This window comes from Mycolicibacterium austroafricanum (assembly GCF_000612725.1).
Taxonomy (GTDB): domain Bacteria; phylum Actinomycetota; class Actinomycetes; order Mycobacteriales; family Mycobacteriaceae; genus Mycobacterium; species Mycobacterium austroafricanum.
This window is the reverse complement of sequence record NZ_HG964453.1, coordinates 197,055-252,885: the sequence shown is the minus strand read 5'-3', so window position 1 is coordinate 252,885 and position 55,831 is coordinate 197,055. Positions and strand designations below refer to the sequence as shown.

Here is a 55,831-nt window from a genome sequence, read left to right as displayed (position 1 = left end):
GCTGATGGACGCGCACAACAAGCCGAACCCCGGCAACGATCCCGGCGGCATGGCCTACATGACGTCGAAACGGCTTCTCTCGCAGTATGTTCACGATCTCGCCACCGAGCTGGCGGTGCGCGGCATCCGTGCCAACGTGGTGCATCCCACCAACTGCAACACCGACATGCTGCAGAGCCCGCCGATGTACAAGTCCTTCCGGCCCGATCTGGAGAATCCGACGCGTGCGGATGCCGAGCCGGTGTTCGGCGTGCAGCAGGCCATGAAGGTCAACTTCATCGAACCCGAGGACATCAGCAACGCAATTCTGTGGCTGGTCTCCGACGAGGCCAGATACGTCACCGGCATGCAGTTGCGCGTGGACGCCGGCGGGTATCTGAAGTGGTACGACTACCACGCGTGATGCGCAGCAACCAGGTTGAGGAGGCGAGGCTGTGAAGGTTCGGGTCGATTCCGAAAGGTGTCAGGGGCACACGCTGTGCGCGATGATCGCGCCTGACTCTTTCGAGCTCAGCGATATCGACGGCACGTCCTCACCGGTCAACGAAGTGGTACCCGCCGATCAGGAGGAAGCAGTCCGCGAGGCCGCACACTCCTGCCCCGAACAAGCCATCTCGATCGAAGAGTGAGCAGGGAGATAGAGCTTTGAGTGTCGACGACGTTGTGAACGGCACCGCTGACGACAGCCGCAAGCAGAACAGGTACTTCTTCGACAGGCACACCCCGGAATACCGGCTGCAGTTCGAGAAGATCACCGAAGAGATGCAGACCAAGTGCCCGATGGCCTGGTCGGACACCTACGGCGGGCACTGGGTGGCGGCCGACAGCAAGCACGTGTTCGAACTGGCCCGCTGCCCCGTGGTGTCGAACCACCACGACATCTCCGGCGAGACCCCGTTCCAGGGCATCACGATCCCGAAGGCCAGTCGCGCCACCGTCGTTCGCGGCGGCATCCTGGAGATGGACGAACCGGAGCACAGCGCCTACCGCGGCGCGTTGAACCCGTACCTGTCCCCCGCGGCGATCAAGCGCTGGGAACCGTTCATCCACGAGATCACCCGCGGCGCCCTCGACGAGCACATCGAAACGGGCCGCATCGACTTTGTCGACCACCTGGCGAACGTGGTCCCGGCGGTGTTCACGCTGGCGATGATGGGCATCAAGCTCGACAAGTGGAGCGTCTACAGCGAGCCGACACACGCCTCGGTGTACACCCCGGAGCACGCACCGGAACGCGAGAAGATCAACGAGCAGCACCGCGCGATGGGCCTCGATCTCATCACCAACATGATGGAGATCCGGGAGAACCCGCGGCCCGGCCTGGTGAATGCGTTGCTGCAGTTGCGAATCGACGGTGAGCCGGCCCCGGATATCGAGATCCTGGGCAATCTCGGGCTGATCATCGGCGGCGGTTTCGACACCACTACCGCGCTGACCGCGCACGCTCTGGAGTGGTTGGGCGAACATCCCGACCAGCGGCAGCGGCTCAGCAGCGAGCGTGCCACGCTGCTGGACCCGGCGACCGAGGAGTTTCTACGCTTCTTCACCCCCGCCCCCGGTGACGGCCGGACTTTCGCCGACGACGTCGAGGTGGCCGGTCAGCAGTTCAAGAAGTTCGAGCGGCTGTGGCTGTCGTGGGCGATGGCGAACCGGGATCCGTCGGTGTTCGACAGGCCCAACGAGGTGGTCCTTGACCGAAAGGGAAACCGGCACTTCAGTTTCGGTATCGGTGTGCACAGGTGCGTGGGGTCCAACGTCGCGCGGATGGTCTTCAAGTCGATGGTTACCGCGGTGCTGGACCGGATGCCCGATTACGTGTGTGATCCCGAAGGGACCGTGCACTACGACAGCATCGGTGTCATCCAGGGCATGCGCAACCTGCCCGCCACGTTCACCCCGGGCAAGCGTTTGGGACCCGGCCTCGACGAAACGATCGAGAAGCTCCAGCGGATCTGCAACGAGCAGGAGCTCGCCCGGCCCATCACCGAGCGCAAGGAAGCGGCCGTCATCGATTAACGACTGTTCTCGCCCCATTATTCGCGGCGAATGGTTCGATGGATGGCGCCGACAGTTGGGAGGACGAGCGATGAGGCTTCACAAGATCGGGACGATCGCGGCCGCGCTGATGGCGGCGGCGACGTTGCTCGCGCCGCCGTCATCGGCGAGTTTTGCCATCGGAAACTATGACCTGCTCACCAACAGGTACAACCGCGCGTCGTGGTTCTGGTTCGTGACGCTGTGCATACCCGAGAAGAATCCGAATTGTCTGAACGTCGCCGCACGGCCGCGGTTGGCGTACTACCAGTACTACGAGAGCAAGGTCTGGCTCGTCGACGGGCGCTACACGTTCACCGTCGACGTGCCCGACGGACTCCAATGTCCAGGTCATGTCATGCCGACGCGCGAGACCTACTCGTGGGACGCGAACACCCTGTTCGGCACGATCGACTCGAAGTACGACGTCGGCTGCTTCAACGGCCCGCCCGGAACCCAGTTCTGGACATTCGCCCTGCAGCGCCTCTGACCCCCCTCTTCTCCCCGCGAGTGTGCGTGTCTGCGGGCGCCGCGCCGCGGCATAGCGCAATTTCGCGCACGCTCGCTGCGTATTACAGCAGTGAATACCGCTGTTGGATGGCGTTGAATCGCACCCACATCTGAGCAGCCCGCTCCTCGTTGGTGACGGTGGCGGTGTCTGCGGGCAGCGCATCGCGCAGTGCGACGTGCTTGACCACCCGGGTCTGCAACACTGCGGGCGCGCCCTCAAGCATGTGCCGGTAGGTGAGGTTACCGCGCTCGAATCCCTGCGTGTCCATCCAGTTGTGCACGCCAGGGTCGGTATGGGCGAGGACCACCCGCACCCTGCCGTCGCCGTCGACGGCCGTGCGACTGGGCGTATAACTGACCGGGCGGTACCGGAAATCCATGCTGTTGAAGAAGACGCCCATGTTGGTCAGCATCCAGAGCCCCTCGTGGGCGTCGAACTCGATGACGAGGGCCTCGTCGCCCGCCAAGGTCCAGTGCATATTCGCCGCGGCGCGCCCGCGCTTCACATCGTCCTCGCCCGCCTCGACCACCGGGAACCTGTTCGGCTGCCTTGCGTCGACTCCCCCGTGGGCGAACGGGAATTCGGGCCAGTCACCCATCACCCCGGTGACGAATGCGCCGGCCCAGCCGATCGCGTCGAGCAGCTGTCCAGTGGAAGGTAACGGCTTGGGTGACGCCATGCCGACCCGTTCGATCCGCAGCCGCGCGGGTCGCTCGTCCCACGAGTCGAAGCCCTGGCGGATGAAGATCTTGCGTGAACCCGCAGTCGTGGGCAACCAGTTCGGACCGCGTTGCGCTCCGCCGACATACAACTCGACGATGCCGTCGCCGGCAGTCGTGAGCTGTCCGCCGAGCAGGTTGGCCTCGGGTTGATCACCAAACGGTTCGTGGAGCACCCCCGGTCCACCGGGACGGGGACCTTGGACGGTGATGTTGAGAAACCTTGCTGTGCCGAGCTCCCCGACGATCCGGTAGGTCGACACGCCGTCGATCCACGCTTGCTGGTAGGTGAAATCCGCACAGTCGCCGCCCAGCTTGCGGGTGGGTCCGCAAAAGGCGTGCAGGCTCGGATAGCGGGTGTCTCTGGTCTCCAGAGCGAGATCGAAGGCCTGGCCGAGGTTTTGCGTGAGGAACCTAAGGGCATCGACGCGGTGAACGGACGAAGCGGGATTGTCGGCCTTGAACACCTGCTCCCCCGCCGCGCTGAGCTGTTCGCAGAACGCCTGCCAGCCGCGATACAGGGCCTCGTCGTCAGGTCCGTCTCCGAACGCCATCGGATTACCCCTGCGCCCCGGAACGGGACAGCAGCGCCGATACCGCAGTGCAGGCGCGTCGGGCCGCTTCAAGCCGCCCCTCCTGCTCGATCCTGGGTCCGATCAACTCGAGGTCGAAACCGTGCGGGTAGCCGCCCGCGAGGGCCTGGCCGACCAGCGCCCGCAGCGGGATCGCGCCGTCGCCAGGCACCGCCCGCGCGGGTAGCGCCCGGTCACCGAGCACATAGTCGCTGAGTTGGATCAGCTCGGTGCGCGGCAACGCCCGGTCGAGGAGGGCGGGCAGGTGCGCCTCTGTCCAGCAGTGGAAAAGGTCGACACATACGCCGAGCCCGGCGGTTTCGGCCAGCTCGATCGTGTCCCTCAACGAGTGGGCGATGTGGATGTCGGCGTACAGACCCGACGCGTTCTCGATCGCCAGCGCCACCCCCGCCTGGTGCGCGTGTTCGACGCACGGCCGCACCGCCTCGCAGAACCGGGCGGCCGCCTCCTCCCACGGATGGTCTCCGCGCCCGCCGGTCAGCATGTAGACCACGCGGACGCCGACCTCGGCGGCTGCGTCGATCACCCTGCGCAACCCGTCTGCCGACTCGAACAGGTGGAAAACCGACTCGACCGAATAGCCCTGTGCAGTTACCACACTCGCTAACCCGGAGTCCGACAGCTGGGTGTCGATCAAGCTGAGACGGCGTAACCCGATCGACTCCCAGTGCGAGCACAACTCGTCGCGCGTCGCGCCGTAGAACGTCACGCTGTGGACAGACAGACGGTCGTCGGGCACCGGCATCTCAACCGCGCTTTTCGATCTCGACACCGAAACGGTCCCGGAACGGCCGGAACTCCTCGTGCAGTGCGTCGAGGTCTTCGCCGATATCGGTGAGCAGCCGGGTCGAGTAATGGAACTTGCCGTGTCGGTCGCCCTTGTTGTTCGCCAGGTAGTCGCGCATCCGGTCCTCGGCGTCCTCGGTCAGCGAGCGGTCGCTGAACGCGTAGAAGTCCCGCACCGTGGCGACGGGGTCGCCGACGAAATCGGGGTATCGCACATGCCGGATCCGCGGATCGTCGACCAATGGATTCGTCATGGTGTTGGCGACACCGGCCCGCGTGAGGTCCAGATGCATCTTCGCAGCAGCGCGCAGATCGACAGGTCCGACGATGCCGTCCAGGATGTCGGCCATCATCATGGTGCGGGACGCAGCCACCTGCACCGGATCCCGATGCAGCCACAGCAGGGTGGCGTCCGGGTAGGCGTCGAAGAGCTCGCTGAGCCGGAAGCCGTGAAAACCTTTGAGCACCCAGCGCTTCCGCGGCCGGTTGTACTGGAACTGCTGCAGCATCGCCCGGTGCAGCTGGTATTGGGCGGCGGGATCGGTCGGCAACCCGCCGACCACCGTCTGCATCGGCACCCGCCACCACGCCGTCGGCGTCATCACGCGGAAATCGAACGCCCACGTGCGCTCGTCCTCGGGCAGTCCGTCGCCGAGCATGTCGTTGTACGGATGGCTGTGCAGCCATTTCGGCATCTTGGCGTTGATCTCCCGCCAGTGGGCGTCGGCGCGCGCACGCCGCTTGTCGCCCGGCTCGGCGATACCCGGCGGTGGGGACGGGTACATGACCTCCCAGAACCGCAGCGCGCGAGCATCCGGGTCCACCGACATCAGCGCGTGCATCAGCGTCGTACCCGAACGCGGTTCGCCGGTGACGAACATCGGCCGGTCGATCACTTCGTCCGGGATCGGATATCTGTTTCGGTCCTCGATGAATTCGAGCCGAGTGGTGAGCAGCCAGTGGCAGACGTCGGAGGCCTGACGACAGCCGTCGGAATCCATCCCGAGGCTGTTGAGGTGGTCGACGGCAACCCCGAAACGTTCCGGCAGAGTGGGATCGCCGTAGTCCCGCAGACCGGTCTCCGTCTCGGCACTGGTCAGCATGTCGGCGGCACTCAGGCTCATGAAATTCCTCCGCACAACCGCATGAGCTCGTCCTCCGCTTCTCTGACGTTGCGCGCCGACTCCGCGGCGTACTCGAGGCCTGCCATCGCCCCGTAGTCCAGGATCTTCGGCACCCGCAGTCCTGCGTCGACGAAATCCTTGACGATGTGCGCCACCTGTTTCGGCGATCCGTGGGGCACCATCGCCAGGATCATCTCCGGCTCGACGCCGGCCAGGAACTCGACGATGCGGTCGCGGGTCAGCACGCCGGGGTCGATGTCGTGAAAGCCTCCCCAGTCCGGCCCCATCGGATGCTGGAATCCGAACGCGGACAACGTCTGCGCCGACACCTGCAGCAGGAAGGACTTCACCAGCGGTGCCTCCAGGATCTTCGCCAGCTCGGCATCGTCGCGCCCGACGATGCAGACCTGGATGAAGCACGGCGTGATCTGTTCGGGGTCGCGGCCCGCGCGGTCTGCGGACGCCTTGACCCGCGCCAGCTTTGCGGCGTAGTCGTCAGGCGTCCATGCCCCGGCAGGCCACCAACCGTCGGCGTAGCGTCCCGCGATGTCCAGCGAGCGCGGACCGCTGGCGCCGATCCAGATCGGTGGAAAACGGCCGTCGTACGGTTCGGTGTCGAGCCGCGCATGCCGCAGCCGGTAGTACCTGCCGTCGAAGTCCGCGGGACCGTCGCTGTCCCACAGCAGCCGGATCACCTGAAGCGCTTCCTCGAAACGACTTACAGGACGGCTGAATTCGAAGCCGTAGGGTTCGATGTTCTCGCTCTCGCCGCTGCCGAGACCGAGGATGAACCGCCCCTTGGACAGGTGGTCGATGGTCAGCGCGCTCTGCGCGAGCGATGCGGGATGACGCCGCACCGTGTCGACGACGCTGGTGACCAGCGGCACCCGCTCGGTCAGCACCGCCGCTGCCGCGGCCACCGCCATGCCGTCGAGGTGCCGGTGCGGGGACGGCGACGCGACGGCAAGATCGGTGAACTCGGGTGTCCAGATGGAGTCCGGCCAGAAGCTCACCATGTGGTCGGGCAACCAGATTGAGTGGTAACGCCCGCTGTCCAGTTGCGCCAACTGGCTGAGGTCCAGCGGCAGCGTGGTCCTCAGGAAGGCCGCGGGTTGGACCCTCATCGGATCGTTCCTATCGGCGGGGCAGACCCAGCACCTGCTGGGCGATGATGTTGCGCTGGATCTCCGACGTGCCGCCGGCGATGGTGCCGCCGAAGCTGCGGCAGTAGCGCTCGAACCAGCTGGCGAAGTAGTGGTCGAGGTTCATGTGCTCGTAGGGCCCTGAGGTCGCCGGGTGCACCAGGCCATCCGGCCCGGCCGCCTCCAGCGCCAGGCCTTCGATCCGCTGTTCGGCCTCCGCGCCGAGCAGCTTCGGGATGGACACCGATGCCACGTCGACCTCGCCGCGTGCCGCCTTCGCGATGCCGACCGACCCGAGCAGGCGCAGCGCCTCGTAGTCCATGATGCTGCTGGCCAGCGCGTCGCGCTCCAGGGGGTTCTTCGGCGTGAAATCGGCGATGCAGTTGGCGATCCGGTCGGCGAAGCCGAGCCACATCATCGTCCGCTCATGCCCCAGTGAGCCGTTGGCGACACCCCATCCTCCGTTGAGCGGGCCGACGAGGTTCTCGACGGGGACGCGCACGTCGGTGAAGAACACCTCGTTGAAGTCGAGGTTGTCGATTCCGGTCATGTCGGCGAACGGCCGGCACACCACACCGTCGAGGTCGGTCGGGATCAGCAGCACGCTGATTCCCTTGTGCTTGGGCGCATCCGGGTCGGTGCGCACGAACGTCAACAGGAAGTCGGCGTCATGCGCCCCCGAGGTCCACACCTTCTGACCGTTGACCACGAAATGCTCGCCATCGCGAACGGCCTTGGTGCGCAACGAGGCCAGGTCGGAGCCCGCGCTCGGCTCGCTCATGCCCAACGACGCGGTGCGCTCTCCCCGCAGCACCGGAACCGCCCACTGATGCTTCTGTTCGTCGGTGCCGAACGTCAGCAGCGAGGCCGCGATGATGTTGACGCCCTGCGGGTTGAAGCTGTGATAGATCCGGCGCCGGCACAGTTCCTCGGCGTGCACGAACGTCTGCAGCACCGACGCGTTGCGGCCGCCGAACTCGGGCGGCTGCGCCGGAAGCAGCCAGCCGTTGTCGAACAACAGCCGCTGCCAGTCCCTGGCCCACTGCGGCATGTGCGACACCGAGCGCGGACGCTCCAAAGTCTCCGCGGCAGAGGGCGTGTGCTCGTCGAGGAAGGCGGCGAACTCGGCGCGGAACTCCTCCACATCGGGATCGAAAGCCAGCTGCATCAGACCATCTCCCTGTATTCCTCCGCGATCATCGCCCGGTGCTCGGCTGCTCCGCCGAGCATCAACTCGCCCGCCTTGGCCCGCTTCAACGCGAACTGCAGGTCGTTCTCCCACGTGAAGCCCATGGCTCCGAACAACTGGACACCGTGCCGGAACACCAGCGACTGGCACTCCCCCGCCGACGCCTTGGCCATCGCGGCCGCAAGCCGTCTGCGCGGATCGTCGGCGGCGATGGTCAGGGCCGCGAAGTACGACAGCGCGCGGGCACGTTCGATCGCGACGAACATGTCGGTCGCCTTGTGCTGGACCGCCTGGAATGTGCCGATCGCGACGCCGAACTGCTGGCGGCTCTTCGCGTGTTCGAGCACCAGGTCGAGGATGCGCTGGCAGGCGCCGACCATCGTGACCGCCATCCCCATCAGCGCCACGTGGTGCGCGCGTTCGGTGTCGACGAGCAGCCGGTCCGAATCGGAGACCTGCGTGCCGGCGAACGACACCTCGGCGACGTGCAGCACCGGGTCGAACACGTCGACACGCCGGGTGGTGACATTGGCGGAGTCGGCCCGCTGGTCAACACAGAAGACGCCGGCGGGTGTCACCACGGCAAGCCGGTCGGCGCGGTCGCCGTCCAGCACGAACCGGTCGGTCCCGGACAGCACCCACCCCTGCGCGTCGCGGTTTGCGGTGACACCCGAGTACACGGCGGTGCCCGCAACCCTGGAGTCGTAGCGGTCGCCGACGAGCGGCGCGAACTGGGTCAGCGTCGCCAGGAACGGTGTCGGGTCGGTGGCCCGGCCGAGTTCCTCGAGCACGATCGCCAGCTCGACGGCGTTCTCGGGATCGGTCAACTCGGTCCAACCGGCGTCGAGGTAGCTGTTCCACAGCGGCGTCGGATCGACGTTGTTCTCCGCGATGTCACGGATCAACGACGCCGGGCACTGCTTGGACACCGCGTCACGCACGGTCTCCTGCCACAACTTCTGATCAGCATCGAACTCAAGTAACACCCGCACGCCTCCTGACGACCGACCAGATCGGAGAATAGCATTCTCGCAGTTGATCCAGCGATTCTCCGGCAGCGGGGATTCATTCTCGCTCAGCAATTGCTGAGCACCTGGCCAGCAACGTGGTCTACCTGCACGAATATTAAGCGGTGTGCTGGAGAACAGAATTCTTGCTAATGAAGAACAACGATCTACACTGAATCTGTTGACGGCCGCGCCCTCGGCCGCGGAAGTAAGGACAGGATTCTGTGAAGGTTCTCAGTGACGGATCCGCCGGCGCACTGGAAGCGCAGGTGAAAGTGCCTGTCATCGATGCCAGCGTGCACATCTTCTGCCAGTCCAACAAGGACTTGCGCATGAACTTCCTGCAGGAGCCCTTTCGCAGCCGGGGCTTCCCCGATTACGAAATGGATTGGTACGGCGCCCCCGGGGGTGAGTACGCCGACCGGACCACGGGTCCTGACGGTCAGTACCCGGGTTCGGACCCGGAGGTGGTGGCCAAGCACCTGTTCACCGACCGCGGCGTGGACATCGCCGTCCTGCACCCGATGACGCGCGGCATCATGCCCGACCGCCATCTGGGCACGGCGCTCGCCGCGGCGCACAACGAGATGATGGTGACGCGCTGGCTGGACCACCCGCAGCTCGGCGAGAAGTTCCGTGGGACGCTGCGGGTCAACCCGGACGACATCGCCGGCGCCCTGCGCGAGATCGACAAGTACAAGCGCCACCCGCGCATCGTGCAGTTGGGCATCCCGCTGCAGTCCCGCGAGCTCTACGGCAAACCGCAGTACTGGCCGCTGTGGGAAGCCGCCGTCGACGCCGGTTGGCCGGTGGCCGTGCACTTCGAGGTCGGGTCGGGAGTGCAGCTGCCACCCACCCCGTCCGGCCTGACCCGCACCTATGAACAGTTCGTCGGCTTCACCGCGTTGAACTTCCTCTACCACCTGATGAACATGATCGCCGAGGGGGTATTCGAACGGATGCCTGCGCTGAAGTTCGTCTGGGCCGATGGGGCCGCCGACCTGCTGACCCCGTTCATCTGGCGGATGGACTGTTTCGGCCGGCCGCACCTGGAGCAGACGCCGTGGGCACCGCGGATACCCAGCGACTATCTGCCCGACCACGTGTATTTCGTGCAGGGCGCGCTCGACGGCCCCGGCGACGTCGACTTCGCGGGCGAATGGGCCGGCTTCACCGGCAAGGACGACATGGTGATGTTCGGCTCAAGCTATCCGCACTGGCAGCTCAACGAACTGTCGGTGCCCACCGCGTACACCCCCGATCAGCGCGACAAGTTGTGCTGGCGCAACGCCGCAGCGCTGTACGGCATCGAATCTCCGGTAATCCCGGCGGTTTCAACCACAGCTGCGGCACAGTAGAGGGCAGGAGGCCACCATGACCGTTACAGCCAACCCACGGGTAGCTGCCGCCGAGCGTATCGCCGTCCGGTGCGTCGACTCCGACGTCCATCCGACACCCCGGCGTGGCGAGCTCGTCGACTACATCCCGGAGCCGTGGCGCAGCAAGTACTTTTTGACCCGCAAGGTCGGCGAGCAGATCTACTACGACGCCCCCGACTATGCGCACTCATACGCCATGCGGGTGGACACGTTCCCGCCTGACGGTGAGTTCGCCTGCAGCGACCCCGATCTGGCGTTCAAACAGCTGATCATGGAGGCCGGGGCGGACATCGCGGTGCTGGAGCCGGCGGCCTACCCGGCCCGGATTCCCGAGGCGCAGCACGCGATGTCCATGGCGCTCAACGACTGGCAGGCCAACCACTGGCTCGACAGCCACAACAACTGGCACGAGCGGTGGCGCGGTTCGATCTGTCTTGCCATCGAGGAGCCCGAGAAGAGCGTCGAGGAGATCGAACGCTGGGCCGGGCATCCGTACATGGCGCAGATCCTGATCAAGGCCGAACCCCGTCCGTCCTGGGGCAGCCCCAAGTACGACCCCATCTGGGCAGCGGCGACCAAGCACGACATCACGGTGAGCTGCCACCTGTCGCGCAGCCACTACGACGAGCTGCCGATGCCGCCGGTCGGTCTGCCCAGCTACAACCACGATTTCATGGTGACGTACTCGTTGCTCGCGGCGAATCAGGTGATGAGCCTGATCTTCGACGGCACCTTCGACCGCCACCCCAACCTGCGCATCGTGTTCGTCGAGCATGCCTTCACCTGGATCCTGCCGCTGATGTGGCGGATGGACGCCCTCTACGAAGCCCGCAAGTCCTGGGTGGACATCAAGCGCAAGCCCAGCGAGTACGTCAAGGACCACATCAAGTTCACCACCCAGCCACTGGACTATCCCGAGGACAAGACCGAGCTGACCCGGGCGTTCGAGTGGATGGAGTGCGAGAAGATCCTGCTGTTCTCCAGCGACTACCCGCACTGGACGTTCGACGATCCGCGATGGCTGGTCAAGCATCTTCCCGAGCACGCACGTGAAGCGGTCATGTTCCGCAACGGGATCGAAACCTACAAGCTGCCGGACACCGTACCGGCGCTCGAGGGTCAGGTTCGGGTCTTCTAACCGATGGACAAGGACAAGACGCCCCGGCTGGCGCAGGGGCGGGAGCATGTTGTCGCCACAGTCGACGAAATCCCGCCTGGCACACACAAACTCGTACCCATCGGGCGCCACGGAGTCGGTGTGTACAACGTCAACGGCACCTTCTACGCGATCGCCAACTACTGCCCCCACGAGGGCGGCCCGTTGTGTTCGGGCCGGGCCAGGGGACGCAATATCGTCGACGAGTCCGTCCCAGGAGACGCGGTGATGGTCCGGGACATGGAGTTCATCTTCTGCCCTTGGCATCAATGGGGTTTCGAGCTCGCCACCGGCACCACCGCAGTCAAACCGGAGTGGAGTATCCGAACCTATCCCGTCCGGGTGGTCGGCAACGACGTCCTGGTGCAGGCATGAGCGAGCTTGCGAGCGAATCAACGGCCATGAGCGAGCTTGCGAGCGAATCAACGGCCACCGGCGAGCTTGCGAGCGAATCAACGGCCACCGGCGAGCTTGGCCCCACGCTGACGGCCGGCGAACAGTCCATCGAGATCAACGGCGGCAACGTCGTCTACGAAATACTCGGTGAGACAGGAGAATTGATCGCACTGACGCCCGGCGGCCGGTTCAGCAAGGACATTCCCGGGCTGCGCCCGCTGGCCGAGGCATTGGTCGAGGGCGGCTATCGGGTGCTTCTGTGGGATCGGCCCAACTGCGGCAAATCCGATGTTCAGTTCTACGGGCAGAGCGAGTCGCACATGCGCGCCGAGACGCTCTACAAGTTGGTGACCGCGCTCGACGAGGCCCCGTGCATCATCCTCGGCGGGTCCGGCGGCGCCCGGGATTCGATGCTCACGACCATGCTCTACCCCGAGATCGTCCGGAAATTGGTGGTGTGGAACATCGTCGGCGGTGTCTACGGGTCGTTCGTGCTCGGTGGGCACTATGTGACCCCGAGCATCCTGGCGGTCCGCGGCCTCGGCATCAAGGGCCTGCTGAACGTGCCCGAGTGGCGTGAGCGCATCGAGCAGAACCCAGCCAACCGTCAGCGTCTTCTCGACCTCGACGCCGACGAGTTCCTCAGGATTATGCTGCGCTGGCTCAACGCTTTCGTGCCCAAGCCGGGTCAGACCATTCCCGGTGTGCCCGACGAGATGTTCGACAACATCACCGTGCCCACCCTGATCATCAGGGGCGGCGAGAACGACTGGGATCACCCCAAGCGCACCTCGCTGGAGGTCCACTGCCTGATCAAAGGCTCCACGCTGATCGACCCGCCGTGGCCCGAGGATGCCTGGGAACGGGCCGGCGAGAAATTCGCCCAGAGCGGCGGCAAGACGTTCTGCCTGTTCGATACGTGGGTGCAGGCGGCGCCCGCCATCCTCGACTTCCTGGGCCGCTGATGGAGGTCTCAATCCACCGTGACGATCCGGATCTCGCAGTTGGTCGACGCCTCCAGCGCGGTGTGGACTCGACTCTCCGGCACCCGGGTCAGGTCGGACTTGCGCAGCGTCACAGTGATGATGTCCCACCCGTCGTCACCGGGGCGGCGCTCGATGACGCCGGTGAGACCGAAGCCGGCGAGCACTCCCTGCGCGTCTTCATCGGTGCCGTGGCTGATGAACGTCAACACGCCGATCACCGGTTCGGTGCGAAACGCTTTGGCGCACAGTATCGCTGCGCGAGACTGCAGTGCTGCGGCATCGGTGCCCGCCATCAGGATCTCGACCTCGCGGCGCTTCGGCGGCAGCGCGGCGAGGTCGTTGTCGATCAGTTCGGCTCCCACCTCGGCGGCCAACCGGCTCAGCTCGGCGGTGCCCGCCGTCAACTGACCGGCCGTGAGCTCACCGGCCAGGTCTACACCGATACGCACCACCGCTGTTCGCATGCAGGGAAGGGTAGCCGCAGATGAGCACGGCGATGAACACTGAACTGACGGTCGCCGCCTGGCCGGGTCTGACCCCGCGTCTGCTCCGTGCCGGGACAGACACCGAGTCGGCCGCGCAGTATCGCGACGCGGGCGGATACCTTCCGCTGTCCGACATCGACTCGCTGCACGACGAGATCGCCCGTGCCGGTGTCCTGGGGCGCGGCGGGGCGGCGTTCCCGATGGCGGTCAAGCTCTCCACGGTGCGCAAGGCGCATCAGAGTGGACGCGACACCGTGCTGGTGGCCAACGGCGAGGAAGGTGAACCCGCCTCGGTCAAGGACCGCTGGCTGTTGCGCCACCGGCCGCACCTGGTGCTCGACGGCCTTCGGCTGGCGGCCCGGATCATCGGGGCCCGTCACGCACACGTCTACGTCTCCGACGAGCGGGCCGCCGCCGCGGTGCGCACAGCGCTCGACGAGATCGCGCCGGACACCCTCGACGGCGTCACCGTCAGCGTGCACACCGTCGCGCCCGGCTATGTCGCCGGCGAAGAAACCGCAGCCGTGCGGGCCATCAACGGGGGGCCGGCCAAACCGACCGACAAGCCGCCGCGTCCCTTCGAAGAGGGAGTCGGCGGCCTGCCGACCGTCGTCAGCAACGTCGAGACGCTGGCGAATCTGCCGTATGTCCACCGGCACGGCGCAGCCGCCTACCGCCAGCTGGGTACCGACGACTCCCCCGGCACGTTCCTCGCGACGCTCACCGGCGGCGGCAGACCCCCTGGCCTCTACGAGATCCCGTTCGGCACTCCTGCCGCGGAACTCATTGGGTTCCACGGCGTTCCCGCTGAGCGGGTCCGCGGCGCGTTGATGGGCGGCTACTTCGCGGGCCTGTTGGACCAGCGCATTCTCGGCGGCGTTCTCGACCACGAGTCACTTCGCGGTCTCGGCAGCGGACTCGGTTGTGGCGCGGTGTCGGTGATCACCGACGAGTGCCCGGTGGCGGTCGGCGCGTCCGTTCTGGCCTACTACGACCGGGAGAACGCCGGCCAGTGCGGCTCGTGCTTCAACGGCACCGCCGCGATGTCCGCAGCCGCGACGGCCCTGCGCGACGGCGTCGCCGGCGACGAGGACCTCGCCCGCCTGCGACGGTGGTCAGAGGTGCTGCGCGGCCGTGGCGCGTGCGCCACCCTCGATGCCGCCTGCAACATCGCCGCCAGCATGCTGGCGATGTTCCCCGAGGACGTGGCACGGCATCTGGGCGGAACGTGCTCAGGTTGTGACACCGGCAGTTTCACCGCCACGCGCCCTTTCGAAGTGGAGTCGCTGTGACCGACAAGATGCGGATCAAGCTCGACCGGACGTTGTGCGACGGGTTCGGCATCTGCGCCAAACACGCACCGGAGTACTTCTCGCTCGACGACTGGGGCTATGCGGTCCTCGTCGGCGACGGCGACATCCCTGAGCGCGACCGCGACGCCGTCTCCCGGGCGCTGATGGACTGCCCCGCGCACGCCATCCTGGAGATCGGTGAGCGCCGTCCGGACGACACCGGAATCCAGCCGCTGCGCGAGCCCGACCTGGAGAACCTGAAGACCGAGGACAACGAGGCCGAGTGGGGCTTTACGCGATGAGTCGACTTCCGCTGCCGCAGGTGACCTTCGACAACGAGTTCTTCTGGAAATCGGGCGCAGATGGGGTGCTCCGCATCCAGGAGTGCGGTGACTGCAAGGCACTCATCCATCCGCCTCAGCCGGTGTGCCGCTACTGCCACGGCCACAACATGGGCCCGCGTGAGGTGTCGGGTCGTGCGGTGCTGTCGGCCTTCACCGTCAACCACCGATTCTCCATCCCCGGCCTGCACGCACCCTATGTCGTCGCACAGGTGGCGATCGAGGAAGACCCGCGGGTCCGGTTGACCACCAACATCATCGACTGTGACCCCGACGAGTTGGAGCTCGGTCGGGTCGTCGAGGTGGTATTCGAAGAGAACGACGACGTCTGGCTGCCGCTGTTCCGACCGACCGCCGAAGCGGAGATGGCACCGCTGCCCGAGGATGAGATCGCGCCGCAGGACTTCGGAAAGTTCGTGCGGCCGATGCTGACGACCGAGAAGTTCGAGGACGCCGCGGCCATCACCGGGATCGGGGCATCCAAGATGGGTCGGCGCCTGATGGTGTCGCCACTGTCGTTGACGTTGGAGGCGTGTGAGGCCGCAATCGCCGACGCCGGGCTGACGCTGGCCGACATCGACGGTCTGTCCACCTATCCCGCGATGGATGCGATGGGCATGGGCGAGGGCGGTGTCACCGCGATTGAGGGCGCTCTCGGCATCAGGCCGACGTGGATCAACGGCGGTATGGACACCTTCGGCCCAGGCGGCTCGGTGATCGCCGCGGTGATGGCCGTCGCGACGGGAATGGCCCGCCACGTGCTGTGCTTCCGCACGTTGTGGGAGGCCACCTTCAATCAACTGATGAAGGAAGGCAGGGTCTCCCCACCGGGCGGCGCCAGGGTGAACAGTTGGCAGGCCCCGTTCGGGGCGACCTCGGCCGCGCACACGCTGGCGCTGAACGCGCAGCGGCACTTTCACCGCTACGGCACCACCAAGGAGACGCTCGGCTGGATCGCATTGAACCAGCGTGCCAACGCGGCGCTGAACCCGACGGCCATCTACCGCGATCCGATGACGATGGACGACTACCTCAACGCCAGACCGATCACCACCCCGTTCGGTCTCTACGACTGTGACGTGCCCTGCGACGGTGCGGTCGCCGTCGTGGTGTCGGCGGTCGACGCCGCTGTCGACCTTCCCAAACCCCCGGTGTACTTCGAGGCGGTCGGCACCCAGATCATCGAACGCACCGACTGGGACCAGACCACACTCACCCACGAACCCCAGGTCCTCGGCCAGGCGGCCCACCTGTGGACCCGAACGTCGTTGCGGCCCGCGGATGTCGACGTCGCCGAGCTGTACGACGGGTTCACCTTCAACTGCCTGTCCTGGCTGGAGGCGCTGGGGTTCTGCGGGATCGGCGAGGCCAAGGACTTCCTCGACGGCGGTAAGGCCATCGCCCGTGACGGCGTGATCCCGCTCAACACCCACGGCGGCCAGCTGTCCCACGGCCGCACCCACGGCATGGGGTTGATCCACGAAGCGGTGTCCCAGCTTCGTGGGGAGGCCGGCGAACGCCAGGTCGACGGCGCCCGCGTCGCCGTCGTCAGCAGCGGCGGCCTGACACCCAGTGGAGCCCTGCTCCTGCGGACGGCCACATGACCTCGGAGTCCCCTCACCCCCGGGTCGTACTGGTCGACGGAGTCCCGATGTCCGCACTCGTGGCGCAGGCCCGTGAGCCGCGTGCGGTGATCCTCGCGGTGCATGGCGGCGCGACGTCCTCGGCGTACTTCGACTGCCCGGGACGCCCGGACCTGTCGCTGTTACGCGGCGCTGCGACAAGGGGATTCACCACGGTCGCCTTGGACCGGCCCGGATACGGCACCTCCGCGTTCTACGCCGCCGAGTTCGCCGATCCGGCGCGGCGCGTCGCCTCGTCGTTCGCTGCGGTCGACAAGATCCTGGCCGGCGCCGACCGCGGCGCCGGGTTGTTCGTGCTCGGCCACTCGGCCGGGTGCGAGCTGGCGCTGCGGATGGCGACCTCCGGCGACGACGTGCTCGGCGTCGAACTGGCGGGCACGGGTCTGCGGTACGGCGAAAAGGCCAAGGACATCATCGCCGCGGCCACGGTCACCAACCGGCCTGCGGGTCTGCGCGATCTGTTGTGGGAGCCCACCGACCTCTACCCGGCCGAGGTGCTCACCGGTGCGCTGTCCGCACCGGGGGTGGCTTACGAGGGCGATGTGACGGCCAACTGGGCGCGCCGCGACTTCCCCGCCATCGCAGCCGATGTCCGTGTGCCGGTGCAATTCAGCATCGCTGAGCACGAGAAGGTCTGGGAGACCGACCCCGAAGCCGTGTCCGCGATCGCTGGACTGTTCACCGCGTCCCCCCGGGTACGGGTCAACGAGGTGGCCGCCAGCGGGCACAACCTGAGCGTCGGCCTGACCGCCGGCGAGTATCACCGGACAGTCATGTCGTTCATCGACGAGTGCATCGCGGCCGCAGACGGCTGCGATCGGGAACAAGTGGAGGCGAGCTGATGCGCGTCGGTTTCATCGGGCTGGGCAGTCAGGGCGGGCCCATGGCACGCCGAATCGCCGAGGGCGGCTTCGAGACGACATTGTGGGCCCGCAGGCCTGCCAGCCTCGAACCGTACGCCGACACGCCCGCCAAGACCGCGGCCACGCCGGCTGAACTCGGTGCGAACAGCGACCTGGTGTGTCTGTGCGTGGTCGGCGACGACGACGTCCGGGAGGTGCTCTACGGCGAGTCCGGCGTGCTGGCCGGCCTGGCCGAGGGCGGCATCATCGCCATCCACAGCACCGTTCACCCTGACACCTGCGCGGAGATCGCGGAAAAGGCGGCGGCCCAGGGCATTTCGGTGATCGATGCGCCGGTCAGCGGCGGCGGCCCTGCGGTGGAGCAGGGCACCCTGCTGGTCATGGTGGGCGGCGACGACGAGGTCGCGCAACGGTGCAGGCCGGTGTTCGCGACCTACGCCGACCCGATCGTGCACCTCGGCCCGCTGGGCAGCGGTCAGAACACCAAGATCCTCAACAATCTCCTGTTCAGCGCGAACCTCGGCAGCGCGGTCAGCACCCTGGAGCTCGGCGAATCGCTCGGCATCCCGCGGCAGAAGCTCGTCGAGGTGCTCAACCGAGGGTCGGCCACCAGTAAGGCGGTCGCCAGCATCTCGGCGTTCGGCGGAACACTCGAGGGCCTGGCACCGATCGCAGGGGCGCTGCTGCAGAAGGATGTCCGGCACGCGGCCAGCCTCGCCGCCTCAGCCAACGCTGCCGAGGGCGCGGTGTTCACGGCGGCCGACGCGGCGCTTGAGGCCATGGACCACAGGCGGTGACAGCCGTCGGTTTCGTCGGGACGGGGCGTATGGGGGCACCCATGGTGACCCGTCTCGTCCAGGCGGGGCACGACGTCCGCGCGCTGGGCAGGAACCCGGACAAGCGCGCCGCGGTCGGCGAATCGGGCGCCCGTGCGGTGGCAGCGCTGGACGAGGTCGCCGACGGTGCCGACGTGGTCGTGGTGTGCGTGTTCACCGACGACCAGGTCCGCGAGGTATGTCTCGACGGCGGCCTCCTCGATGCGATGGCGCCCGGTTCGGTGCTCGTCGTCCACACCACGGGCAGCCCGCGGACCGTCGAGGCGCTCGCGGCCCGGGCTCCCGCGGTGACGGTGCTCGACGCACCTGTCAGCGGTGGTCCCCACGACATCGCCGCCGGGCAGATCACCCTGTTCGTCGGCGGTGACGCGGCCGCGGTGGAGCGGGCACGCCCCGTGCTCGCCGCGTACGGCGACCCGATCCTGCATGTCGGCGAGCTCGGCGCCGGTCAGTGGGTGAAGCTGATCAACAACACGTTGTTCGCCGCCCAGCTCGGAATGCTGCGCGAGGCAGCATCGTTCGGCGCGCGGGTGGGCGTCGACGAGGCAGGACTCCTCGGCGCGATCGGACACGGCAGCGGGGCCAGCCGGGCCGCCGAGATCGTCGGCACCCGAGGGTCTGTGCAGTCGTTCATCGAGTCGGTCGGCGAGTTCCTCGGCAAGGACGTGGCAGTGGTCCGCGAAGTCGCCGCCGAGACCGGCGGCGACCTGGGACTCCTCGAAGGGCTTCTCGATGTCGTCGTCGGCGCGCCGTCGGGGTGATGCGTTCTGCCGACGGCAGACGTGAAAAGTAACCGGTACTGGATCACGCCCCCTGTTAGCGTTACGGTTAAGGCACTTCTCGTAACGCCTCCGGCTCCAGCCCGCCGCGAAGGAGAAAACCATGACCGCTCCCGAACTCCGCTTCGATCCCGTCTCGCAGGACTACTTCGACAACCCCTACGAGATCTACCGAAGGATGCGGGACGAGGCGCCGATCTACTACGACGCCGGAGAGGATTTCTACGCGCTGACCCGCCATGAGGACGTGGCTGCGGCGCTCAAGGACCACGAGGCGTTCTCGTCGGCGCGCGGTTGCGACCTCGGCATGGTGCGCTCGGAAGAGGGCCCGGTGAAGTCCATCATCTTCATGGACCCGCCGGAGCACCGGCACATGCGAAGCCTGCTCAACAAGGCCTTCACGCCGCGGGCCATCCAGTCGCAGCGCGAGACGGTCATCGAACTCGTCGAGCACTACCTGTCCAAGGTCGATCCCGACAATTTCGACGTCGTGCAGGACTTCTCCGGTCCGTTCCCCGTCGAGGTGATCACCCGGATGGCGGGCGTGCCCGAGGAATTCCGGCAGCAGGTCCGGCACTGGATCGACAAGGGCCTCGAACGCAAGCCCGGCCAGATCGAATGGTCGGACGAGAACATGCAGGCCAACATCGACTCGGGCGTCTACTACTACGGTCTGGTGCAGGAGCGGCGGCGGAACCCGCAGGACGACATGATCAGCCGACTGATCGCCGCCGAGATACCCGGCGAGAACGGCGAGATGCGCAGGCTCGACGACATCGAGATCACCGGCTTCACTTCCCTGCTGGGCGGGGCGGGCGCCGAGACCGTCACCAAGTTGCTCGGCAGCGCGGTGGTGGAGTTCGCCCGGCACCCGGAGCAGTGGCAGATGCTTCTCGACGACCGCAGCCTGGTTCCCGACGCTGTCGAAGAGCTGCTGCGGTATGTCGGCCCGGTGCAGTACAACGTCCGCTACACCGTCAAGGAGGCCCACGTGCCCAGCGGGACCATCCCCGCGCACAAGCCGGTGTTCCTGATGAAGGCCGCCGCAAACCGTGACCCCCGCGCCTTCGACAACGCCGAGACGTTCGACATCACCCGGGACCGCACCCAGTCCCAGAACCTGGGCCTGGGCTACGGCATCCACAGCTGCCTCGGCGCGGCGCTGGCCCGGATGGAGACCGCGATCGCGTTGGAGCATCTGCTCGACTTCATGCCCCGCTTCGAGGTCGACTTCTCCGGCCTGCAGCGGGTGAACATGCAGAACGTGGCCGGCTACCACCACGTCCCGGTGAAGGTACTCAGGTGAGCAAGAAGATCGAGGTCGACTTCGGCCTCTGCGAGAGCAACGCGGTGTGTATGGGGATCATCCCCGAGGTGTTCCAGGTCGACGAGCAGGACTATCTGCACGTCCTGCAGGAGGATGTGACACCGGAGAACGAGGCGCAGGTCAACGAAGCGGTGCGGCAGTGTCCGCGCCAGGCCATCTCGATTGTCGACAAGTAGTCCTGCGCCGATGCGCTTCGTCCTGGTGCACGGTGGATTTCACGCGGCGTGGTGCTGGGAGCGCACCATCGACGCGTTGCAGGCCCTGGGCCACGATGCGGCCGCGGTGGATCTTCCGGGCCACGGGGCTCGTCTCGACGAGGAGTCCACGCTGGCCAACCGGCGAGATGCGGTGGTTACGGCGATGCAGGCCGACAGCGCCGAAAAATGTGTGCTGGTAGGTCATTCCGGCGGCGGTTTCGACGCCACGTTGGCCGCCGACGCCCGGCCCGATCTGGTGCACCACATCGTCTACCTCGCCGCAGCGCTACCGCGCGAAGGGCGCACGTATCCCGAGGCGATGGCCATGCGGGACGCCGAGGAGGGCCCGGTCGAACTCGGCGACGATTTCGACGGTGACGTCGGAGAGATGTTGGGGTACCTGAACTTCGATGATGACGGCGCGATGACGTTCGCCGACTTCGACGGTGCGTGGAAGTACTTCTACCACGACTGCGACGAGGAGACCGCCCGCTGGGCCTTCGAGCGCCTCGGCCCCGAACGGTTCGGCGACACCACCGTCACCCCGGTGTCGGTGCCCAACTTCTGGGCAGCCGACCTGCCCCGCAGTTTCATTGTCTGCGAACAGGATCGGTCGATGCCGCGCTGGCTCGCCGATACCGTGGCCCGCCGGCTCGGTGTCGAGCAGCTCACGATCGACGCGTCACACTCGCCGTTCCTGTCGCGCCCGGGTCAGCTGGCCGAGCTCCTCGTGCACGCGACGACCACGACACCGGTCCGCGCGCTATCCCCCTACTGACCTCTTCACCGCGAGCGTGCGTGTCTGCAGGCGACACACCGGCAATCTGCGCCATTCGACGCACGCTCGCCGGGAATGTGCGCACGCTCGTCGCGTGCAGCACGAGGGGGTCAGAAGCCGGCGACGATGACGCCGTTGCAGTCGGCGGCAGCCTGGCGCAGCTTGGCCGCGGCCTGGTACTCGTCGGAGTAGTACCACTCCTTCGCGGCTTCCACTGATTCGAATTCCAGCAGCACGGTCTGGGTGCCGTGCCACTGCCCCTCAAGCGATTCGGCGGCCGGCCCGAACGCCAACACCTTGGCGTTGCCCATCGTCTGGCTGGCCAGCTTCCCGTACTCGGCCATGCCGGCGGGATCCTTGATGTCCTCGGTGATGATCACATAGCCCTTGGCCACAGTCGTGTTTCTCCTGCTCTCAATCGATTTCGCGGATTGCTCGTTCGGGACAGTTGTCGATGGCCTCCCGCACGGCCGGTTCCAGTCCGGCGGGGACGTCACCGGGATCGGCGACGGCCCAACCGTCGTCGGTCATCGAGAAGACCTCGGGACACAGCGTGAGGCACATTCCGTGGCCGGCACAGCGATCCTCGTCGACGGCGACCTTCATCGGACGTCGAACTCAAGGTGCAGTTCGGTCAGGCCGCGCAGAATGTAGGTCGGGATGTAGTCGTACCGCCGGTTGCCCGCAGGACCGTGCTTGCTCTCGGAGATCCGGATGTCGCTTGTGCGGTCGAGAAGTCGCTCCAGACCCACCCGGGTCTCGGCGCGGGCGAGCGGTGCGCCGGGGCAGCTGTGAATGCCGCGGCCGAACGCCAGGTGCTGCCGCGCGTTCTTGCGCTCGGGGTCGAACGCGTCGGGGTCTTCGAAGCGGCGCGGATCGCGGTTGGCGGCGCCGTTGATCACCATCACGGTGCAACCCGCGCCGAGGGCCTGGTCGCCGATGGTGGTCGGCACGCGCGACAGCCGGAAGTCACCTTTGACCGGGCTCTCGATGCGCAGGCATTCCTCGATGAAGTTCGGCAGCAGGCTCCGGTCGGCCCGCAGCCTCTCCTGGATGTCGGGGCGGTCGCCGATCACCTTCAGCGCGGTGCTCAACAACCGCACCGTGGTTTCCTGGCCGGCGGAGAACACGTTGGTCGCCACCCGCACGACGTCGCCGACCTCGGGCACCGTGCCGTCCGGGAAGTTCGCCGTCGCCAGTCCGGTGAGTACGTCGTCGCGGGGCTCGGCGCGGCGTTCCTCGACATAGGTGGCGAACACCTCGTAGAGGTACTCCAGCGGCGTCTTGGTCAGCGTCTTGTCTGCATTGCCCAGCCCGCTACCGTGCGTGCCCTTCGCGAGCCGCTCGAGCAGTTCGGGACGGTCCTCCTCGGGGACGCCGAGCAGGTCGGCGATCACCCGCAGCGTGAACGGCCCGGCGAACCCCTTGATGAACTCCCCCTCGCCCTGGGCCAGGTAGTCGTCGAGGATGTCGTCGGCGAGCTGCCACATCGCGTCCTCGTTCTCTTTGAGACGCTTGGGAGTGATCAGGCGCATCAGCAGCGCGCGGTGGTTGGTGTGCGTCGGCGGGTCGAGCGTCGGAAGCTGGTCGCTGAACGGGATCTCGTCGCGATGCTGCTCGATGAGTGCGGTGATGTCGTCGTCTTGGCGGCCCTCCAGCGATACCGGAAAACCCGGGAACGGACCCGTGACCGAGACACAGGACGAGAACGACTCGGCGTCGTTGTAGACGTCGACGGCCTCCTGCCAACCGGTAACCATCGTGACGCCGTAGTGCTCCTCCCGGCTGACCGGACACTTGTTGCGCAGCGCCTCGTAGAAGGTGTACGGATCGTCCGTCAGGCGACTGTCCCTGAAGAAGTCGACCGTGGTGAGGTCTTCGGCCATGCTCACTCCGTTCCAGCGGTCTCAGGCTGGGAGAACGCGATTCTCATTATTGCGTATCAGGTTTTCATACCCGCTGCCCGGCGTCAACGAGGAGCGGGCTCAGTGTGGTTCCGGTTGCACACCCAGCGTGTTCACGGCCGCACCCAGGAGTTGGTAGCAGCCCACGGTGAAGATCAGGTCCAGCACCTGACGCTCGTCGAAGTGGTCACGTAGGGCCGACCAGGTCGCGTCGCTGACCGTGTTGGCGGCGTCCAACTCGTCGACGGCCCCCACCACGAGGCGGTCGATCTCGTCGGCGGGCCGCCCCTGCCGGATGGCGTCGATCTCGTCGGGCGTGATGCCGGCCCGCTGAGCGATCGGAATATGGTGCTCCCACAGGTAATCCGACCGGCGCACGTGCACGGCCCGCAACAGCGCCACCTCCCGGATCCTGGGCGACAACGTCGACGCGAGCAGCAGATGCGCGTTGAAGTGCAGGTAGGCGCGGGTCAGGGCGGGATGACGGACGAGCGTGGCCAGGACGTTGCCCGCGTCGCGGGGATTGCTGCGACTCGGGGGCAGCAGCGGGGCGAGCGCGTCGAGCACCTCGTCGTCCCACTCCTCGGTGGGTAGCGGCGACAACCGCGGACCGGTCACCGTCGGTTACTGGATCGGCTCGTCGCCGAGCACCGTGGTGCGCAACATCTCCCGCGGCGAGTTCTCGTCGTAGCGAGCGGCGCGGTGCAGAACGCCGCGGTTGTCCCAGATGACGGTGTCGCCGACCGCCCAGTGGTGGCTGTACACCTTGTCGGCCGTGGTGGCGCGGTCGAGCAGCTCGCTCAGCAGCGCGCGACCCTCCTCTGGGTCCATCCCGACGATGTAGTCCGCGGACGCCCCGAGCACCAGTGACTTTCGCCCTGTGCGGTGGGTCCAGACCAGCGGGTGTTCGTGGGTGGGCCGGGCCCGCCACCGGGCCAGCTCCTCCGGTGACGGATCCGGGTTCACGCGGCGCTGCGACGCCTCAAGCGAGTGCACCACCCGCAACGAGGCGAACCGCTGCTTCTCGGCGTCCGTGAGGGCGTCGTACGCCGCATAGGAACTCGCGAATTCTGTTTCTCCGCCGGATTCGGCGACCTGTTTGGCCGACAGCACGGTGGCCATCTGCGGGTAGTCGTCACCGGTGGGCGTGCACCCGTCGATGTGCCAGTCGAACGTCGCGCGCAGATAGGCCGCGGAGGAGTTCTTCGACTTGTCCAGTGTCACGGGGTAGATCCCCGCGACGCGATGGTGGCCGTCCGACGAGAAATCGATCTCGCCGAGGCGGCGGCAGAACTCGACCTGGACCTCGGGTTCCAGGTGCAGACCCGGAAACACCAGTACGCCGTTGTCTTCCAAGGCATCCAGGACCGCCGTGCCCAGCGCGTCGTCGCCGGCGAGCCGTCCGGGGTCGAGACCGGTGACCTCGGCGCCCACCGACGAGGTCAGTTTGTTGATTGTCAGAAGTGTCATCGTTGTGTCGTCCTGTCCGTCAAGGCACCGGCGCGCCGACGCGGTCGATGACCGCGTCGGCGGAGTCGGCAGGTTTCTGGGTACCGAAGACCTCGACGGCCATCGAGACCATGATCATCGAATAGATCAGGTGCAGCAGGTTCAGCACGTCCTCGGGCAGTTCGTCGAGAGGGAATTTGTCGCAGTAGTCGATGGCTTCCTCGAACCGCGGAGTGAACGCGTCGTAGAACTCGTGGATCTCCCCCATCGGGGTCGACAGGCGCATCTGCCACCGGTCGGGCTCCGTTGCCAGGCACCACTTCTCGGCAAACCGCTCGAACTCGGCGAACGTACCGGGCAGTTTCGGTTCGGCCACCGTCACACCCCCACCGGTCGACGCTCGTTCTGATATTCCTCCACCCAGTCGACGGCTGTCTTGTGCAGATGCCGAACCAGGATCTCCTGGTCGTTGAGTGGGTAGTCGTCGACTATCGGTTCGTCCAGGCCGTACTCGAGCGCCGCCTGGGTGCCACCGAGCATGCCCGCGTCCTGCAGGGCGAACTCTTTGAGAACCACCGAGGCGACTTCGTGCTCGATACGTTCCCGGACGGTGCGGGCGGGATGGAATGCGTTGTACGCCTCGAACTTGTGCGTGCTGTGCGACGTGGGCCAGTAGCGGTACAGAAGGTACCAGCCGTGGTAGATGAGAATTTCCAGGTTCGGGAAGATCTGGAAGTTGGTGATGCCCCACGGTTCGATGCCGCCCGGGTTCAGGCCGGCGGACTGATGCGTCTCCGGTGTCCGCCAGGGGCCGACCAACCCGCTGCGGGTGACCCTTTCGACGGGATACATGTATTCCGGCGCCAGCAGCCAGCGACGGGTACCGGCCGTGGAGACCAGCCTGTGCGGCCCGTCGATCTGGAAATGGCCGCATTCGAACGTCGCGTTGGGCTGGCGGACCGCGGACGGCACCTGCTGCGAATGCAGCGACGGTACGTGGTAGTACTCCTGGAACGCGTCGGCGAAGATCTTCCAGTTGCTGTTGTTGTGTGCGACGAAGTCGTAGCGCTCGGTCATCGACTCGAACGGGTAGTCGTCCAGCGCGGTGATCATCGGCCCCAGGAACTCCCGCAGTGTCTGACGCGGCTCCCGATCGAAATTGATGAAGACGAAACCGTTCCACACATCACAGTGCACGGGCGCCAGCCCGTAGTCCTTCTCGTCGAGACCGAAGAATTCACCAGGCTGCTGGACGAACGTCAGATCGCCGGTGAGGTTGTACCGCCAGCCGTGGTACTTGCAGGTGAACTGCCTGCAGGTGCCCTTGACCTCTTCGTTCGGATAGTCGTTCCACACCAGCTTGTTTCCGCGGTGCCGACAGATGTTGTGGAACGCGCGGATCTGTTCGTCGCGACCCTTGACCACGATGACCGACGTCTTCGCGACCTCGATCTCCTTGGTCAGGTAACTGCCCGCCCGGGGCAGCTCCTCGACACGCGCGACGTTGAGCCAGGCACGTTTGAAGATGGCTTCCCGCTCCAGCTCATAGAACTCCGGCGACGTCGAGTCCCGGAACGACACCGGTCCGGTGCCGAGGTCCGGATAGTGCTGCGTCCAACTGCCCTCGACGGGCTTGGGCCACTTAGCCATGTGAACCTCCCTGTGGTAGTTCGCTTTTCATCCCGGTCACGCCATCACCGACCCGCCGTTGACACCCAGGGTCTGACCGGTGATGAAACCGGCCTCCTCCGAGCACAGGAAACCCACCGCCGCGGCGATGTCGTCGCCGGTACCGAGGTGGCCGACCGGGATGCTGGCCGCCATCTGCTCGTTGGGCGGCAGGAAGCCGGCCGCCTGGGACTGGTGCTGCATCGGTGTCTCGATGCCGGACGGCGGAACGTTGTTGACCGTGATGCCGGCCGGCCCGTACTCGCGGGCCAGCGACCGCGTGAACGAGATGAGCGCACCCTTGGACGCGGCGTAGTGCGCCATACCGGGTGATCCGCGCTGGGCGCTGGAGGACGAGATCATCACGATGCGGCCCCAGCCGGCGGCAAGCATGTCCGGGATGGCCACCTGCGCGCAGTGGAAGGTGCCGTTGAGGTTCACCTCGATCAGCCGCTGCCACCGATCCGGCGAGATCTCCAGGAATGGCGCGAAGTCAACCAGCCCTGCGCTCGTCACCAGGATATGGACCGGCCCGAGTTCGGTGCGTACCTTGGCGAAGGCCTCCTCGACCGCCGTGCGGTCGGTCACGTCGGCCGCGACGCCGAGGGCTGACACCCCGTCGGCCCGCAGGTCCTCGGCAACCCGTTGTGCCGCTTCGCCGTCCAGATCAAGCACGGCGATCTTGCATCCCCGCCTGCCGAGTTCATGACAGGTGGCCTCGCCCATTCCGGAGGCGCCACCCGTCACCACCGCCACGCGGATCATCTGTGTCGCCTCATGCTCACGGTTTGACGCTCCTACTCATAGATCATGTGGACCTTGCGACTGGTGGGCAGTGCCTGGCACGAGACGACCCACCCCTCCTGCACCTCGTCCGGCTCCAGTGCTTCGTTGTTCAACATCCGGGCACTGCCCTCGACGATCCGCGCCATACACGTTCCGCAGGAGCCGGTTTCGCACGACGACGGCGCCTTGAGCCCCTGTTGACGGGCGGTCTGCAGGAGGGTGTCACCCTGCCGGTAGGCCGCGGTGACCTTCTGACGCTGCAGCTCGATCAGGACTTCTTCGCATGCCTGCGCGTCACCGTCGAGGATGGCCGGTACCTCGGCCATGGTGAAACGCTCGAGATGCAGACGGCGCTTCGACACACCCACCTCCAGGAGGGTGTTCTCCACCGTGTCCATGAAGGGGGCGGGCCCGCAGACGTAGAAATCAGCGTCGCCGGCCCGGGCGACGAACGACTCTACCGCCGAGGCGGTGACCACGCCCGCGTCCTCGTCGTAGTGGTGCTCAACGGTCAACCGATCGGTGTGCTGCTCGGCCAGGCGCGTCAGCGACTCGGAGAAGATCACCGAATCACGGCCGCGGTTGGCGTAGAACAGTTTCACGGCCCGCTCGGTACCGGCCAGCGCGGTGCGCACCAGGGACATGATCGGGGTGATCCCACTCCCGCCCGCAAACGCGACCAATGCCCCTGGGCTCGAATCACTTTCGGCCAGAGTGAATCTGCCCTCCGGCGGCGCGGCGTGGAGTTCGTCACCCGCTGCCGCCGTGTCGTTGATCCAGTTGGACACCACACCGCCGGGATCCCGTTTGACGGTGATGCGCAACTCGTCTTCCACCGGCGCCGACGACATCGAGTAGCAGCGACGCAGGTCGCGTCCTCCGACGCTGACCCGCAAGGTCAGGAACTGCCCGGCCTTGTATTGGAAGCGGTGCGAGCAGTACTCCGGCACGTCGAGCACCAGCGAGACCGCATCGGCGGTCTCGCGGACCACCCGCTTGATGCGAAGCGGCGCGAACCCTTCGGCAGGGTCAGTGAGTTCCTCGGCCATCCCCGATAGAGTATCAAGTACTTGTCATCAATCTCAAGTAGTTGACGCCACTTCCGCCGAAATTGCATTCCAGCAGCGAAAGTTCGTGAAAGCGCCTGCTGGAATGCAATTTCGGCGATCAGGGGTCGACGTGGTCGGTGTAGAGCTCGTGCCCGGTCCCCTGCTCCACGACCCGGCCGAGCAGCTCGCGCAACGTCTGCTGCTCAGCCTTCGACAGCACACCGAACACCCTGTCGTGCGCGGCGATGGCATCGTGCAGGACCGCAGCAGCGACCTTGCGCCCCTTGTCGGTCAGGAAGGCCTGCAGGATCCTGCCGTGAGCCGGATTCTGCTTGCGCTCGACCAGTCCCTGACGCTCGAGCGCGGTCAGGGCCAGTTGCACGCCCTGCGGGCTGATCAGCAACCGCCGAGCCAGTTCCGCGCCCGACAGGCCCGGCTCGTTGGCCAGCTGACGCAGTACCCCGATCTGCGCGGTGCTCACCCCATGCTCGCTGATCGCCTCGTTCACAGTGGTCAGCGAGAAGTAGAAGGCCTGCTTGAGCAGCCACAGAATGTTGTCGGTGAGCTCGATGCCCGTCACGTCACGCGCGTCCATGCCTAGACGTTAGCCCTCGCGACCGCCGCCCTCAGCGCCCTTGTGGACCACGCCGTCCTTCATCACGAACCGCACGTCGAGTGTCGTCGCGATGTCGTTCGACGGATCCCCCGCCACGGCGATGATGTCGGCGAGATAGCCGGGGGCGAGCCGTCCGAGTTCGTCGTCGGCCTCGATGAGCTCCGCCGCGGTCATCGTCGCCGCTCGCAGCGCCTGCATCGGCGACATGCCGCGGGAGACCAGGGCGCGCAATTCCTTGGCGTTCTGGCCGTGCGGAATCGCGGGAGCGTCTGTGCCGCAGGCGATCCGAACGCCGGCCGCGATCGCCTTCGGCAGCATGGCCTGGGCCTGCGGGAAGACCACCTCGGCCTTCTTGCGCAGCTCCGGTGCGATGCGGTCGATCGCCATCGCCTCGGTGAGATAGGTGGTCGAGACGAGGAAGGTGCCGTGGTCGGCCATCATCTGGATGGTCTCGTCCGAAGCCAGGAACCCGTGCTCGATGCAGTCGATGCCGGCGCGGATACACGCACGAATCGCGCTGTCCCCCACCGCGTGCGCGGCCACCCTGACACCGGCCCGATGCGCCTCGTCGGCGATGGCGGCGAACTCCTCGTCGGAGTACTGCTGCGCGCCGGGCGCGGTGCTGTGCGACATCACCCCGCCGGATGCGGACACCTTGATGAGCTTCGCGCCGTGGCGGATCTGGTACCGCACACACGCGCGGACGTCGTCGACGCCGTTGGCGATGCCCTCGGCGACCGAGAGCGGCATGATGCCGGGCGCGAGCCGTTGGAACACCGTGGGATCCAGATGCCCTCCGTACGGGGTCACCGCGTGGCCGGCCGGATAGATCCTCGGCCCGACATGCCAACCTTGCTCGATGGCGCGCTGCAACGCCACGTCGAGCAGATAGCCGCCGGTTTTGACCATCAGTCCGAGGTTCCGCACGGTGGTGAACCCGGCGTCGAGGGTGGTACGCGCGTTGACCGCCCCGCGCAGCGTGCGGTAGGCGGGGTCGTCCTGCACGCCGTGCATCGGGCTGGGCAGCCCCTCCGGACCGCCCGGACCGCCGATGAGCAGGTTGAGTTCCATGTCCATCAAGCCGGGCAGCAGGGTGACATCACCGAGATCGATGACCGTCGGCGAATCGGCCGGTTCACCGGCCGGGTTGATCGCCTGGATGCGGTTGCCCTCGACGACGATGACGGCGGGAGCGCGAACCACTCCGGCCTCGACATCCGCCCACCGGGCGGCCTTCAGAACGGTGCCGGTCACGGAACGGGTTCGGCGTCGCAGTCCAGCGACGTGGCGCCGGTGTCGGGAACCTTGGGCTGTTTCCAGCACTCGACCGGAAACGAGGCCTGAATCATCGAATAGAGCATGTGCATCAGGTTGAGCACGTCCTCGGGCATATCGTCGAGCGAGAATTTGTCACAGTAGGCGATCGCCTCCTCGGCCCGCGCGGTGATGGCGTCGTAGAAGGCCTGAAGTTCGGGCATCGAACTGCTCAGCCGCTTGGCGTAGCGCTCCGGTTCGGAGCCCAGACACCAGTCGGAGAACGCTTCGAGGTCGGCGAACTCCGGCGGCAGCTTCGCGGTTGCGGCTTGGGCGGCCATGCTCACACCCCCGCCGTCTTGCGCCGGTACTCGTCGACCCAGGCCGCCGTTTCGGTGTGCAGATGCCGGATCAGCACCTCCTGGTCGCAGAGCACGAACTCGTCGAGCACCTCCGACTCCACCATCGACTGCGTGGCCTCGAGCGTGTTGGCGTCCTGCAGTCCGTACTCCTTGAAGGACACCGCGGCGAGTTCCTGCGCGATGCGCTCCCGCGGGGTCCGCGGCTGCGGGAAATACACGGTGCCCTCGAACAGGTGCGTGTTGTGAGACGTCGGCCAGTAGTGGTAGGTCAGGTACCAGCCCTGGCCCCAGAACAGCATGACGAAGTTCGGGAATAGCTGGAACGAATCCAGGCCCCAGGGGTCGCATTTCGCGGGGTTCAGTCCGACCGGCATCTCCCCCAGATCCGGCTTGTCCCAGGGTCCGAACAACCCGCTCTGGCAGATGTCCTCGATTGGTTTGCGCATCTCGTCGGCAAGTTCCCAGGCCCGGATACCTGAGGTGCTGACCAGCCGGTGCGGGCCTTCGATCCGGTAGTGCGGCGCCTCGAAACCCGCCTCCGCGGCCGCCTTCGAGTACGCCGTCGGCGACTGGTTCGCGTGCAGCACAGGTGCGTGATAGAACTCCTGGAAAGCGTCCATGTAGAGCTTCCAGTTGGCCTTCACCTCGGAGCGATAATGGAATCGCGACGTCATCCGATCGAACGGATAACCCTCAAGATCGGTGATCATCGGACCGAGAAAGTCGCGAAGGGACTGCTCGGGCTGCTTCGCGAAGTTCACGAAAATGAAGCCCTCCCATACGTCGCAGTGAACGGGAACCAGGCCGTAGCGGCTCTTGTCGAGGTCGAAGAACTCCCCCTCCTGCTGCACGAACGTCAGGTTGCCGTCGAGGTCGTAGCGCCACGCGTGGTACTTGCAGGTGAACTGGCGGCAGACCCCGCTGGTCTCTTCCAGCGGCATGTCGTTCCACACCAGCTTGTTGCCGCGATGCCGGCAGATGTTGTGGTACGCCTTCACCTCACCGGTGGTGGTGCGCACCACGATGATCGAGGTGTTGACGACCTTCATTTCCTTGGTGAAGTAGCTGCCCTTACGTGGAATCTGTTCGACGCGACCGACATTGAGCCAGACACGCCTGAACACTGCCTTGCGCTCGAGCTCGTAGAACGCCGGGTCAACGGAGTCGCGGTAGGACACCGGACCGGTGCCCAACTGCGGATAGTGTTGAGTCCAGCTGCCTTCTGGCGGTTTGGGGAATCGGGCCATCGTCGCCTCCTGTTGACTGCAATCACTGCCGCGGCGCCGCCCCCAAGGCGACAGGACAGACTCGCAGGCAAACACACAGGCGCAGCTGCCTTTTCGCCATATCGCAGGAGGCGACATCGCTGACGGTATATCGTCGGCACCTTGATCGCAAGTAGTTGATATTCAGCGCGGTCCCGCACTGGGGGTCGGGAGACCGCCGATGCGATCTGTCCAGGCCCGTCGACTGCTGCTCATGAGCTCGGCGCGGGAGCCGCACGAAGCCGGCCAACATGCAGCCCACCATGTCGGGTTGCGCCGCTCGACCGGCATCATCACCGAGAGCGCGCCTGCCGTCGACGTTCTACTCGCCGGCAGGCAACGGGGTCAGCCTCACTTCAGACAGCTTCCGAGATCGATGGGCATCGCGACACCCGTGACATAGCGGGAGTCGTCGGAGGCGAAGAACATGACGGCGTTGGTGATGTCCTCGACCTCCACCCACGGTCGCGGCATGGTGTGGAACATCTGACAGATCGGGGCGATGTCGTCCGGACCGGGATTCTCCAGATCCGGACGGAACATCCTGAACGTCTCGTCGTTCATCACCATCGGCGAGTTGACGTGGGTGGGGTGCACGCTGTTGACCCTGATCATGTGCTGCCCCAGCTCCGTCGCGCACGACCGCATCAGGCCGACGACCCCGTGCTTGGCCGATACATACTGACTCATCTGCGGATACGCCTTGAGTCCCGCCACCGAACTGGTCAGGACGATCGATCCGCCGCGGCCCCCGGCGATCATGTGCGGTATCCCCGCCTTCACCGTCTTCCAGACACCGGTGAGGTTGACGTCCATCATGGTCTGCCAGACGTCCTCTTCGAGCGTCTCGACCGTCTGGCCACCGTTGCCGATACCGGCATTGGCCAGGATGATGTCGAGCCGGCCGAGTTCGGCGACCCCCCGGTCGACGACCGCTTTCATCGCGTCGTAGTCACGGACGTCGACCTCCTCGGCGATGATCCGCCGGCCGAGGGCCTCCACACGTGCCTTCGTCTCCAGCAGGTCACCCGGCGTCGCGAGATCGAGTTGGACGTTGTCGACGTTCTTGCACACGTCGATGGCGATGATGTCCGCGCCCTCTTCCGCGAGTTTGATCGCGTGACTGCGCCCTTGGCCGCGTGCCGCCCCGGTGACGAACGCGACCTTTCCCTCAACCCGTCCTGGCATTTCGGGGTCCTCGATTCTGTTGCAGCCCAATATCAATCGTCAGTGTGGCGGCGGCCGGTGGAGCCGACCCAAGATCAGAGCGTGATGCTGTGCTTCTCGAAGTGCCGCGCCAGGGCCTGCATGTACTCGTCACCGTGGAACGGTCCCCTCGCCCCGATCGCAGCCTCCAGGAACGGGCCGTACTCGTCGTCGTTGACGTAGGTCGACCAGTGCACGATCCGGCATTCGTCGTCGGTCTCGACGAAGCTGATGGAGTAGAACCCCATCGTCTCGCCGGTGTTGACGTTGGTCCCCTCCCAGCGGTAGCGCTGGACGAAGCCGTTTTCTGCCGGCCACACCTTGAAGTCGACGGGCCTCCAATCCGGGAACGTCACGCCGTAGGCCTTGGCCTCGATGGTGGCGGCGGTATCCCAGTGGGTGGCCACGTCCTTGAGCACCAGTTCCTGGTCGGCGACGAAGTACGGCGAGGTGTAGACGGCGTCGTCTGCGAACTCCCATTCGTCGTAGCTCTCGCCTTCCTGCACCTTCTGCAGCACGTACTTGTCGCGGTAGCTCTCGGCCATCCGGCGGTGCTTTGCGATGCGATCGACCAGATCCATTGCGTCACTCTTCTTTCCGTTCGCCCGCGAGCGTGAATCGGCGGCAGCACTAAAGACGCTGCCAGCGTTGAATATACATAGTTGTATCCGATATACAAGGTCGAATACTTTGCCCTGGGGATGCGGGACCAGACGCGGCCGAGAGCTGGGAGAATGACGTCGTGGCGGAACGGTGGACCAGGCAGCGACGGGTGGAACACACCCGGACGTTGCTGCTGGACGCCGCCGAGGAGGTCGTCGCACGACTGGGATTCGGCGCCGCAGCGCTGGAGGTCATCGCCGATGCGGCCGGCTACACCCGGGGCGCGATCTACTCGCACTTCGGCACCAAGGAGGAGCTGTTCCTGGCGGTGATGGAACGCCAATTACAGCGATTTCTCGATGGTTTCACCGACATCGTCGAGTCCTTTCAGTCGCTGGAGGAACTGGACGTCGACAAGCTCGCCGGTCGCTGGCGCGAGCTGACCATCGGCAACCCGGACCGGGCGGCCCTCGGGTATGAGTTCACGCTGTTCCTGGTGCGCAACCCGGAGGCGCGGGCCCGGGTCGCCGCGCAGCGCAGGCAGACGGCGGACTCGCTGGCCGGCTACATCACCAGCCACATCGAGAAGATCGGCGGCCGGATGCGGGTGCCCGCCGCCACGCTGGCGCGGGTGCTCATCGCGACCAACGAGGGTGTCACGCTGGGCAGCCATGTCGACGGCGAGGACCTGTTCCGGCCGTTCCTGGAGATGGTGCTGGGAAACGTGGAGCCGGCCGGGTAGGACAGTGCGCCGCCCCACGGCGAGATGTCAATGCCCTCACAACCTTTGAGGAGGTCTGCCGGGCGGTTACGCCATCTGCTCAGCGATCAGTCCGGCAGTTTGATGACGGACGTGTACATCTCCACGACCGGCCGGTAGAGGTCGATGTCGTCGAGCTGGCTGGCCAGCACCACGGAGTCGCTGGTGGCGACCAACGCCTGCGCGAACGTCAGCGGAGAGATCAGAAGGCTGGCACCGAGGCGTGTCATCCCCTCGTTGATGAACTTGGCAAGCTGGTCGACGACCTCCGCTCTCTTGGCCGCGACCCGCTCCCGCGCGTCAGGATTGCGCAGTAGATACAAGGTGAACTCGAGACCGAGAGCGGCATGGTCGGCGCCGCGGTCGATGCTCAGCTGCCGCCAGCGCTCGGCGATTTCGTCGAGCTCGTGCGCGCCGACGCGACTGGCGGACGCCATCACCTCGGCGAAATTGTCGAAGTACCGGCGCCAGTACCGGTCGCTCACCGCGAGGAAGAGGTCCTCCTTGGTCGCGAAGTGCTTGTAGATCGCACCCTTCGTGTACCCGGCTGTGCGCGCGATGTCATCGAGAGTCGCTGGTGTGAAGCCCTTTTCGGCGAAAACCTCTTCGGCGGCATCCAACAGCACCGAGCGGGTGTGCTCGAGTCTGCGTTCTCGCGTCCACCGCTCCGCCATGGCGAAAGTCTGCCACAGAATCTGGAAGACCTATTGGAATCTTAGATACCGGTGAGTATATTTGCAGCCGGCTGGATCGGCCGCACCGCCGACCGCTTCCACGATCGTCAAGGGGAAACCGATCATGAGTGATCTGTCCAGAAAGCCCGCCGTCACCGAATCCGTCAGCGGTACTGCTGACCTCGGCAAGCAGGGCCCGTCGCAGTCGAACGCCTTCAAGGTCTGGGCGACTGTCGGCGCCGTGTTCCTGGCGTACACGCTCTATGTGTTCATCCGGTGGGTCAGCGGACCCTACTTCGAGCCGGTGGCGGGAGGCCCGAGCGAGCCACCGCTGTATATGAAGATCCCGCTGATGGCCAATGCGGTCGCGCTCTGGATCGGGTTGCCATTCGCGCTGTGGTTCTTCCTCATTCGCCCCTGGGTGCGGGAGAGGCGCATCACGCTCGACGGCATGCTGCTGGTGTCGATGGGACTGATGATGTTCCAGGATCCGATGCTGAACTACTACAGCACCTGGTGCACGTACAACGCATGGTTGTTCAATCAGGGTTCGTGGGCTCCATATTTCCCGGGGTGGGTGGCCCACGAGGAACCAGGCCATACCGTGCCCGAGCCACTGCTGACCAACATTCCCGGCTACATGTACGGCGTCCTGCTGCTGACCATCGTCGGATGCGCGCTCATGCGCAAGATCAAGAACCGGTGGCCCGGGATCAGCAATCTGCGGCTGGTGCTGGTCACCTATGCGATCGCCATCGTCTTCGACTTCATCATGGAGGGGCTCATCCTCCTTCCGATCGGCTTCTACTCCTACCCCGGCGCCATCCAGGAGTTGTCGATCAACGCCGGCACCTACTACCAGTACCCCATCTACGAGGGCTTCATGTGGGGCGGAGTCCAGGCGGCGCTGTGCTGCCTGCGCTTTTTCACCGACAACCGGGGCCGGACCGTGGTCGAGCGCGGATTGGACCGCGTCCGTGGCGGATTCGTCAAGCAGCAGTTCGTCCGCTTCCTGGCGATCTTCGGCGGTGTCAGCGCATGCTTCTTCCTCTTCTACAACGTCCCGGCGACCTGGCTCGGCATGCAGGGCGATCCGTGGCCCGAAGATGTGCAGAAGCGCTCCTACTTCAACCCCGGCATCTGCGGCGAGGGAACCGACCGACCGTGCCCGAATCCCGACCTGCCCCTGCCAACCAGGCACTCGGGGTACGTCAACCACGACGGTGAGCTCGTGCTGCCGGACGGGGTGGAGATGCCGCCCGTCGTGCCGATCCAGAGAACGAACGGTGATGACGGTCGATAACTGTCGGCTGACCGCCGAAGCGGGTTCGCCGGCGCCGTTCTACCGAGCCGCCGGCCCGGAGGTCGAGATCTTCCGGGCGGCGGCCCGCCGCGGTTCGCCGGTCCTGCTCAAGGGACCGACGGGTTGCGGGAAGACCCGTTTCGTCGAGGCGATGGCTCACGATCTCGGACGTGAACTGATCACAGTCGCCGGCCATGAGGACATGACCTCGGCAGACCTGGTCGGCCGCTTCCTGCTCAAAGGTGGCGAGACGGTCTGGGTGGACGGCCCGCTGACCAGAGCCGTGCGTGACGGCGCCATCTGCTACCTGGACGAGATCGTGGAGGCGCGTCAGGACCCACAGTGGTGATCCATCCGCTGGCAGACCATCGTCGCGAGCTACCCATCGATCGACTCAGCACCACACTGTCGGCGGCACCGGGCTTTCAGCTCGTGATCTCCTACAACCCCGGCTACCAGAGCATCCTCAAGAGCCTCAAAGACTCGACACGGCAGCGCTTCGTGGCGATCAGCCTCGATTTCCCGGCTGCCGAGATCGAGACCGAGGTCGTCGCGCAGGAGGCGGGCATCGACGAGTCGACCGCCGGTTCCCTGGTCGCCCTCGGAAACGCCATCCGAAATCTCGACGGCGCAGCACTGAGCGAGGTGGCATCGACCCGCATGCTGATTCTGGCGGGCGGCCTCGTCGCCGAAGGTCTGCACCTGCGCGATGCCGTCCAGTCGGCCGTGGTCGAGGTGCTGTCCGACGATCCCGACGTGATCCGTGGCCTCGGCGAACTCGTCGATGCCGTCCTGCCACGGCGGTGACCACCGAGCGCTGCGAACCAGACCGCTTCCGGTTCCTGGCCGGATTCCTCGCAGGACGGCCGGTCGGCGTCGCCGAGGTCCCCGCGGGCGGATCCGCCTACACCGATGGCCGGGTCGTCTTCGTATCGGCGAACGCTGACGAAGATACGCAGCGCCGCGAAGTGCTGGTCCAGAGTGCACTTCTCGGAGCCGGAAGCCTCGACGCGGAGTACGTCAGGCGGCTGCGGGCACGACCCCCGCTCGCGCGCCGCTACCTGGCCCTCGAAGCTCACCGTGTCCTGGCCGAACTCGCCCAGCGCGTCCCGCTCGCGGCAGCGGTCGGTCCCGCCGCTCCGCCGCAGTCCACCAGTTCCGAGGAATCGCTGAACATCGCCTCGGGCAGAACGAAGCTCGACGCGCCGCCGGACTGGTTCGGGACGATCAAACCGTCGAAACTGATCCACGCCGGCGTCGAGTCAGGTGGGCGGGCTACCGACGCCGACATCCGGACGGCCGTCGAGCACGCCGATGGGTCCGAGCTGGACGATGACGACGACGACGGGCCGGCCGAGAAGAGTTGGATCTTGCGGCTGTTCGAGGTTCCCCTCGGCGCGCAGGCGCCCGCGAACTTCCTGCGGACGCTGTTCGGCAGATCTCGCTCTTCCGGAAGCGAGGGTGCCGGCGGTGAGCTGGGAGTCGGCTCGATCCAGCGGATGTCCAGGGCCGGTGTGCACGCACGGCCGCTGCCCACTCCGATCCGCTTCACCGGGGACGAGAAGCCAGGTGCCGCAATCGGGATCGGCGGCGCGTGGTACCCGGAATGGGATGTGTACCGCGGCGGGTATCGGCAGGACTGGTGCCGCGTGATCGATTTCCCGGTCACGGCCGCAGCGGGGGCTACCGTCGCCGGTGCCGAACGTGACGCCGTGCTGGGGCGCCGGCTGGCTCGAATCGGCCTGGGCCCGAAGGTGTTGCATGCCCGCGCCGACGGCGACGACGTGGACACCGAGGCTTTGATCGACCTCTTCGTCGACCTCCGATCGGGCCATTCACCGCCCGAGCACGTGTACACCGAGCGCCGAAAGCTCGCCCGTGACCTCGGTGTGCTCATCCTCGTCGATGCCTCGGGATCGGCGACCGACGCCGACGGCGACGGGCTCGCCGTCCACGAGCACCAACGCCGGGCGGCGGCCACGCTGGCCCTGACGCTCGAAGAACTCGGCGACCGCGTGGCGGTGTACGGATTCCGGTCGCAGGGCCGACGCGCAGTACATCTACCGGTGATCAAGAGTTTCGGGGAGCGCTTCGGCGCCAAGGGCCCGGCCCGCCTCGGTCAGCTGCATCCATCGGGCTATACCCGGCTCGGAGCCGGTATCCGTGGCGCCGGCGACATCCTCAAGAAGCAAGCGGGGACCCCTCACCGGTTGCTGCTCGTGCTGTCCGACGGCTTTCCCTACGACGACGGCTACGAAGGACGCTATGCCGAGGCCGATTCCCGCAAAGCGCTCGAGGAGTTGCGCGCCGACGGAGTCGGGTGCCTGTGCCTGTCGATCGGTGCCGCGACCGACGCGGAGGCGATGGATCGAGTGTTCGGGTCCGCGAGCCACGCCAGCGGGGCGACCCTGGCCGAGCTCAGCTCCCGGATGGATGAGTGGTTCCTGGCAGCGCTGAAGGAACTGTCCGCTCCGCGGCCGCGCGAGGTATATGCTGCGCGACGGCGTCGCAAGTAGTTGACATTCGCTCCGTGGCGGAGGTTCCCGTGCCCGGCGACCGCAGATCCTCGAAGGAGACGAGAAGAGTGTCATGCGTATCGGCCTGATGGTCGGCTCGGACAGAGATCGGCCGCGGCGGGACCGACTTGACGGCGTGATCACCGACGGCACCGCAGCCGAAGCACTCGGGTTCAGCTCCTTCTGGTTCCCGCAGGTACCGGGTTACCTGGACGCGATGACGGCCCTCGCGCTGCTCGGCGCCTCCACCACCACCATCGAACTCGGCACCGCGGTGGTCCCGATCCAGACTCGGCATCCGATGATCCTGGCGCAGCAGGGGTTGACGACCAACGCGGCGTGCGGCGGGCGATTCACACTCGGCCTGGGACTTTCTCATGACTGGATCATCAACGGGCAGTTGGGAATTCCCTACCAGCGACCGGTGCGGGAGTTGCGTGATCACCTCGAGGTGCTGACCGCTGCGTTCGACGGGCCGGGGCAGGTCGACGTCGACAACGACAGCTTCCGTGTGCACAGCCCGGTGGACGTGAGCGACCTCTCCCCGCCGGTCCTGCTGGCGGCGCTCGGACCGACGATGTTGCGGATCGCCGGGGAGCGTACCGATGGCACCATCCTGTGGATGGCCGACGAGCGTGCGATCGCCGAGCATGTCGCACCGCGCATCACCGCCGCCGCGCACGCAGCGGGCCGCCCGGCACCCCGTGTGGTCGCCGGGGTTCCCGTCGCGGTGTGCGCGCCCGGCGACGTCGACGCCGCACAGCGCTACGCGAGTGAGCTCCTCGGGCACGCCCACTTCTCCCCCAACTACGTCGCGCTGCTCGAGCACGGCGACGCCGCAGACGTCGGCGACACGATGGCCGCCGGTGACGAGTCCTGCGTGCTGAACCGGCTGCGCGCCTACCGCGACGCCGGGGTCACCGATCTCGCCGCCCGTATCGTGCCGCTCGGCGACGACCCCGCTTCGCGGCGCCGATCACGGGAGCGGACGGCGGAATTCCTGGCCTCGGTCGTCTCGGAGTTCTGACGACATTCGCCGGGACCGCACGATCGACGCGACGGCTGCTACGCCGACCGAGACACCCACCGAACACGCGAACACACCGACGATCAGGTGCCGCACAAACCCGGCCGAGAAGAACGCCGCCAGCTGGAGCCCTCCGGCGACGAACGCCAGCAGGGCGAACACCAACGCGGCGGCCCTCAGCACACGCATGCGACCCATTCTGCCGAGGACGATCTTCAGGTACCCATAGTTAGGCTTCGGTCAACTATTGGCTCCCATGATTTTGCCTGTTATCTTCACGATGTGGCGGCTACCCGGCCCGATACGCAACCTGACCACGGTCAGCGTCGAGCCTCTTTCCAGCGTGCGAGGTCCCGAGAGACCAAGCGCATGCTGGTTCAGGCCGCGATGGCGCTGTGGCGCACCAAGGGCTACGCCACCACCACCGTCGCCGACATCTGCACCGCGGCCGGAGTTTCCAAAGCGCTCTTCTACTTCTACTTCCCGCGCAAGGAAGACGTGCTCTTCGAGGTCGGCGTCCTGTCCACGCAGTCCGCGCACCGGACGATCCACGCGCTGTTGAAGAAGCCCTACGAGATCGAGTCCGTCGTCTCGGCGGCGCTGACCGCGTTCGAACGCTCGATGGCCCGCAACCCCAGAGAACTGATCATCGAGACGATCCTTGAGGGTTACCGGCACGAGCACCGCATCATGGCCGACGGCAGCCCGCCGGATGTGGACGCCGACATGTTCACCGAGCTCTTCACCCGGGCCAGGTCCGACGGAAAGCTGCCCGGCACGGTCGATACCGCCCATCTGGCCTACCTGGCGCAGACGATGGTCAGCGAGGGCGCCCGGCATTGGGCGGCCGGAGCGTTCGGGTCGCGCTCGTTCGCCGAGGTCGTCACGGCTGACATCTGCACGCTCGTCAACGGATACACGGCAAGGAGGCCGCATGTGGAGTTTCGAGACCGACCCTGAGTATCAGAAAGTCCTGGACTGGGCGGACGAATTCGTCCGGGAGGAGGTCGAGCCGCTCGACCTCGCGTTTCCCCATCAGCAGTTCGTGCCGCTGGACGGCGAGCGGCGCAGGGCGATCGACCCTCTCAAGGAGGAGGTGCGCCGCCGCGGTCTGTGGGCCACGCATCTGGGCGCCGACCTCGGCGGCCAGGGGTACGGCCAGCTCAAGCTTGCACTGCTCAACGAGATCCTGGGCCGCTCCCAGTGGGCGCCGGTCATCTTCGGCTGTCAGGCGCCCGACACCGGCAACGCCGAGATCATCGCCCACTACGGGACCGAGGAACAGAAACAGAAGTACCTGCGTCCGCTGTTGGACGGGGAGTTGTTCTCCTGCTACTCGATGACCGAACCGCACGCCGGTGCCGATCCCACCATGTTCACCACCAGCGCCGTGCGCGACGGCGACGACTGGGTCATTAATGGCTGGAAGTTCTTCTCCTCGAACGCGGCCACCGCGTCGTTCCTCATCGTCATGGTGGTCACCAATCGTGAAGTCAGTGCCTACCAAGGGATGTCGATGTTCCTCGTCCCCACTGACACACCCGGGGTGAAGATCGAACGCAACATCGGCCTCTACGGCGAAGGCGCCGAGCACGGTTCGCACGCGCTGATCCACTACGACAACGTGCGGGTGCCCGCGGAGGCACTGCTCGGCGGTGAGGGGCAGGCGTTCGTCATCGCGCAGACCCGCCTCGGCGGTGGCCGCATCCACCACGCGATGCGCACCATAGGCCTGTCCCGCAAGGCCCTGGGCATGATGTGCGAGCGCGCGCTCAGCCGCGAGACGCAGGGCAGCCGCCTGTCGGACAAACAGTTCGTGCAGGGCTACATCGCCGACTCCTACGCCCAACTGCTGCAGTTCCGGCTGATGGTGCTCTACACCGCCTGGGAGATCGACAAGTACAACGACTACAAGAAGGTCCGTAAGGACATCGCCGCGGTCAAGGTCGTGATGCCGACAGTGCTGCACGACATCGCCTGGCGGGCCATGCAGGTTCACGGCGCGCTCGGCGTCACCAACGAGGTCCCCTTCCTCGGCATGGTGACCGGTGCCGCGGTGATGGGGCTGGCTGACGGGCCGACCGAGGTGCACAAGACGACCGTCGCCAAGCAGGTACTGCGCGACTACCGGCCGGCCGAGGGCCTGTGGCCCTCGGAGTGGATCCCGGCCAAACGCGAAGCGGCACGGGCGAAATACGCGGAGTACCTGGAAAACGAGGTCGGCAACCTGTGAGCGAATCCCTCGACACCGCCCGGCTCGCCGACTGGATGGACAACTCCGGATATCCCGGCAAGGGTGAACCGTTGGCTGCCCGCTTCCTGTCGGGCGGCACGCAGAATGTCATCTTCGAGATCCGTCGGGGGGACCACCACTGCGTGCTGAGGATGCCGCCACCCGGTGCGCCGTCGGACCGCGACAAGGGCATCCTGCGGGAATGGCGCATCATCGAGGCGCTCGACGGCACCGATGTCCCCCACACCGCGGCGGTCGGCGTCTGCACGGACGCGTCGGTGCTGGGTCGCCCGTTCTACCTGATGGGCTTCGTCGACGGATGGTCCCCGATGGACACCCACGGAAAGTGGCCCGAGCCCTTCGACAGCGACGTGTCGACCCGGCCGGGGCTCAGTTATCAACTGGCCGAGGGCATCGCGCTGCTGTCGAAGGTGGACTGGCGAGCCAAGGGCCTGCAGGATCTGGGCCGCCCGGACGGCTTCCACGAACGACAGGTCGACCGCTGGATCGGGTTTCTCGAACGCATCAAGAGGCGCGACCTGCCGGGTCTCGAGGTGGCCACCGACTGGCTGCGCGCCCACAAGCCACTCGACTTCATCCCCGGCCTGATGCACGGCGACTACCAGTTCGCCAACGTGATGTACCGCCACGGGGCTCCCGCGCAGTTGGCGGCCATCGTCGACTGGGAGATGGGGACTGTCGGCGACCCGAAGCTGGACCTGGGATGGATGGTGCAGTCGTGGCCGGAACATACCGACGCGCCTGAACCGTCCGAGATGGGTTACGTCGACATGCGGGGCATGCCGTCACGCGACGATGTCGTCGCGCACTACGCCGAGGTGTCGGGCCGCCAGGTCGACGATCTCGACTACTACCTGGTGCTGGCGAAGTGGAAGTTGGCGATCGTGCTCGAGCAGGGCTTCCAGCGGGCCGGCGACGACGAGAAGCTGCTGGCGTTCGGGCCGGTGGTGACCGGCCTGATGGCCTCGGCCGCCGAACTCGCCGAGTCCACGGATTACCGGGGCTGACGCGGCCATGAGGGCCGCGGTGTGTCCGCAGTACGGGCCTCCCGAGGTGGTGCGCGTCGAGGAGCGGCCGGAACCGAGTGCCGGGCCCGGACAGGTCGTGGTGCGTGTCGAAGCCGCTGCCGTCAACTTTCCCGACGTGTTGCTGGTGGCCGACTCCTATCAGGTCAGCGTGGCACCCCCCTTCGTCCCCGGCAGCGAGTTCACCGGCGTGGTCGACGAGATCGGGCCACACACAACGGGTTTCACGGTCGGCGAGCGGGTGGCCGGGACCGGGATGTTCGGCGCGTTCGCCGAACGGGTGGTGGCCGACGCCGCCGGCCTGACCCCGGTCCCCGACGGCGTCGACGCGCGGACCGCGGCCGCATTCGGCGTCGCGCACCGCACGGCGTATCACGCGCTGCGATCGACGGCACGGCTGTCGGCCGGTGACGAGCTGGTGGTTCTCGGCGCCGGCGGCGGCGTCGGGCTGGCCACGGTCCAACTCGGCGTGGCGCTCGGAGCGCGCGTCACCGCAGTGGCTTCCTCGAACGAGAAGTTGGCTGTGGCAGGCGGTTACGGCGCTGCGACGCTGATCAACCACCGAGACGGCGAGCTGCGGCAGGCGCTGCGGCAGGCGATTCCCGACGGCGCCGACGTCGTGGTCGACCCCGTCGGGGGCGACGTCAGCGAACCTGCGCTGCGCTCACTGGGCAGGGGCGGTCGCTTCGTCAGCGTCGGGTTCGCCTCGGGGGTCATCCCCCGCATCCCACTGAACCTGGTTCTCATCAAGGGAGTCCACGTGCTGGGGTTTCAGTTCCAGGACGTCCCCGCCGACGAGTTCACCCGCAACGAGGTGGAGCTGCGCGAGCTGCTCGTCTCGGGTCGAGTCAAACCCCATGTCGGCGCGGTGTATTCGCTGGACGACACCGTAGCTGCGCTGCGCCACGTCAGCGACGGCCGCGCGATCGGCAAGGTCGTCATCGACCTGAGCTGAATCTCAGCTGGCCGGGACCAGGTCCGCGGCGACCGACGCCATCATGCCGCAACAGAAGGTCTCGCTCAGCCCGACCGGTTCGGTGGCTGCACCGCAGGCCGCCGCGAGCGCCGCAGCCTTGAACGCGCGGGCAGCCGCGCTGAGGCGGTGTTGGACCGGATCGACGCTGCCGCCCAGTTCGGACGGCACCGGCCCACCCCACAACGTCACCTCGGTGCCGCCCTGTTCCAGCGCACCGAGCACGCCGCGGCGCACCCGCTCGTCACGGCCGAAGAGGCCGGCGGCCACCGCAACGGTCTGGGGATGCGGACGCTGCTCCCACGCCGCCAGGACCGATTCCAGGTCCAGGGTGGCGGCGCCGAGGATCTCCAGCGGACGCACGTCTTCGTCGGCTCCGACCAGAACCGTGACGTCCCACCCCGCCATGACGCGGTCGTAGACCCAGCCACCCGCGCACCGCACGGCGTCAGCCACGTTCGGGGCGACGACGTCGAGCCGGTACCTCATGTCGGGCTCGGCTGCGCCGCCAGGTCTCGAGCCAGCGACTCCGCGTACCCCTGGTACACCTCGGTCAGCGGGATTGAAGGATCGAGTAACCATTGGATCTCCATTCCGTTGATGAAGGCGAGAATCTCCGTGGCCTTGGTGGCCGCGTCGAAGTCCTTGCGGTACAGCCCTTTTTGCTGACCGCGGGTGATGAGGTCTTTGATGATGTCCGCCGCGGCACGGTAGCGCTGGTGCAGGCGGTCGTGCAGCGGCGCGTCGGGGGCGAGGTTCTCGGCCAGCAGCACCATGAACGTCCCGACCAGCTCGGGTGACCGTTCGAAGCGCTTGGGCACCCGGGTGAGCTCGGCGATGAGGTCGCCGGACCGGTCGGCATGCGCGTCGTCATCGGCGTCGCGCGCGTCGAGCACCGCATTGAGCAGCTGCTCTTTGGATTCGAAGTGGTGCAGCAGTCCCGCAGGGGTGACGCCCGCCTCCCTGGCGATCTGCGCGAGGGACGTGCTGCGCCACCCGTTGCGTGCCAGCAGCCGCTCCGCCACCGCCAGGATCCGCTGTCTGCGGTCCTCACCTTTGGCGAACAGCGTCGCGTAGGGCCTCTTGGCGTTGCCCAGATCGGACGCGGCGGACTCGGGGGCTGACACTCATCTCCTCGGCTTGAACCAACCTAGTGAACACACAGTAGGTAGGTTTGGCCGCTGTGACAAGGGTCTCAGCTTACAAATTTCTTGACGGGTGTCACGTCGCGATTTCGGCGTCGTTGGTCAACGTGGGCGAGACCAACTACACCGAAATCACTCAGAGGCCGAGCGACTTGGCGATCATCACCTTCATCACCTCGCTGGTGCCCGCATAGATCCGGGCCACTCTCGCATCGGTGTACAGCCGGGCGATCGGATACTCCATCATGTAGCCGTAGCCGCCGAACAACTGCAGGCAGCGGTCCACCACCCGCTGCTGCATCTCGGTGCAGAACAGCTTGGTCCTGGCCGCGTCAGCGCCGGAGAGCTCCCCCTCGACATGCAGCGAGACGGCCCGGTCCAGCATCGCCTGGGCGGCTTCCACCTCGGTCGAGCAGGCCGCAAGCTCGAACTTGGTGTTCTGAAACGAGGCCACCGGGGTGCCGAACGCCTTGCGGCTCTGGGTGTACTCGATCGCCGCGGCGATCGCCGAGCGCGCCTGGGCCACCGAGCCCACCGCGACTGTCAGCCGCTCCTGCGCGAGATTGTGCCCCAGGTATCCGAACGCCTCGTCGACCTCACCGAGCACGTTGGCCGCCGGGACACGGACGTCGACGAACGACAACTCGGCGGTGTCTTGGACCTTGCAGCCCATCTTCTCCAGCTCGCGGCCCCGGGTGAACCCGTCCATGCCGTCCTCGACGACCAGCAGCGTCAGCCCCTTACGCCGGTTGTCCGGATCGGTCGACGTGCGGGCGACGACGATCACCAGGTCGGCCTGCATGCCACCGGTGATGAAGGTCTTGGCGCCGTTGACGATGTAGTCGTCGCCGTCACGGACCGCCGTGGTGCGCATGCCCGCGAGGTCTGAGCCGGTCCCCGGCTCGGTCATCGCGATCGCGGTGAGAACCGTGCCCGACGCCAAGCCGGGAAACCACCGGTCGCGCTGTTCGTCGTTCGCGTAGTGCAGGAAGTACGGCAGGATCACTTCCAGCTGGGTGCGCACCGTCGACAGTGTCACCAGGGCACGGGCCGCCTCCTCCTGCAGCACCACGTTGTACCGGTAGTCGGGCTGACCGCCGCCGCCGTACTGCTCCGGGATGGCCATACCGAGCATCCCGAGCTCGCCCATCCGCTCGAAGACCTCGCGCGGCATCCGGCCGCCCTTCTCCCACTGCGGGTAATGCGGCACGACCTCCTTGTCGACGAAGTCGCGGGCCAGTTCGCGGAACGCCTCGTGGTCTTCGGTGAAGAGATCTCTGCGCACCCGATGTCCTCCAAGCCTGCTATTTGACGAGTTCGATCAGCGTCGCGTTGGCGGTGCCGCCGCCTTCGCACATGGTCTGCAGCCCGTAACGAATCCCGTTGTCGCGCATGTGATGGATCATCCGCGTCATCAGCACGGCGCCGGACGCCCCCAAGGGATGGCCGAGCGCGATCGCGCCGCCGAGCGGGTTGAGCTTGGCCGCGTTGGCCCCGGTGTCCGCGAGCCACGCCAGCGGCACCGGCGCGAACGCCTCGTTGACCTCGTAGACGCCCACCTCGTCGAGCGTCACACCCGCCTTGTGCAGCACCTTCTCGGTCGCCGGAATCGGGCCGGTCAGCATCAGTCTGGGGTCGGCGCCGGTGACCGCGCCTGCGCGGTAGCGCACCAGCGGGGTCAGCCCGAGGTTCACCGCGTTCTCCATCGTGGTCACCAGCAGCGCCGCGGCGCCGTCGGAGATCTGCGACGAGTTGCCGGCGTGGATGACGCCGTCCTCGGTGAAGGCCGGCTTGAGACCGGCCAGCTTCTCCACCGTGGTGCCGCGGCGGATGCCTTCGTCCTCGGTGACCGCGCTTCCCCCTGTTTTGCTCCCCGCGTCCGCACCTTCGGTGAATACCGGCACGATCTGATCCTTGAACGCGCCGGCGTCCTGCGCCGCGGCGGCCCGTTCGTGCGACAGCGCGGAGTACTCGTCGAGCTGGGTGCGGGAGAAGCCCCACTTCTGCGAGATCATCTCGGCCGAGATGCCCTGGTTGAAGGAGAAGTCGTCATAGCGGGCAAACACTTTGGGCCCGTAGGGCATCCCGGTGGCGCGCGCGGCTCCCAGCGGGACCCGGCTCATCACTTCCACTCCCCCGGCCACCACCACGTCCTGCTGACCCGACATCACGGCCTGCACGGCGAAGTCGAGCGCCTGCTGGCTCGACCCGCAGGCCCGGTTCACCGTGGTGCCGGGGATGTGCTCGGGCCAGCCCGCGGCCAGCACCGAATACCGCCCGATATTGCTCGACTGGTCGCCGACCTGGGACACGCAGCCCCAGATGACGTCGTCGATCACGTCGGTGTCCACCCCGGTGCGCTCGACAAGCTCGTTGAGCACCACCGCCGACAGATCGGCCGCGTGCTGCTCGGACAGACCGCCGTTGCGCTTACCCACTGGCGTACGCACGGCACCGACGATGACCGTTTCCCGCATGACCCTCTACTCCTCATCCTTCTGGGTGGGCTTCTCGTACTGGACCCATGCCCCGGTGAACTCCGGTTCCCGCTTCGCGGCGAACGCGGCATATGCCTCAACCGAATCCGCGGTCGCGAAGTTGCCGGGTTGGGCACGCGCCTCGTTGGCCAGCGCTTCCCGCAGCGTGGCGTTGGCACCGTCGTTGAGCAGCGCCTTGCTCTGCGCGAGCGCGAACGGCGGACCGCCGGCCAACCGGTCGGCGAGATCGTCGACGAAGGCATCGATCTCGCCGCTCGGCTTCACCCACGTCACCAGGCCCAGATCACGCGCCTCGTCGGCGCCGATCATCTCGGCGAGCAGCACCAGACGCTTGGCCTGTTGCAGGCCGACGATCCTGGGCAGCAGCCAGGAGCCGCCGAGGTCGACCGACAGCCCACGCTTGGAGAAGATCTGGCAGAACCGCGATTCCGGGGTGGCGACCACCAGATCGCAGCCCAGCGCCAGGTTCCATCCCGCGCCGACGGCGATGCCGGTGACCTTCGCGATGGTCGGCACGGCCAGCTCGTGAAGGGCCAGCGCCACGTCGGTGAGGCGGTCCAGCTTGTAGCGCGGGTGGATCTGCTCACCGGTGCCGATGTCGGCACCGGAGCAGAACGCGCCACCCGCGCCGGTCAACACCAGCGCCCGGACGTCGTGATCGCGTTTGAGGTCTCGAAGCGCGTCGGCGAGTTCCACCCACAACCGTGCGTCGAGCGCATTGCGGCGCTCGGGACGGTTGAGGGTCAGCGTGCGCACGCCGTCACGATCCGTTGACAACAGCACCTGGTCGTCAACCACGGTAAGCCGGCCCGATCGCGCCATCGGCCCGCAGCTGCCTCAATTCGTCTGGGGTGACGCCAATTTCGGTGAGCACCGCGTCGGTGTGCTCTCCGAGACCGGGGATCGCACCCATCGGCTGCTCGAAGTCGCTGATCACCGGTGGTGGGCGCAGCGCCTGGATATCGCCCTTCGGCGTGGCGACGGTGCGCCACCGGTCACGGGCCGCCAGATGTGGGTGGACGACGACCTCGCTGGGCAGGTTGTAGCGGGAGTTCCCGATGCCGGCCGCGTCGGCCGTCTTCTGGATCTCGGCCAGATCGTGTTGGGCACACCAGCTTCCGATGGCCTCCTCCAGGATCTGCCGGTGTGCGCACCGATCGGAGTTGGTTGCGAACCGAGGGTCGTCGGCGAGATCGGGGCGGTCGATGATCTCGCGCGCCACCCGTTGCCATTCACGGTCGTTGGTGGTGCCGAGCACGACGGTCTGGCCGTCGCGGGTCGGGAACGCGCCGTACGGCGCAACGGCCGGAGAGCCCACGCCGAGCGGCTCCTGGTCGATACCGGAGTGCTGGGTGTAGGTCAGCGCATAGCCCATCACATCGGTCATGACGTCGAACAGGCTCAGTTCCACCGACGGCGCGGGAGCGGATCCCGGGTGACGGGCGCGCCCGTACAGCAGCGCCAGGATCGAGATCGCGGCGTAGAGCCCGGTGCTGAAGTCCGCCACCGCAGGTCCTGGTTTGGCCGGCATGCCCGGATATCCCGTGACCGCGCAGGACCCGGACTCCGCCTGCACCAGAAGGTCGTAGGCACGCTTGTGCGACAGCGGGCCGCCGGGCCCGTACCCGTCGATCTCGACCGGGATCACCCTGGGATGCCGCGCAGCGAGGTCGGCGGGAGCGACACCGAGGCGTGCCGTCGCACCCGGGGCCAGGTTCGACACGAAGGCGTCGGCACGGTCGAGTAACCGGTGCAGAAGGTCCAATCCCCCAGCGGTCTTCGTGTTGAGCGTCACCGACTCCTTGCCCCGGTTTGACCACACGAAGTGCGCGGCCAGACCTCCCGGCCCGTTGACGACGTCGTCGTAGTCCCGGGCGAAGTCGCCGCCGTTGGGGTTTTCCACCTTGATGATGCGGGCACCGAAGTCGGCGAGCACCCGGGTGCACATCGGCGCGGCCACGGCCTGCTCCATGGCGACGACGGTGACCCCAGCCAGGGGCGCGGCGCTCGGTTGGGAACTGCTCACCTGTTCAGATAACCATGCCGCCGTCGACCGGCAGCACCTGCCCGGTGACGTACGACGCCGCATCCGAGGCCATGAACACGAAGGCACCGGCGATCTCCGACGGTTCGGCCCAGCGCTTCATCGGGATGCGGTTCATCATGTTGGCCGCGAACTTCTCGTTGGTACGGATGGTTTCGGTCATCGGGGTGGCCGCCAGCGGGGCCAGCGCGTTGACCGTGATCCCCTTGGTGGCCAGTTCCCGCGCCAGTGATTTGGTGAAGCCGATGATGCCGGCCTTGGCCGCCGAATAGTTGACCTGGCCGAGCGTGCCGGTGAGCCCGGCCGCCGAGGTCACGTTGACGATCCGCCCGGTGCCGTCGATCGGGATGAACGGCAGCGCGGCCTGGGTGACGTTGAATGCGCCCATCACGTGGATGTCGAACAGCAGCCGGAACGACTCCGGCGTGGTCTTGTCGAACATCGCAGGCCTGGTGACCCCCGCGTTGTTGACGACGATGTGCAGTGCCCCGCCGGTGAGCGCAGCGGCCTGCGCGGCCGCGGCGTCGGCGGAGTCACGGTCGGACACGTCGAGCGCGGCGGCCTCGGCGCGACCGCCGGAATCCGAAATCCGCTGGGCGACGACGGCGGCGGCGTCCTTGTCGATGTCGGTGACCAGTACCGCCGCACCCGCGTCGGCCAGTGCCTGCGCGACGGCGGAGCCGATGCCCCCCGCCGCGCCGGTCACCAGCGCGGAACGCCCGGCCAGATCGAAGTAGCCGCGCATCAGTAGCTCCTCGGCAGTCCGAGCACGTGCTCACCGAGGAAGTTCAGGATCATCTCCTGGCTCACCGGCGCGATCTTCATCAGCCGCGACTCACGGAAGTAGCGCGAGACGTGGTACTCCTCCGAGTACCCCATGCCGCCGTGCAGTTGCAGCGCGCGGTCAGCGGCACCGAAACCTGCGTCGGCGCACAGGTACTTCGCGGTATTGGCTTCTCGCCCACAGGGTTTGCCGTTGTCGTAGAGCCAGGTGGCCTTCCGAAGCACCAGCTCGGCGGCGTCGAGTCGGGCCAGTGAGTCGGCGAGCGGGAACTGCAGACCCTGGTTCATGCCGATCGGCCGGTTGAACACGTGGCGCTCGTTGCCGTACTTGACGGCCTTCTCCAGCGCCACCCGCCCGATGCCCAACGCCTCGGCGGCGATCAGCATCCGCTCCGGGTTCAGTCCGTCCAGGATGTACTTGAAGCCCTTGCCTTCCTCACCGACCCGGTGCTCGACCGGAACCATCAGGTCGTCGATGAACACCTCGTTGGAGCTGACCGCATTTCGCCCCATCTTCCTGATCGGCCGGATGTCGACGTGGTTGCGGTCCAGGTCGGTGAGGAACAGCGTCATCCCGTCGGTCTTCTTCGCGCCGCGCTTTTCCAGGTCATCCGGCGACTCGGTCCTGGTCAACAGCAGGATCTTCTCGGACTCCAGCGCTTTGGAGATCCACACCTTGCGGCCGTTGACACGGTACTTGTCGCCTTCGCGCTTGGCGAACGTGGTGATACGCGAAGTGTCCAGTCCCGCACCTGGTTCGGTGACCCCGAAGCACACGTGCAGGTCACCGTTGACGATGCGGGGCAGCGTTGCGGCTTTCAGCTCGTCGGAGCCGTGCTTGACGACGGGTTGCATCCCGAAGATGGACAGATGGATCGCGCTGGCGCCGTTCATCGCGGCACCCGATCGCGACACCTCCTCCAGTAGCAGCGTCGCTTCGGTGATGCCAAGGCCGTGGCCGCCGTACTCCTCCGGGATGGTCATGCCCAGCCAGCCGCCGTTGGCGATCGCGTCGTAGAACTCCTGCGGGAACTCGTGCGCCTGGTCCTTCTCCATCCAGTAGTGGTCGTCGAACCTGCTCGCCAGCTCACGAACGGACTTACGGATCAGCTCCTGATCCTCGGTCAGCTCGAAACTCATCCCGCCCGGCATGGACGTCATAGCCCTCACTCCTTCAAATCCATGACCGCCGAAATCGCATTCCACGCCGTCGTCGCGCGTCTTTTCGCCCGTGGAATGCAGCTTCGGCGGAGGTGTCAGCTCAGTCCGTGTTGCCGGTGATCTCTTTGGCGCGAGCTGCGAAGTCGGCGAACGTCGCTCCGGTCTTCTCCTTGTGGGAGAGGGCTTGGATGGAGACGTCGTGTCCTTCGGCGGCTTTGCGCAGTGCCCCGACGGTGGCTTGTTCTTTGGGGATGTGGGTGAACGGGTCCCAGTGATACCAGCGCATCGCGTTCTGATAGGTCATCTTGTCGATCTCGTCATCGGGCACGCTGTTGACCTTGAGGACCTCGTCGAGTTGCTCGGGGGCGCCGGGCCACATCGAATCCGAGTGCGGGTAGTCGGCTTCCCAGCAGATGTTGTCCACCCCGATCTGATGACGGGTGGCCACCCCGACCGGATCGGCGATGAAACACGTCAGGAAATGCTCCCGGAACACCTCAGAGGGCAGCTTGCCCTTGAAGTCCTGCCCGGTCCACGTCGAATGCATCTCATAGGTGCGATCCACCCGCTCCAGGAAATACGGAATCCAGCCCGTCCCACCCTCAGACAGCGCGATCTTGAGATCCGGATACTCCTTGATCGGGCGCGACCACAACAGATCCGCCGCCGCCTGCACGATGTTCATCGGCTGCAACGTGATCATCACATCCATCGGCGCATCCGGTGCCGTGATCGCCAACCGACCCGACGACCCGATATGCACATTGAGCACCGTGTCGGTATCCACCAGCGCATCCCACATCGGCTTCCAATGCTCGAAATCATGGAAACTCGGATACCCCATCGCCGACGGGTTCTCCGAGAACGTCAACGAATGCACCCCCCGCGCCGCATTACGACGGATCTCCTTGGCGCACGCTTCGGGATCCCAGATCACCGGCAACGTCATCGGAATGAACCGGGCCGGATACGCCCCACACCACTCCTCGACATGCCAGTCGTTGTAGGCCTGCACCAACGCCAACGAGAACTCCGCATCCTCGGTGGCGAACAACCGGCCCGCGAAACCCGGAAACGACGGGAAACACATCGACCCCAAAATCCCGCCGGCATTCATGTCCTTGACCCGCTCATCAACCTGCCAACACCCCGGCCGGATCTCATCCAGACCCTGCGGCTCCAGCCCGTACTCCTCCTTCGGGCGACCCGCCACCGCATTGAGCGCCACATTCGGAATCACCACATCCCGGAACTGCCACGTATCACTGCCGTCCGGGTTATGCACCAACCGCGGCGCCTCATCCAAATACTTGCGCGGCAGATGATTCTTGAACATATCCGGCGGCTCAACGATGTGATCATCCACGCTGATCAAAATCATGTCATCACGGTTCATGACGGCGCTCCTTCCGTTCCCACCCTTCCGAGCGGGAGCACGTGACATCGGCCTCTAGTTCTCCTTCTAAGGAAACTAGCTTCTCCGTCAGCGAGAATCAATGTTCGGCATCGACATCGACGCTGGCAGACCGCGCCGTCCGGCACGCTCCGGCGTTCCACCGGCCGGCGATTCGGGACCACTCCGTTGACGCCGACACCAAAGAGTGGAAATCTATTGGCGAAATATGAGAACCTGATTCTCATGAGTGAGAGGAGTCCGGCAGTGCGACTAGCCCCACTGCCCGCGGACCAGTGGGACGGCGTGGCCGAACAGGCCCTTTCCGGCCTGATGCCGGCCGAGCTCCGCAATCCCGAGACGGCCGGAAACCTGGTCGGCACGCTCTTGCGCCACCCCAAGCTGGCCAGAGCGTTCCTCCGGTTCAACTTCCAACTGCTGTACGGCACGACGTTGCCGGAGCGTCTTCGCGAGTTCGTGGTCCTGCGCGTCGCCCGCCTCTCGAACTGCGAGTACGAATGGCGTCATCACGTCGCCATGGGCCGCGACGCGGGCCTGTCCGACGACGTGATCGCAGGCATCGAACGCGGCGAGGCCGTCGATGAATTCGACCGCGCAGTACTGACGGCGGTCGACGAGCTGCACCACGACTCGGTGATCTCCGACTCCACCTGGACGGCCCTGTCGTCCCACCTCGACGAGCGTCAGCTGATGGACCTCGTCTTCACAATCGGCTGCTATGGCGCACTTGCCATGGCGATCAACACCTTTGGCGTAGAACCCGACCAGGAGAGGTAACAATTCCATGGCACATTTCCCGAAGCCTGCCGCAGGCAGCTGGACAGAGAACTGGCCCGAGCTCGGCACCGCGCCGGTCGATTACACGGACTCCATCGACCCCGAGCAGTGGAAGCTGGAGCAGCAGGCCATCTTCCGCAAGCTGTGGCTGCATGTCGGCCGCGTGGAGCGGCTGCCGAAGGCCGGCAGCTACTTCACCCGTGAGATGCCGTCGGTCGGCGCCGGCACCTCGATCATCGTCAACAAGGACAAGGACGGCCAGGTCCGCGCCTTCTACAACCTGTGCCGGCACCGCGGCAACAAGCTGGTCTGGAACGACTACCCCGGCGAAGAGGTCTCCGGATCCTGCCGGCAGTTCACCTGCAAGTACCACGCGTGGCGCTACGCGCTCGACGGTGAGCTGACCTTCATCCAGCAGGAGGACGAGTTCTTCGACGTCGACAAGGCCGACTACCCGCTCAAGCCCGTCCGCTGCGAGGTCTGGGAAGGCTTCATCTTCGTCAACTTCGACGACGACGCCGAACCGCTGGTCGACTACCTCGGCGACTTCGCCAAGGGGCTGGAGGGCTACCCCTTCCACGAGATGACCGAGGTGTACAGCTACCGCGCCGAAATCAACTCGAACTGGAAGCTTTTCATCGACGCGTTCGTCGAGTTCTACCACGCACCGATCCTTCACATGAAGCAGGCGACTGCCGAAGAGGCCGCCAAGCTCGCCAAGGTCGGGTTCGAAGCCCTGCACTACGACATCAAGGATCAACACTCGATGATCTCGTCGTGGGGTGGTATGAGCCCGCCCAAGGACCTCAACATGGTCAAGCCGATCGAGCGGATCCTGCACAGCGGCCTGTTCGGTCCGTGGGACCGGCCCGACATCAAGGGCATCCTGCCCGACGAGCTGCCGCCTGCCGTCAACCCGGCCCGACAGCCGACGTGGGGCCAGGACTCGTTCGAGTTCTTCCCGAACTTCACGCTGCTGCTGTGGGCGCCGGGCTGGTACCTGACCTACAACTACTGGCCGACCGCCGTGGACAAGCACATCTTCGAGTGCAACCTGTACTTCGTGCCCCCGAAGAACACCCGCCAGCGGCTGTCCCAGGAACTCGCGGCCGTGACGTTCAAGGAGTACGCACTGCAGGACGCCAACACCCTCGAGGCGACGCAGACCCAGATCGGCACCCGCGCCGTCACCGAATTCCCGTTGTGCGACCAAGAGATCCTGCTGCGCCACCTGCACCACACGGCGCACAAGTACGTCGACAAGTACAAGCTCGAGCAGGCCGCGAAGGCTGCCACCAACGGATCTGCCAGCAAGACCGAAAAGGAGGGGGCCAATGTCTGAAACCAACGGAACCAAGGAACGCCTGCTGCCGGAGGAGTTCGCCGATCTGGAGCGGTTCAGCGACTGGATCCTGCCCACCGAACCCGAGCGTTACGCCAAGCGGCTCGCTTCGACGATGGAGGAGATGCAGAACCTCTACGATGTCGGCATGGCGCGCCTCGAGGACGTGATGGTGTACCTCGACGCCCGGTTCCCGCTGCACGGCATGCCCGATGACGCCAAGCGGCTCATGCACCTGATGCAGTCGGTCGTGATGGTGTCGTTCCCGGTGGAAGTGTGGAAGCAGCCACGCGTCCTCGACAGCGGCGCCGCCTGGGTCGAAATCGTCAGGGAGCCGGTGGTTTAGCAGGTGTTGACCCTCAAAGCCGCGGGTCTCCTCGACGTCGTCTCCGGCGAGATCATCCGGCCGG

General features: G+C 66.2%; 62 protein-coding genes and 1 pseudogene (2 of these 63 only partly in view). 30 read left to right on the top strand and 33 right to left on the bottom strand.

Features of this window, described 5'->3' with window-relative positions:
- The 4 genes from BN976_RS15105 to BN976_RS15090 form a co-directional block, all read left to right on the top strand.
- Positions 1–403: the 3' end of a mycofactocin-coupled SDR family oxidoreductase gene (locus tag BN976_RS15105; protein ID WP_036371666.1), read on the top strand. The gene continues 458 nt to the left of window position 1, outside the view; 403 of the gene's 861 nt are visible here — the last part of the coding sequence; the start codon falls outside the window, past its left edge; the stop codon is at positions 401–403.
- A gap of 31 nt (positions 404–434) precedes the next feature.
- Positions 435–629 carry a ferredoxin gene (locus tag BN976_RS15100; RefSeq protein ID WP_036371665.1) on the top strand — a complete coding sequence of 65 codons (195 nt, stop codon included), beginning with the start codon at positions 435–437 and terminating at the stop codon, positions 627–629.
- A 16-nt stretch (positions 630–645) separates the two neighbouring features.
- The gene (locus tag BN976_RS15095; RefSeq protein ID WP_036371664.1) at positions 646–2,016 is read left to right on the top strand and encodes a cytochrome P450; all 1,371 of its coding nucleotides are present in this window, start codon (positions 646–648) and stop codon (positions 2,014–2,016) included.
- A gap of 70 nt (positions 2,017–2,086) precedes the next feature.
- Entirely contained in the window at positions 2,087–2,524 is a 438-nt protein-coding gene (locus tag BN976_RS15090) for a hypothetical protein (protein WP_036371663.1), read from the top strand.
- 82 nt (positions 2,525–2,606) lie between these two features.
- Here the strand turns inward: BN976_RS15090 and BN976_RS15085 are convergent, their stop codons facing one another.
- The 6 genes from BN976_RS15085 to BN976_RS15060 are packed head-to-tail and all read right to left on the bottom strand — an operon-like array spanning position 2,607 to position 9,084.
- Positions 2,607–3,818: a hypothetical protein gene (locus tag BN976_RS15085; RefSeq protein WP_036371662.1), complete on the bottom strand. Its 1,212-nt coding sequence runs from the start codon at positions 3,816–3,818 to the stop codon at positions 2,607–2,609.
- 4 nt (positions 3,819–3,822) lie between these two features.
- Positions 3,823–4,602, bottom strand: a complete 780-nt coding sequence (locus tag BN976_RS15080; RefSeq protein WP_036371661.1) for a sugar phosphate isomerase/epimerase family protein — start codon at positions 4,600–4,602, stop codon at positions 3,823–3,825.
- A 1-nt stretch (position 4,603) separates the two neighbouring features.
- On the bottom strand, positions 4,604–5,767 hold the full coding sequence (locus BN976_RS15075) for a sulfotransferase family protein (RefSeq protein ID WP_036371660.1): 1,164 nt from the start codon (positions 5,765–5,767) through the stop codon (positions 4,604–4,606).
- Entirely contained in the window at positions 5,764–6,891 is a 1,128-nt protein-coding gene (locus BN976_RS15070; RefSeq protein ID WP_036371659.1) for an LLM class flavin-dependent oxidoreductase, read from the bottom strand. Before BN976_RS15070 ends, BN976_RS15075 begins: the two co-directional genes overlap by 4 nt.
- A 10-nt stretch (positions 6,892–6,901) precedes the next feature.
- Positions 6,902–8,077: an acyl-CoA dehydrogenase family protein gene (locus tag BN976_RS15065; RefSeq protein WP_036371658.1), complete on the bottom strand. Its 1,176-nt coding sequence runs from the start codon at positions 8,075–8,077 to the stop codon at positions 6,902–6,904.
- Positions 8,077–9,084: an acyl-CoA dehydrogenase family protein gene (locus BN976_RS15060; RefSeq protein ID WP_036372275.1), complete on the bottom strand. Its 1,008-nt coding sequence runs from the start codon at positions 9,082–9,084 to the stop codon at positions 8,077–8,079. Before BN976_RS15060 ends, BN976_RS15065 begins: the two co-directional genes overlap by 1 nt.
- Positions 9,085–9,329: 245 nt before the next feature.
- On the opposite strand from BN976_RS15060, the gene BN976_RS15055 reads away from it, so the two are divergent.
- From BN976_RS15055 to BN976_RS15040, 4 genes are read left to right on the top strand one after another with little or no spacing between them, the layout of a single operon-like run.
- Positions 9,330–10,463, top strand: a complete 1,134-nt coding sequence (locus BN976_RS15055) for an amidohydrolase family protein (RefSeq protein WP_199558952.1) — start codon at positions 9,330–9,332, stop codon at positions 10,461–10,463.
- 16 nt (positions 10,464–10,479) lie between these two features.
- Complete coding sequence (locus tag BN976_RS15050) at positions 10,480–11,622, top strand: amidohydrolase family protein (protein WP_036371656.1); 1,143 nt, start codon at positions 10,480–10,482, stop codon at positions 11,620–11,622.
- 3 nt (positions 11,623–11,625) lie between these two features.
- Complete coding sequence (locus tag BN976_RS15045; protein ID WP_036371654.1) at positions 11,626–12,015, top strand: Rieske (2Fe-2S) protein; 390 nt, start codon at positions 11,626–11,628, stop codon at positions 12,013–12,015.
- Between the two features lie 26 nt (positions 12,016–12,041).
- Positions 12,042–13,001, top strand: a complete 960-nt coding sequence (locus BN976_RS15040; protein WP_051558436.1) for an alpha/beta fold hydrolase — start codon at positions 12,042–12,044, stop codon at positions 12,999–13,001.
- Positions 13,002–13,009: 8 nt separating this feature from the next.
- Here BN976_RS15040 and BN976_RS15035 read toward each other — a convergent pair whose 3' ends face one another.
- The gene (locus BN976_RS15035) at positions 13,010–13,486 is read right to left on the bottom strand and encodes a hypothetical protein (RefSeq protein ID WP_036371652.1); all 477 of its coding nucleotides are present in this window, start codon (positions 13,484–13,486) and stop codon (positions 13,010–13,012) included.
- Between the two features lie 20 nt (positions 13,487–13,506).
- Between BN976_RS15035 and BN976_RS15030 the strand changes: the two genes are divergently transcribed.
- The 9 genes from BN976_RS15030 (at position 13,507) to BN976_RS14990 (ending at position 21,563) form a co-directional block, all read left to right on the top strand.
- Entirely contained in the window at positions 13,507–14,799 is a 1,293-nt protein-coding gene (locus BN976_RS15030) for an NADH-ubiquinone oxidoreductase-F iron-sulfur binding region domain-containing protein (RefSeq protein WP_036371651.1), read from the top strand.
- 8 nt (positions 14,800–14,807) lie between these two features.
- The gene (locus BN976_RS15025; RefSeq protein WP_036372268.1) at positions 14,808–15,101 is read left to right on the top strand and encodes a ferredoxin; all 294 of its coding nucleotides are present in this window, start codon (positions 14,808–14,810) and stop codon (positions 15,099–15,101) included.
- A complete protein-coding gene (locus BN976_RS15020) occupies positions 15,098–16,744 on the top strand; it encodes a thiolase C-terminal domain-containing protein (RefSeq protein ID WP_036371650.1) in 1,647 nt (548 codons plus the stop codon). The genes BN976_RS15025 and BN976_RS15020 overlap by 4 nt, the downstream gene beginning before the upstream one ends.
- Positions 16,741–17,625 (top strand): alpha/beta hydrolase, encoded by an 885-nt coding sequence (locus tag BN976_RS15015; RefSeq protein ID WP_036371649.1) that lies wholly within the window; start codon positions 16,741–16,743, stop codon positions 17,623–17,625. Before BN976_RS15020 ends, BN976_RS15015 begins: the two co-directional genes overlap by 4 nt.
- Positions 17,625–18,443 (top strand): NAD(P)-dependent oxidoreductase, encoded by an 819-nt coding sequence (locus BN976_RS15010; RefSeq protein ID WP_036371648.1) that lies wholly within the window; start codon positions 17,625–17,627, stop codon positions 18,441–18,443. The genes BN976_RS15015 and BN976_RS15010 overlap by 1 nt, the downstream gene beginning before the upstream one ends.
- Complete coding sequence (locus BN976_RS15005; RefSeq protein ID WP_036371647.1) at positions 18,440–19,243, top strand: NAD(P)-dependent oxidoreductase; 804 nt, start codon at positions 18,440–18,442, stop codon at positions 19,241–19,243. The genes BN976_RS15010 and BN976_RS15005 overlap by 4 nt, the downstream gene beginning before the upstream one ends.
- Before the next feature lie 121 nt (positions 19,244–19,364).
- Positions 19,365–20,567: a cytochrome P450 gene (locus BN976_RS15000; RefSeq protein ID WP_036371645.1), complete on the top strand. Its 1,203-nt coding sequence runs from the start codon at positions 19,365–19,367 to the stop codon at positions 20,565–20,567.
- Positions 20,564–20,764, top strand: a complete 201-nt coding sequence (locus BN976_RS14995; RefSeq protein WP_011781331.1) for a ferredoxin — start codon at positions 20,564–20,566, stop codon at positions 20,762–20,764. The genes BN976_RS15000 and BN976_RS14995 overlap by 4 nt, the downstream gene beginning before the upstream one ends.
- A 10-nt stretch (positions 20,765–20,774) precedes the next feature.
- Positions 20,775–21,563, top strand: a complete 789-nt coding sequence (locus BN976_RS14990) for an alpha/beta fold hydrolase (protein ID WP_036371643.1) — start codon at positions 20,775–20,777, stop codon at positions 21,561–21,563.
- Between the two features lie 110 nt (positions 21,564–21,673).
- Here BN976_RS14990 and BN976_RS14985 read toward each other — a convergent pair whose 3' ends face one another.
- The 15 genes from BN976_RS14985 to BN976_RS14915 all read right to left on the bottom strand — a co-directional run bounded on the left by BN976_RS14985 (position 21,674) and on the right by BN976_RS14915 (position 33,703).
- Complete coding sequence (locus BN976_RS14985) at positions 21,674–21,958, bottom strand: DUF1330 domain-containing protein (protein ID WP_011781333.1); 285 nt, start codon at positions 21,956–21,958, stop codon at positions 21,674–21,676.
- A gap of 19 nt (positions 21,959–21,977) precedes the next feature.
- The gene (locus tag BN976_RS14980; RefSeq protein ID WP_011781334.1) at positions 21,978–22,169 is read right to left on the bottom strand and encodes a ferredoxin; all 192 of its coding nucleotides are present in this window, start codon (positions 22,167–22,169) and stop codon (positions 21,978–21,980) included.
- Entirely contained in the window at positions 22,166–23,449 is a 1,284-nt protein-coding gene (locus BN976_RS14975) for a cytochrome P450 (RefSeq protein WP_036372265.1), read from the bottom strand. The genes BN976_RS14980 and BN976_RS14975 overlap by 4 nt, the downstream gene beginning before the upstream one ends.
- Positions 23,450–23,548: 99 nt before the next feature.
- On the bottom strand, positions 23,549–24,085 hold the full coding sequence (locus BN976_RS14970; RefSeq protein ID WP_036371642.1) for a carboxymuconolactone decarboxylase family protein: 537 nt from the start codon (positions 24,083–24,085) through the stop codon (positions 23,549–23,551).
- A 6-nt stretch (positions 24,086–24,091) separates the two neighbouring features.
- A complete protein-coding gene (locus tag BN976_RS14965) occupies positions 24,092–24,937 on the bottom strand; it encodes a TauD/TfdA dioxygenase family protein (protein WP_011781337.1) in 846 nt (281 codons plus the stop codon).
- 19 nt (positions 24,938–24,956) lie between these two features.
- Positions 24,957–25,292, bottom strand: a complete 336-nt coding sequence (locus BN976_RS14960) for a hypothetical protein (RefSeq protein ID WP_011781338.1) — start codon at positions 25,290–25,292, stop codon at positions 24,957–24,959.
- Between the two features lie 2 nt (positions 25,293–25,294).
- Positions 25,295–26,566: an aromatic ring-hydroxylating oxygenase subunit alpha gene (locus BN976_RS14955; protein WP_011781339.1), complete on the bottom strand. Its 1,272-nt coding sequence runs from the start codon at positions 26,564–26,566 to the stop codon at positions 25,295–25,297.
- A 36-nt stretch (positions 26,567–26,602) separates the two neighbouring features.
- The gene (locus BN976_RS14950) at positions 26,603–27,349 is read right to left on the bottom strand and encodes an SDR family NAD(P)-dependent oxidoreductase (protein WP_036371640.1); all 747 of its coding nucleotides are present in this window, start codon (positions 27,347–27,349) and stop codon (positions 26,603–26,605) included.
- 32 nt (positions 27,350–27,381) lie between these two features.
- Positions 27,382–28,419, bottom strand: a complete 1,038-nt coding sequence (locus BN976_RS14945; RefSeq protein ID WP_036371638.1) for a ferredoxin--NADP reductase — start codon at positions 28,417–28,419, stop codon at positions 27,382–27,384.
- A 118-nt stretch (positions 28,420–28,537) separates the two neighbouring features.
- Positions 28,538–28,990 (bottom strand): MarR family winged helix-turn-helix transcriptional regulator, encoded by a 453-nt coding sequence (locus BN976_RS14940; RefSeq protein ID WP_036372262.1) that lies wholly within the window; start codon positions 28,988–28,990, stop codon positions 28,538–28,540.
- Between the two features lie 33 nt (positions 28,991–29,023).
- Positions 29,024–30,289 (bottom strand): metal-dependent hydrolase family protein, encoded by a 1,266-nt coding sequence (locus BN976_RS14935; protein ID WP_036371637.1) that lies wholly within the window; start codon positions 30,287–30,289, stop codon positions 29,024–29,026.
- Positions 30,286–30,630 carry a hypothetical protein gene (locus BN976_RS14930; protein ID WP_036371636.1) on the bottom strand — a complete coding sequence of 115 codons (345 nt, stop codon included), beginning with the start codon at positions 30,628–30,630 and terminating at the stop codon, positions 30,286–30,288. The genes BN976_RS14935 and BN976_RS14930 overlap by 4 nt, the downstream gene beginning before the upstream one ends.
- Before the next feature lie 2 nt (positions 30,631–30,632).
- Positions 30,633–31,898, bottom strand: a complete 1,266-nt coding sequence (locus BN976_RS14925; RefSeq protein WP_036371635.1) for an aromatic ring-hydroxylating oxygenase subunit alpha — start codon at positions 31,896–31,898, stop codon at positions 30,633–30,635.
- Between the two features lie 369 nt (positions 31,899–32,267).
- The gene (locus tag BN976_RS14920; protein WP_036371634.1) at positions 32,268–33,104 is read right to left on the bottom strand and encodes a mycofactocin-coupled SDR family oxidoreductase; all 837 of its coding nucleotides are present in this window, start codon (positions 33,102–33,104) and stop codon (positions 32,268–32,270) included.
- Between the two features lie 74 nt (positions 33,105–33,178).
- Positions 33,179–33,703: a nuclear transport factor 2-like protein gene (locus tag BN976_RS14915; protein WP_011781347.1), complete on the bottom strand. Its 525-nt coding sequence runs from the start codon at positions 33,701–33,703 to the stop codon at positions 33,179–33,181.
- A gap of 161 nt (positions 33,704–33,864) precedes the next feature.
- Between BN976_RS14915 and BN976_RS14910 the strand changes: the two genes are divergently transcribed.
- Entirely contained in the window at positions 33,865–34,467 is a 603-nt protein-coding gene (locus BN976_RS14910) for a TetR/AcrR family transcriptional regulator (protein ID WP_011781348.1), read from the top strand.
- 86 nt (positions 34,468–34,553) lie between these two features.
- Here BN976_RS14910 and BN976_RS14905 read toward each other — a convergent pair whose 3' ends face one another.
- On the bottom strand, positions 34,554–35,159 hold the full coding sequence (locus tag BN976_RS14905) for a TetR/AcrR family transcriptional regulator (protein ID WP_011781349.1): 606 nt from the start codon (positions 35,157–35,159) through the stop codon (positions 34,554–34,556).
- Between the two features lie 124 nt (positions 35,160–35,283).
- On the opposite strand from BN976_RS14905, the gene BN976_RS14900 reads away from it, so the two are divergent.
- The 4 genes and pseudogenes from BN976_RS14900 (at position 35,284) to BN976_RS14885 (ending at position 40,005) form a co-directional block, all read left to right on the top strand.
- The gene (locus BN976_RS14900) at positions 35,284–36,462 is read left to right on the top strand and encodes a spirocyclase AveC family protein (protein ID WP_036371633.1); all 1,179 of its coding nucleotides are present in this window, start codon (positions 35,284–35,286) and stop codon (positions 36,460–36,462) included.
- Positions 36,449–37,269, top strand: a pseudogene (locus tag BN976_RS14895) (AAA family ATPase). The gene BN976_RS14900 and the pseudogene BN976_RS14895 overlap by 14 nt, the downstream one beginning before the upstream one ends.
- A complete protein-coding gene (locus tag BN976_RS14890; RefSeq protein WP_036371632.1) occupies positions 37,266–38,978 on the top strand; it encodes a nitric oxide reductase activation protein NorD in 1,713 nt (570 codons plus the stop codon). The pseudogene BN976_RS14895 and the gene BN976_RS14890 overlap by 4 nt, the downstream one beginning before the upstream one ends.
- A gap of 73 nt (positions 38,979–39,051) precedes the next feature.
- Positions 39,052–40,005: a TIGR03564 family F420-dependent LLM class oxidoreductase gene (locus tag BN976_RS14885; protein ID WP_036371631.1), complete on the top strand. Its 954-nt coding sequence runs from the start codon at positions 39,052–39,054 to the stop codon at positions 40,003–40,005.
- On the opposite strand, the gene BN976_RS14880 is transcribed toward BN976_RS14885, so the two are convergent.
- Positions 39,955–40,194 (bottom strand): hypothetical protein, encoded by a 240-nt coding sequence (locus BN976_RS14880; protein WP_036371630.1) that lies wholly within the window; start codon positions 40,192–40,194, stop codon positions 39,955–39,957. The genes BN976_RS14885 and BN976_RS14880 overlap by 51 nt on opposite strands.
- A gap of 180 nt (positions 40,195–40,374) precedes the next feature.
- Here BN976_RS14880 and BN976_RS14875 point away from each other — a divergent pair, with 180 nt between their 5' ends.
- From BN976_RS14875 to BN976_RS14860, 4 genes are read left to right on the top strand one after another with little or no spacing between them, the layout of a single operon-like run.
- Positions 40,375–40,965: a TetR/AcrR family transcriptional regulator gene (locus tag BN976_RS14875; protein WP_086008441.1), complete on the top strand. Its 591-nt coding sequence runs from the start codon at positions 40,375–40,377 to the stop codon at positions 40,963–40,965.
- Positions 40,940–42,238 (top strand): acyl-CoA dehydrogenase family protein, encoded by a 1,299-nt coding sequence (locus BN976_RS14870; RefSeq protein ID WP_036371628.1) that lies wholly within the window; start codon positions 40,940–40,942, stop codon positions 42,236–42,238. Before BN976_RS14875 ends, BN976_RS14870 begins: the two co-directional genes overlap by 26 nt.
- A gap of 35 nt (positions 42,239–42,273) precedes the next feature.
- Positions 42,274–43,266 carry a phosphotransferase family protein gene (locus tag BN976_RS14865; RefSeq protein ID WP_051558456.1) on the top strand — a complete coding sequence of 331 codons (993 nt, stop codon included), beginning with the start codon at positions 42,274–42,276 and terminating at the stop codon, positions 43,264–43,266.
- Positions 43,267–43,273: 7 nt separating this feature from the next.
- Entirely contained in the window at positions 43,274–44,239 is a 966-nt protein-coding gene (locus BN976_RS14860; protein WP_011781357.1) for an NADPH:quinone oxidoreductase family protein, read from the top strand.
- Between the two features lie 3 nt (positions 44,240–44,242).
- Here BN976_RS14860 and BN976_RS14855 read toward each other — a convergent pair whose 3' ends face one another.
- The 9 genes from BN976_RS14855 to BN976_RS14815 form a co-directional block, all read right to left on the bottom strand.
- On the bottom strand, positions 44,243–44,746 hold the full coding sequence (locus tag BN976_RS14855; protein ID WP_011781358.1) for a hypothetical protein: 504 nt from the start codon (positions 44,744–44,746) through the stop codon (positions 44,243–44,245).
- Positions 44,743–45,384: a TetR/AcrR family transcriptional regulator gene (locus tag BN976_RS14850; protein WP_011781359.1), complete on the bottom strand. Its 642-nt coding sequence runs from the start codon at positions 45,382–45,384 to the stop codon at positions 44,743–44,745. The genes BN976_RS14855 and BN976_RS14850 overlap by 4 nt, the downstream gene beginning before the upstream one ends.
- A 154-nt stretch (positions 45,385–45,538) precedes the next feature.
- Positions 45,539–46,687, bottom strand: coding sequence for an acyl-CoA dehydrogenase family protein (locus BN976_RS14845; RefSeq protein WP_036371626.1), 1,149 nt, complete (start codon positions 46,685–46,687; stop codon positions 45,539–45,541).
- A 19-nt stretch (positions 46,688–46,706) separates the two neighbouring features.
- Positions 46,707–47,879, bottom strand: a complete 1,173-nt coding sequence (locus BN976_RS14840; protein WP_036371625.1) for a thiolase family protein — start codon at positions 47,877–47,879, stop codon at positions 46,707–46,709.
- A 6-nt stretch (positions 47,880–47,885) separates the two neighbouring features.
- A complete protein-coding gene (locus BN976_RS14835) occupies positions 47,886–48,722 on the bottom strand; it encodes an enoyl-CoA hydratase/isomerase family protein (protein WP_199558951.1) in 837 nt (278 codons plus the stop codon).
- Complete coding sequence (locus tag BN976_RS14830) at positions 48,691–49,926, bottom strand: CaiB/BaiF CoA transferase family protein (protein WP_011781363.1); 1,236 nt, start codon at positions 49,924–49,926, stop codon at positions 48,691–48,693. The genes BN976_RS14835 and BN976_RS14830 overlap by 32 nt, the downstream gene beginning before the upstream one ends.
- 4 nt (positions 49,927–49,930) lie before the next feature.
- Complete coding sequence (locus tag BN976_RS14825) at positions 49,931–50,689, bottom strand: SDR family NAD(P)-dependent oxidoreductase (protein ID WP_011781364.1); 759 nt, start codon at positions 50,687–50,689, stop codon at positions 49,931–49,933.
- Positions 50,689–51,879 (bottom strand): acyl-CoA dehydrogenase family protein, encoded by a 1,191-nt coding sequence (locus BN976_RS14820; RefSeq protein WP_199558964.1) that lies wholly within the window; start codon positions 51,877–51,879, stop codon positions 50,689–50,691. Before BN976_RS14820 ends, BN976_RS14825 begins: the two co-directional genes overlap by 1 nt.
- 109 nt (positions 51,880–51,988) lie before the next feature.
- Complete coding sequence (locus BN976_RS14815) at positions 51,989–53,284, bottom strand: amidohydrolase family protein (protein WP_036371623.1); 1,296 nt, start codon at positions 53,282–53,284, stop codon at positions 51,989–51,991.
- Between the two features lie 264 nt (positions 53,285–53,548).
- Here BN976_RS14815 and BN976_RS14810 point away from each other — a divergent pair, with 264 nt between their 5' ends.
- The 4 genes in view from BN976_RS14810 to BN976_RS14795 are tightly spaced (at most 7 nt apart) and all read left to right on the top strand, a layout consistent with a single transcriptional unit that may run on beyond the window.
- Positions 53,549–54,079, top strand: a complete 531-nt coding sequence (locus tag BN976_RS14810; protein WP_011781367.1) for a carboxymuconolactone decarboxylase family protein — start codon at positions 53,549–53,551, stop codon at positions 54,077–54,079.
- 7 nt (positions 54,080–54,086) lie between these two features.
- Entirely contained in the window at positions 54,087–55,421 is a 1,335-nt protein-coding gene (locus tag BN976_RS14805; RefSeq protein ID WP_011781368.1) for an SRPBCC family protein, read from the top strand.
- Positions 55,414–55,767, top strand: coding sequence for a hypothetical protein (locus tag BN976_RS14800; protein WP_011781369.1), 354 nt, complete (start codon positions 55,414–55,416; stop codon positions 55,765–55,767). Before BN976_RS14805 ends, BN976_RS14800 begins: the two co-directional genes overlap by 8 nt.
- A 3-nt stretch (positions 55,768–55,770) precedes the next feature.
- Positions 55,771–55,831: the start of a metal-dependent hydrolase family protein gene (locus BN976_RS14795; protein ID WP_011781370.1), read on the top strand. Its footprint extends 1,178 nt past the window's final position; 61 of the gene's 1,239 nt are visible here — the first part of the coding sequence; its start codon is at positions 55,771–55,773; its stop codon lies beyond the right edge, outside the window.

Bases quoted from the DNA above. Each gene is read 5' to 3' on its own strand.
- BN976_RS15090 (WP_036371663.1), top strand. From the start codon at position 2,087: ATGAGGCTTCACAAGATCGGGACGATCGCGGCCGCGCTGATGGCGGCG.
- BN976_RS15085 (WP_036371662.1), bottom strand. From the start codon at position 3,818: ATGGCGTTCGGAGACGGACCTGACGACGAGGCCCTGTATCGCGGCTGG.
- BN976_RS15080 (WP_036371661.1), bottom strand. From the start codon at position 4,602: ATGCCGGTGCCCGACGACCGTCTGTCTGTCCACAGCGTGACGTTCTAC.
- BN976_RS15075 (WP_036371660.1), bottom strand. From the start codon at position 5,767: ATGAGCCTGAGTGCCGCCGACATGCTGACCAGTGCCGAGACGGAGACC.
- BN976_RS15070 (WP_036371659.1), bottom strand. From the start codon at position 6,891: ATGAGGGTCCAACCCGCGGCCTTCCTGAGGACCACGCTGCCGCTGGAC.
- BN976_RS15065 (WP_036371658.1), bottom strand. From the start codon at position 8,077: ATGCAGCTGGCTTTCGATCCCGATGTGGAGGAGTTCCGCGCCGAGTTC.
- BN976_RS15050 (WP_036371656.1), top strand. From the start codon at position 10,480: ATGACCGTTACAGCCAACCCACGGGTAGCTGCCGCCGAGCGTATCGCC.
- BN976_RS15045 (WP_036371654.1), top strand. From the start codon at position 11,626: ATGGACAAGGACAAGACGCCCCGGCTGGCGCAGGGGCGGGAGCATGTT.
- BN976_RS15040 (WP_051558436.1), top strand. From the start codon at position 12,042: ATGAGCGAGCTTGCGAGCGAATCAACGGCCACCGGCGAGCTTGCGAGC.
- BN976_RS15035 (WP_036371652.1), bottom strand. From the start codon at position 13,486: ATGCGAACAGCGGTGGTGCGTATCGGTGTAGACCTGGCCGGTGAGCTC.
- BN976_RS15030 (WP_036371651.1), top strand. From the start codon at position 13,507: ATGAGCACGGCGATGAACACTGAACTGACGGTCGCCGCCTGGCCGGGT.
- BN976_RS15025 (WP_036372268.1), top strand. From the start codon at position 14,808: ATGCGGATCAAGCTCGACCGGACGTTGTGCGACGGGTTCGGCATCTGC.
- BN976_RS15020 (WP_036371650.1), top strand. From the start codon at position 15,098: ATGAGTCGACTTCCGCTGCCGCAGGTGACCTTCGACAACGAGTTCTTC.
- BN976_RS15015 (WP_036371649.1), top strand. From the start codon at position 16,741: ATGACCTCGGAGTCCCCTCACCCCCGGGTCGTACTGGTCGACGGAGTC.
- BN976_RS15010 (WP_036371648.1), top strand. From the start codon at position 17,625: ATGCGCGTCGGTTTCATCGGGCTGGGCAGTCAGGGCGGGCCCATGGCA.
- BN976_RS15000 (WP_036371645.1), top strand. From the start codon at position 19,365: ATGACCGCTCCCGAACTCCGCTTCGATCCCGTCTCGCAGGACTACTTC.
- BN976_RS14990 (WP_036371643.1), top strand. From the start codon at position 20,775: ATGCGCTTCGTCCTGGTGCACGGTGGATTTCACGCGGCGTGGTGCTGG.
- BN976_RS14980 (WP_011781334.1), bottom strand. From the start codon at position 22,169: ATGAAGGTCGCCGTCGACGAGGATCGCTGTGCCGGCCACGGAATGTGC.
- BN976_RS14975 (WP_036372265.1), bottom strand. From the start codon at position 23,449: ATGGCCGAAGACCTCACCACGGTCGACTTCTTCAGGGACAGTCGCCTG.
- BN976_RS14965 (WP_011781337.1), bottom strand. From the start codon at position 24,937: ATGACACTTCTGACAATCAACAAACTGACCTCGTCGGTGGGCGCCGAG.
- BN976_RS14955 (WP_011781339.1), bottom strand. From the start codon at position 26,566: ATGGCTAAGTGGCCCAAGCCCGTCGAGGGCAGTTGGACGCAGCACTAT.
- BN976_RS14950 (WP_036371640.1), bottom strand. From the start codon at position 27,349: ATGATCCGCGTGGCGGTGGTGACGGGTGGCGCCTCCGGAATGGGCGAG.
- BN976_RS14945 (WP_036371638.1), bottom strand. From the start codon at position 28,419: ATGGCCGAGGAACTCACTGACCCTGCCGAAGGGTTCGCGCCGCTTCGC.
- BN976_RS14930 (WP_036371636.1), bottom strand. From the start codon at position 30,630: ATGGCCGCCCAAGCCGCAACCGCGAAGCTGCCGCCGGAGTTCGCCGAC.
- BN976_RS14925 (WP_036371635.1), bottom strand. From the start codon at position 31,898: ATGGCCCGATTCCCCAAACCGCCAGAAGGCAGCTGGACTCAACACTAT.
- BN976_RS14920 (WP_036371634.1), bottom strand. From the start codon at position 33,104: ATGCCAGGACGGGTTGAGGGAAAGGTCGCGTTCGTCACCGGGGCGGCA.
- BN976_RS14915 (WP_011781347.1), bottom strand. From the start codon at position 33,703: ATGGATCTGGTCGATCGCATCGCAAAGCACCGCCGGATGGCCGAGAGC.
- BN976_RS14905 (WP_011781349.1), bottom strand. From the start codon at position 35,159: ATGGCGGAGCGGTGGACGCGAGAACGCAGACTCGAGCACACCCGCTCG.
- BN976_RS14900 (WP_036371633.1), top strand. From the start codon at position 35,284: ATGAGTGATCTGTCCAGAAAGCCCGCCGTCACCGAATCCGTCAGCGGT.
- BN976_RS14885 (WP_036371631.1), top strand. From the start codon at position 39,052: ATGCGTATCGGCCTGATGGTCGGCTCGGACAGAGATCGGCCGCGGCGG.
- BN976_RS14880 (WP_036371630.1), bottom strand. From the start codon at position 40,194: ATGCGTGTGCTGAGGGCCGCCGCGTTGGTGTTCGCCCTGCTGGCGTTC.
- BN976_RS14875 (WP_086008441.1), top strand. From the start codon at position 40,375: ATGCTGGTTCAGGCCGCGATGGCGCTGTGGCGCACCAAGGGCTACGCC.
- BN976_RS14870 (WP_036371628.1), top strand. From the start codon at position 40,940: ATGTGGAGTTTCGAGACCGACCCTGAGTATCAGAAAGTCCTGGACTGG.
- BN976_RS14865 (WP_051558456.1), top strand. From the start codon at position 42,274: ATGGACAACTCCGGATATCCCGGCAAGGGTGAACCGTTGGCTGCCCGC.
- BN976_RS14860 (WP_011781357.1), top strand. From the start codon at position 43,274: ATGAGGGCCGCGGTGTGTCCGCAGTACGGGCCTCCCGAGGTGGTGCGC.
- BN976_RS14855 (WP_011781358.1), bottom strand. From the start codon at position 44,746: ATGAGGTACCGGCTCGACGTCGTCGCCCCGAACGTGGCTGACGCCGTG.
- BN976_RS14840 (WP_036371625.1), bottom strand. From the start codon at position 47,879: ATGCGGGAAACGGTCATCGTCGGTGCCGTGCGTACGCCAGTGGGTAAG.
- BN976_RS14835 (WP_199558951.1), bottom strand. From the start codon at position 48,722: ATGGCGCGATCGGGCCGGCTTACCGTGGTTGACGACCAGGTGCTGTTG.
- BN976_RS14825 (WP_011781364.1), bottom strand. From the start codon at position 50,689: ATGCGCGGCTACTTCGATCTGGCCGGGCGTTCCGCGCTGGTGACCGGC.
- BN976_RS14820 (WP_199558964.1), bottom strand. From the start codon at position 51,879: ATGCCGGGCGGGATGAGTTTCGAGCTGACCGAGGATCAGGAGCTGATC.
- BN976_RS14815 (WP_036371623.1), bottom strand. From the start codon at position 53,284: ATGAACCGTGATGACATGATTTTGATCAGCGTGGATGATCACATCGTT.
- BN976_RS14805 (WP_011781368.1), top strand. From the start codon at position 54,087: ATGGCACATTTCCCGAAGCCTGCCGCAGGCAGCTGGACAGAGAACTGG.
- BN976_RS14800 (WP_011781369.1), top strand. From the start codon at position 55,414: ATGTCTGAAACCAACGGAACCAAGGAACGCCTGCTGCCGGAGGAGTTC.